The sequence below is a fragment of the Paenibacillus sabuli genome (assembly GCF_014705605.1).
Classification (GTDB): domain Bacteria; phylum Bacillota; class Bacilli; order Paenibacillales; family Paenibacillaceae; genus Paenibacillus_D; species Paenibacillus_D sabuli.
Window position 1 is genome coordinate 1 of record NZ_JACXIZ010000026.1, and the last position, 57,671, is coordinate 57,671.

Below are 57,671 nucleotides of genomic sequence, written 5' to 3' on the forward strand. Positions count from 1 at the left end.
TCTATAAATTGTCTTTATTCTATCGCATGTTGGAAGACTTGCCCAGTTCTAATTAAAATGTGATCCTATAATTGTGCTACTGTGTACTAGTGACCTCGCTGCTGGCGTACCCGTTATCCAAGCAAAGAATTATCGGCCGGCGTTTTTTTCTGATGCTCATCGCCTTCACGTTGATTTTCAACGGCGGGCTCATCCCGACCTTCCTGGTCGTGCAGCAAACGGGATTGATCAACACAACCTGGGCCATGGTCATTCCAACGCTCGTGACCACCTTTTATTTCTTCATTATGAAAACGTTTTTCGAGGGCTTGCCCGAGGAGCTGGAAGACGCCGCGAAAATAGACGGCAGCAATTATTTGGGGATCTTGCTGCGCATCGTTTTGCCGTTGTCCATGCCCGTGATGGCGACGATTGGCTTGTTTATTGCGGTCGGTCAGTGGAACTCGTTTTTTGACGCATTGATTTATTTGAACGACCGTGACATGTTCCCGCTGCAAATCCATTTGCGCAACATCGTCATCGCCAACTCGGCCGCCGCCCAGACAGAAGTGCGGGACGGGGAAGAAATGATTATCATGGAGACGGTCAAATACGCCACGATTATGTTCGCGACGCTGCCGATCCTGTTTACGTATCCCTTTATTCAGAAATATTTTGTGCAAGGCGCGATGATCGGCAGCGTGAAGGGCTGACACCGCATGAAAATACGGCTGACACCGACCGAAAATACGTTAAAATGAAACGAACGGAGGAGAACACAATATGCAAAATGCAACCAAACGATGGGGGAAATCCACGCTGTTGCTTCTGAGCGCCATGCTGATCGCGGCAGGCTGCTCGGGCAACGACAACGCGCCGCAAACGCCTGATGCGCCGCCTGTGTCCGACAACAAAGGCAATGGCGCAGCGGCGAGCGGAAACGGACAGCAGGAGGCGCCTGCCGGAGGAGGCGGGCTGACCTTGCCGCTGACGGATACGCCGATCACGTACTCGTACCTGATCGAAGAACGCGCGGATGCCGCGGTCAAAAACGATTGGTTGAGCGCCACGGAGCTTGCGAAACGTACCGGGGTGAGCGTGAAGTTCGAACCGGTGCCGCAGGCCGGGTTTTTGGAGAAAAAGCAGATTCTGGTCGCGACCCATTCCGTACCCGACATCGTCAGCGGTCTGACCGCTGCGGAGGGCAGGCAATATGGAACGGACGGCGTCTTTCTGGATCTGCGTCCGTATATGGAACAAGGCTTGATGCCGAATATTAGCCGGTGGTATGAGGAATATCCGGACATGGCGGTTGTGTCCACGACGCCGGACGGCGGCATCTACGCCTTGCCTTTTTTGGGCACTGAAAATTGGTTCAGCTTCGCCTTGATTGGCCGGCAAGACTTGCTGGATGAATACGGATTAAGCGTGCCGACCAATACCGACGAATTGTATGACGTAATGAGAGCGCTTAAGGAAAAACATCCGGAAGCCTATCCGTTTACGACACGGACCATTGAAATGGATCACAACGCCGGCATCTTTAATATTTTCACGCGCGCGTTCACGGAGGTAGGCTGCGTGATCGGCTACAATCCGTTTTCCGAGCGTTATGAATTTGCCGCGGAGCATCCGGAATTTACCGATATGCTGCATTATCTCCACAAGCTATACAAGGAAGAACTGCTCGACCAGGAATTTGCCTTGATGAACTCAAATCTGTGGGAAGAACGCATCTTGACCAACAAATCGTTTTTCACGTATGACGCCAAATCCCGATACGTCATCTTTATGGAGATGGCCAACAATCTGGACGAGGCGACGGCCTTTGATATGCAGCCGATTCCGGAGTTGAAAGCGCCGGAGAAACGCGCGTTTACCTTTGCCAGCGATTACGTTCAGGGGAACAAAAACAATGTGGCGTTGTCGAGCAAAATCAAAAATCCGGAAGTTGCCGTGCAATATCTGGATTACTTGTACAGCGACGAAGGAAGCGAGCTGCTGGAGCTTGGCGTGGAAGGCGTCACCTATGAAGTGGTGGACGGACAGCCGGTCTATTTGTCCAGTCTGGAGCAGCCGCTGGGAATTACGCTGCGCAGAGATTACGGCTTGCGCTACGATGCCGGATTTTTGTCTTTGAGCAAATCCCGTCAACTGGTAGCCGAAGGATATTATGAAAAAAATGCAGCCGTTGAAGATATGTATAAGGATATCGTCGTCAAGCCGGCCCCTGCGGTGCTGGTTACCGAAGACGAAAGGGAGATTGCTTCTCTAGTGGCTGGACTGCTGCTTTTCCAACTGCTGCCCCTATTCCCGGCGGTTCATGTTGCCCATGCGGACATGACCTACGACAGCGCTCCTTTATGAAGAGGGAGCGCTGACGACCCCGGCGAATATCATGGTCGAGGTGGAGGGCATCGGGGCAGGCGACGTCTATTATGTGGATGAAGTCAGAGCCGTCGAGCAAAATGAAGCACAGTTGGCCGATCTGCAGGCTGCTATCGCTGCGGCTTACGCCTTGCATAATCAGGCTGTCGAGGGCGACACGCCGGGGGAGTACGCCCCAGGCTCGCAGGCGCCGTTTTTGGCGGGCATTGCGGAGGCGGAGGCGTTGAGTCAAAGCGCTTCCGATGCGGTAGAGGTGTATGAAGCGCTGTCCGGGTTGATCGCCCACCAGCTCTGGTTTGCGAACCAACAGAAGCCGAGCGTGGACAGAGACATGTTGGGCGCGTTGATTGCGGCGGTGGAACAACGGCATGACGAGACGGAGGAAGGCTTGCTGCTCGGTATGGTGCCGTCGGGCGAAAAAGCCGTTTTGCTTGCTGCGGTTGCCGCTGCGGAAACCGCGTATGCCGATAGTGGAAGTAGTCAGCAGGACGTCGCGCTGGCTTATCAGGCTCTTGATGAGGCGGTCGGATTGTTTGAGGAACTACGGTACGAACTGGGCGATGACTATCTCGACATGTTGATCGATCACACCGGGACGCTGCTCGCTGCCGCAGAGGAAGGCGGGTTGCCGGGCCGGTATGCGCCGGGCTCGAAGGCCGTGTTGGAGACGGCTGACGGCGCCATCGCCGATGAATTGGGCGGTGCGCGACAGGACATTTCCACCGTGATGGAGATGCTGCAAGATTCGGACGGTTGGCTGAACGGGTCTGTGAACGCAGGGGCGGATTACGCAGAGATGCAAGGCCGCGGCATAAAGTATACGGAGGAGACCTGGCTCGACGAGACATTCGCTTTTGATTGGACGTATACATACACGAATGCGGGCAACGACTGGCCGGGGTTTGCGATCCGCTCGCAGCTTCCGAACACGACGATCGGGAACGGCGAAACCAGCTATGTGTTTTTATTGAAACGGGATGTATGGGAAGTGCAAAAATGGGTGGACGGCGTTCGCGAGATGCTGATCGGCGGGCTTGCCGGCTTTACGCCGCGCTGGGGCACGCTGGCAAACACGCATATCATAGCGGTGAAAAGCATCGCGTCCGGTTCGGAGCGGAAAATGCAGCGACCGGCGTCCGCCTGTGGATGGAAGTCGACGGCGAGACCGTGTTCGATGAAGTGGATGACATCGATCCGATCTGGGGCGCCGGGTATTTCACCGTTTATGCAGCAAGCAACCCGATCCGCCTCGGATACAGCGCGATGACGGAAGCTCAGCTGACCGGTGCCTACCAAGATTGGCGGGACGCGATATCTGCGTTTGAGGCGGGAAGGGTAGCGGGCCAATAAGCTGTAAGGCGTGATAAGCCTGAAATATCAAATTGACCTCCCGCGCAGAGGGCGAATTATTCCAGAAATGGACGTCTGTCGGCGCCTAGGGAAGGCCAACTTAAAGAAGAAAAGACATTGCCGGGTCGTCTCGACGATGTCTTTCCTGGTGTCATGTAAAGTACTGTCTGATCAATGAGCCAATGGGAAAAGACTGCTGGAAAGGGCCGCTTACGCGGCTCACTTGTCTTGCATTTTTTTCAGCAACTCGCTCAGGCGAGCAAAACCTTCGTTCATGCCGCCCTCCATACCGGACTGCAGCATGCCGTCGCGGTCGGCAACCGAGCGGAAGACGGATTCCATCTTGACAAGCGTTCGGCCGCCGGGAGGTTCGACGAAATGAGCGGTCTCGAGCGTCACATGGCCGCGTTCCGGCAGACCTAAAAATTGCTTGTCTCAAGCGGCGATGAATGGGTGGAGATCACCGACTTTGCCGGTACGTATATGACCAAGTCGATCGTACTGGACGAACACTTCGCCCATCGCAATGACATGGCCGTCTTATACGACCCAGATGACCGAACATTCACGTATTTACCAGCGGTCATGCTGCACCTATTGATGGTTATGATCGCATTCTTGGATTGAATCGATCTTTGTAGAGGCTGAGGGGAGAAGGAGCCGCGCTTCGATTACACGAAGCACGGCTCCTACTAGGTATTTCCCAGTGCCATCGTCAGACGCGGTACAGGGATGCCGGCCTTTTTGGCTTCTCTTACAACCTCAAGCACCGCAAAGCCTGCCTTACTATTGTTATATTCCATGAAAAGTCGCGCCAAGCTGCCCTTTGCAAAAATAACCTTGGTAAAAAGCGGGCCAAGCAGTGCCGGCGGGATCTTCGTCAGCAGTAGCGTTATCGCGTCCATCTTTGCGCCCCTTGCTTTCAGAACAGGCATCATTTCTCTCATACTGCGCCCCACATTGGCAAATGAGTCCGTGTGATTCATAAGCGCCGCAAAACTTCCCCGTTGTAACACCTCGGCCTCCATCGCCGCATTCATGGCAAAGTGATTCCATAGCCAGCTTTGCATATCCTTGCTCCAATTGATTTTAAAATGGGCGCTTTCGAACAGGGCTTTGACTTTGTGGTTCATCTGTTCCGTACCGGCTCGCGGATTTTCCAGAAAGACCATTTTCAAAAATCCGCCTCTAAGCGTGTTGTTCGCGATGCCGCCTCCTGCTCCGGGGAAGCCAAAAACCACCTGGTTCATCGACAAGGGGGCAATCGCCGATTTGAGATCCTGCCAAATGTTATTGAATACGAGGATCGGGGTATTTCCTGCAGCAGTTGACAGGAATTGTGCGGCTGCCGGAAGCTGTTCCGTGTTGACGCTCACAATAATGAGATCATACTGTGGGAGAATCTCCTCATGCAGGGTGACGTTCCAGCTCTCGGTAATGCGCTTTTTTCCGCTTCGTGCATCCCACATATCCAGCTCTATATGGCTTCCGAAGGTTTCTTTTCTTCCCTTCCTAACGTAAAACTCCACGGTATGCCCGGCCTGCTCGAAAGCCCACGCATATTGGGTCGATATTACACCTCTACCGAAGAATAAAATTTTCATGTTGGCCTCCCCACAATCGTTCATAATTCTTGTTGATAATCAAACAACGTGTTGTATAATTATATTGTATGAATTCACGATACGGTCATCAACCATCAGATTTTTGAGATCTGTCGGATCATCGATCGAACCGGAAAGGGAGGCCCCCCATGAACAAGCAGCCTGAAATAACGGACAAAACCAGACAAACCTTCATAAATGTATTCTGTGATTTATATAGCCAAAAACCAATTGAAAAAATATCGATTCAAGAGATTGCGGGCAAGTCCGGATATAATCGCAGTACATTTTATCAATACTTTACAGATATCTATGCGTTGTTGGACTACGTGGAAGAGCAAGTTTTGAAATCCATTCACGAGGAAATGGCAAGCCGGGAGCTTTCTACGCATACGTTTCAGAATGCGCTTCAATGCTTGGAAAATGCAGAAGAAATTTCAGTTTTGAAGGCCCTCTTGGGCGACTATGGGGCTGTTCGTTTTGTGGAACGCCTGAAAAGAGAAATTCCCTTTGAACGCTTGATTGTGAATCTTCCGATCAATGACAGCTTGGCGCCGTACCTGATTGAGTTTTACATCTCGACCTTACTCTCGTTGTTTCGCCTTTGGATCAAGAACGGCAAAGATTTATCGTCGGAAGAATTGGTTAAGCTGATCGATAGCCTATTTGCAGACGGGATAAAACCGTATCATATTTTGATTAAAGGTAAGGATTAAACGTAGAGGACGAACAAGACGTTTCACTACTCTTGTAAAAGGAATGCATAGCGCATGGGGAGGTAATAGGTTGGTTCCGATTTCTCAAAAAGATATTCCACATGAGATAATTAAGGAGTTAGGTGCGATAAGCAATATCAATTTCCCGCGACAGGGGCATACCTCTGATGTTGGTATAATAGATTCTGCGAAAGGACTTGCCGTTTTAAAGAGAACTAAGGGGAATCAATATTCAGGATGTCTGAGAAGAGAATCATTCATTTTGGAGTGTTTGTCTCAAACACCCATCCGAGTTCCTGACGTACTTCAATTCATTCAGCACGAAGATGAAAATGAAGGTATTCAGTCTTGGTTGCTTATGGAATACTTACAAGGGGAAACGATACGTCAAATCCTGACTAATGAGAACGATTCAGCCACAAGGTATAATATTCTTTTCGATTTTGGAAAAAGTCTACGAGAACTCCATTCAATCCCTTGTCCTGATGAACTAAAAAATGGTGGAAAATGGATCGATATTATGCTCAGTCAGGCTGAGTATAATTTAGGGCACTACAAGGTTGATGGTACAGCGGCATTACTTGAAAAATTAATCAGTAAAAAGCCTGCTGTTTTTGAGCAGACGCTGATTCATGGTGATTGTACTATAGATAATTTCTTGGTCCATGAAGGTAGAATATCAGGAATCATTGATTGGAGCGGCGGAGCTCATGGAGACCCTCGTTATGATGTATCTTTAGCTATAAGACCAAAGCCAAATGTTTTCCAATCAAGTAAAGACCACCGTGCCTTCTTCGATGGTTATGGAAAAAAGATCATTACCGATGAAGAGTACGAGTATTTTGAAGATGGACTCTATGCATTCTTCTGATGTAACCCGTTCCCTTGGCGCTAACCTAGGCGGATTATTTTCTTTTTTGCAAATCTTGATCTTGATTTTAATGGAGTTGAAACATGAATGGCTGGAAAATTGAATGTGCTGGAAATTAAGAAAAAGCTGAATGACTTCTCAAAGGAGGAGCTTGTTGAACTGGTGGCGGAGTCCGTTCGGATAAGCAAGGATACCCGAGCCTATGTTTTGTTTCGGCTTGAAGGCGAGGCCGGCTTGCTGGAATGGGTGGCCGAGGCCAAGGCTCAGATTGATAAGGAATTCAACCCCACCAGAGGGTACCCCAAGCTGCGACCTGCAATCGTGAAGAAGACTTTTACGGAGATTAACCGACTTGGTAAGGGCACGACCTGGCCATTGGAGATCATGATTTTCTTTTGTGAGACAGCCTCCGCATACATTCATGACGAAGGAGATATTTTTGAAAATATGGGGGATTTCTTTACCGATACCTTTGAAAAAATAATTCGATTGCTGAACAAGGAAAAATCACCCGATCGATTCAATAGCTTTCAAACGCGTCTTGAGACGATTGTCAAAAAACCGAATTGTCATTGCTGGGGAATTCAAGATTCCTTGATTGGCTCCTATACCGAGCTTAAATGGGTAGATGAGGACGAGTTTGTTAAAAGTTTAAATGTTTCATCATAAAATAAACGATTGGGGAGGAGCCCAAATGACGCGGAAGCTTGATCTACCCAACATACTGAACGGCTTGTCCAGGGAAGAGCTGGTTCAATTGCTTTTGCAAGCGACGGAGTTGGATGAATCGTTCAAAAACACGCTTCTGATGAAATATACCCAGGTTGATCCCGCCGGGCATGTCCAGGCGTGCAAGCGGCGAATGAAGGCGATTGTGCGCAAGTATACGGGACGCGAGGGATTCATTCCTTACAGGGAGACCTACAGCTTCAGTATGGAATTGCTCGAAATGCTGGACGAAATGAAGGACGCTAAGGATCACGGGCTGGCGCTGGAAGTGACGATCCTGGTACTGCAAGAAGGGGTCGAGGCCTTTCAGTATGCGGATGATTCCGACGGAAATGTCGGCATGGTGGTGGAGGGCGCGTTGGCGCGTATCCGCGATCTCGCCAGCGGCAGTGTGAATGACCCAGTCGCCTCTTCGCGGATTTTTGAACGCTTGCTCGCGTTTAGCGAGCGCGACATTTTTGACGGCTGGGAGGATTACCGGATCGAATTGCTCGAGATTTGCACCGGGCTGGTGCGAGCGGAGGAGCTGCGGGACCGACTGAAGACAGCGATTAAGCGACATATCGCGGCTCATGCGAATGACCCGTATGGGAAGTATACGGCCGAGGCGCTGCTCAAGCTGTTATTTCAGCTGATCCGTGAGTACGGATCGTCTGCGGATGCGGAGCGTTTCGTGAAGGAGCATCTACACTACAGCTTCTTCAGACAACATGCGATCGAAGCCTGCATCGACAGCGGGGACGCCCGCGGCGCGATCGAATTGGCGCTTGACGGAGAGCGGCAGGATCAGCAACTGCCCGGTCTGGTCACTCAATGGAAAAAGGCCAGGTACGAGGCTTACCGCAAGCTTGCTCTGAAAAAGGAACAGCGGCAGCTCGCCTGGGAGCTGTTGCTGGGAGGCGATTATGCGTATTATCAGGAGCTGGTGTCGATAACCGAGGGCGGGAAAGAGGAATTGTACCGCGAGGTTGTCGCTGGGCTCAAGCAGCGGGATAATTGGCAGGCGCGAGCGGTTTATTTGCAGCTGATCGCCGATAAAAACGATCTGGAAGAGATGATGGCCTATGTGCGAGCGACGCCCTCTGCCGTAGAAACGTATGCGGCCCGGTTATCCGAGCGCTATCCCGAGGAGATGGCGCGTATGTATGGCGATGCCATCCATCGCACTGCCGAGTCTGCTTCCGATCGCAAGGGCTATCGCGGTGTGTGCAAGATGATCAGTCGCTATCAAAAGATTTTCGGTCAAGCGAGTCAAGCCGAGATCGTCCTTCAACTGCAAGCGGCGTATAGCCGAAAGCCTGCATTTTTGGATGAGCTGTCCAAGGTAGAATAGGAAAATAGAAAGGAGGTCGGGCATGGGCGCATTCAACGTCATCGGAGGAGGGATCCTCGGCGCTGCGACCGCGTACGAGCTGGCCAGGCAAGGGGCGAAGGTCACGCTGATCGACCGCGCGGACCGCGGACAGGCCACCGCCGCGGCTGCGGGCATCATCTGCCCCTGGGTGTCGCAGCGGCGCAACCAGGTGTGGTATCGCCTGGCCAAGGCCGGAGCGCGCTACTACCCGGAGCTGATCGCGCAGCTTCGGCAGGAGGGGGAGGCCGACACCGGCTATGCCCAGGTGGGTGCGCTGAGCCTTCGTGCCGAATCACCGGCGCTGGACCGCCTGCAGGAGCGGGCCGAGCTGAGAAGCGCGGACGCGCCGGAGATGGGCGAGCTGACGCGGCTGGACGCGCGCGCGGTACGCGAGCAGTTCCCGCTGCTGGCCGAGGGCTACCAGGCCGTGCGCATCGGAGGCGCTGCCCGCGTGGACGGACGTGCTCTGCGCGATGCGCTCATCCGCTCCGCCGTGCGGCACGGCGCGGAGCTCGTGTACGGCTCGGCGGCGCTGCGCGTCCGGGGCAAGCGCGTCGTCGGCGCTGACGCAGATGGCCGGCCGATCGCGGCCGACGCGACGCTCGTCTGCGCTGGCGCATGGGCGCGGGAGCTGCTGATGCCGCTCGGCATCGGCTTGCAGGTCGGCTATCAGAAGGCGCAGATCATGCATCTGCAGCTGGAGGATGCGCCGGATACCGGACGCTGGCCGGTCATCATGCCGCCGACCGACCAGTATCTGCTGGCTTTCGCACACGGGCGGATCGTGATCGGCGCGACGCATGAGAATGAGGTCGAGGGCTACGATACGAGGCCGACCGCGGGAGGCATGCAGGAGCTGCTGCACAAGGGGCTGCAGGTGGCCCCCGGTCTGACGGGCGCGGCCTTTGCGGAGATGCGGGTCGGGCTTCGTCCGTTCACCCCCGGCTTCCTCCCGGTGGCCGGCGCTGTCCCGGGCTGGAGCGGGCTGTATGCGGCCAACGGACTCGGCTCTTCCGGCTTGACGGTCGGCCCGTTCCTCGGCAGTCAGCTGGCCCGGCTGGCGCTGGGACGAGCGACCGTCTCTCTTTCCGACTACAGCCTGGGGCAGGTGATTGATTTGGTGTGAAAATAATTAGGCCGACCGGTTCTGGTATGGGGTGCGATGGCATCTATTTTGATATTGATTATTGTTCTCATCTGTATTACGATACGAGGACGTAGATCGTATCAGGGGGGTAGGGGCTGTGTCAGATGGAGGGTATCGCGCAGGCTGTTATACCAGTGAAATGATTCAGCAGGCGATTCGGCTGTGGACCAGTTCGGTTATCTCGATCCAGGATGTCCGGCATATGGTGCTGCACCGGGAAGAGCCGCTGCTTCGGTATCGCATGCCCGCGAGCATGTTCATCTATACGAGTGGTGGAGCCGTCGATGTCCGGCTGAACGGCACCAGCTATCAGCCGGAGCGATTCGGCCTGTTCCACGGCGGGAAGAGTACGGAACTCGACCTGCGGCCGATCGAGGCTTGTGTGGATTGCTATATGCTGTTGTATAAGGCTGATCTGCCTCTGGATAAGCGGCAGCGCGGTCGATACGAGGATGGCTGGAGCCCGTTCGTACAAGTATACGGATTGGCGCCTCGCAGTCCCTTGTTCTTCTTGTCGACGATGCAGCGTATGCATCGGCACTGGACGCGGGGGAGCGAGCTGAGCCGGCTGCACGCCAAGTCTGCGCTGTACCGAATGATAACCGATCTGCACGAGGAATTGGAGCAGGGCGGCGTACGCTGGATGACGCCGGATTATGTGGAATGGATCAAGCGTTATTTGCAAGAGCACTACGCCGAGCCGATCTCTCTGCAGCAGCTGGCAGAGCAATTGCCGATCAGCCGTAGCTTGCTTGGCAAGCAGTTCAAGATGCGAGAACGCAAGAGTCCGCAGGAATATTTGAATGCGTTGCGACTGACGGCGGCGATGCGGCTGCTGCGAGAGACCGGCGCTACCGTCCAGGAGATTGCGCTTGGCAGCGGATATGCGGACGAGTTGAATCTGATTCGGATGTTCAAAAAGCAGATGCGGATGACCCCGAGCGATTATCGCAAAAAAATGATAGCTGGCTTTACCAAAAATGATATTGATAATTATTCTCATCGATTATACGATGGTAAAGAATTGGCCGGACCAGTTCCATCTTTTAATGATAAAGGGGAATTTGCTATGCAAGGAAGATCAAAAAGCAGCAGGACGACAATCGCGGCGTTGGCGCTGAGCATCATGATGCTCCTGTCGGCATGCGGGGCAACGACGACGGATAGCGGGACGAACTCGTCCGCAAATGCCGCGCCGGTACAGTCGCAGAATGCGGCGGAAGCCAACGGGAAGGAGACCGGGCAGATGGCGGCAAGCAGGACGGTCCAGACGGTCATGGGCGATGTGGAGGTGCCTGCGGACCCGCAGCGCGTCATTGTCAACTGGTACACGGGCGATGTGCTCTCGCTCGATCTGAACGTCGTAGGATATAACGGATGGGCGCAGGAGACGATGCCCTTCTACGATCAAATGATGGCGTCCCAGCGTATTGAGAACTGGGAGCCGGAGGATGTGATGGCCCTGGACCCGGATCTGATCATTACGTATGCGCCAGACGATTTCGATGCGTTCAAGAGCATTGCGCCGGTTATCGTCGTCACAAACGAGTTGTCCTCGCTTGAGCGGATGAAGTTCCTGGGCGAAGCGACCGGGCGCGGCGCGCAATACGAGCAGGCGTTAGCCGCCTTTGAGAGCAAGCTTGCCGAAGCGAAGACGAAATTCAACGAAGAGGCATTCAAAGGCAAGACCTTCAGTATCGTCGAGGATTGGGGGCCTTCCGGCGATTGGAGCGGCATCGGCTACGAGACGGGATCGCGCGGCGGCACGCTGCTGTATCAGCATCTGGGCTTGACCATTCCCCCGAAGCTGACAGCGTTGATTGAGGAGACCGGTAAAGGGCGCGGTACGATCAGCTACGAGGTGGCGCATGAATACTTCGGCGATTATATCATCTGGTTCAGCAAAGTCGGCGAAGCGTCGGAGTATCAGAAGACCGAAGTCTGGCAGAGCATTCCCGCAGTTCAGAACAACCGGGTAGTGGAAATTCCGGGCGAGTATCTGGGGCTGTTTTACTACGATGACGTGGTGAGCCTGACCGCTCAGCTCGATTATATGGTCGAGGCCATCAACGCGTTGGATCAGTAAAATGGAGGCTGAGATGAACGCCTCCCGGCTTAAGGCTCGAGCGGAGTCGAATTCGGTTTTTGCTCTATATATGATCGCGGGCTGCGGACTGCTGGCGCTTGCCTCGGCCCTCTCCATTGCGCTGGGGGCAGCCAGCATGAGTTTGTCTACAGTCTGGCACGCGCTGTTTCGCTTTGACACTGCAGTTACCGAGCATCAGTTGATCTGGACGTTTCGCTTGCCGCGCACGGTGGCGGATCTCGTGGTAGGCAGCAGTCTGGCCGTATGCGGCGCGATTATGCAGGGCACGACGCGCAATGCGCTGGCTGACTCCGGATTGATGGGCATCAGTTCCGGAGCGGCCTTCTCTATTGCGTTCTGCTTGGCGTTCCTTCCGGAGCGCACTTATCTGACGACGATGCTGGCGGCCTGCGCAGGAGCGGGAGTGGCGACGGGATTAACCTATTTTATCGCGTCGCTCGGCAGACGCGGCATGACGCCGCAACGCCTGGTGCTGGCGGGTATATCCATCTCCATGCTGTTTGGCGCCTTCTCCCAATATCTGTCGATCCGCTTCCGGCTGGGCCAATCGATGGCCTACTGGACTGCAGGGGGGACGGCTGGAGCCAGGTGGGAGGAACTGGCCATTATCGCCCCTTTCTTTGCGATTGGCTTGTCGGCGGCGCTGGCCCTGTCGCCATCTGTCGCGGTGATGAGTCTCGGCGAACAGGTCGCCTCCGGACTGGGGACCAATCCGCGTCTCATCCGCGGGCTATCCACCGTTGTGGTGCTGGTGCTGACCGGTCTGTCCGTGATCGTGGTAGGGCCGGTCGGATTCGTAGGTCTGATCACGCCGCATATCGTCCGCTACCTGATCGGCGTCGATTATCGACGCGTTATCCCCGCATCCGCATTGTACGGCGCGTTGCTCGCGGTATCGGCTGATCTGGTCGCTCGACTGATCAACAGGCCGTTCGAGACCCCGATTGGCGTTATCTTTGCCGTGATCGGGGTTCCCTATTTCCTCTATCTCGTGCGCCAGCAGAGGAGGGAATTCGAATGAAGCAGCGCATGAGCGCCATCAGCCGGGGAACCGTGATCCTCGCGGGCATGGGGCTGCTGATTCTCGTCATCGCCGTCATCAGTATTCATTCAGGCAAGATGAACGTATCCCCGCAGGAGGTGTGGCACGTCCTGCTGGGGCAAGGGACGGACAAGCAGAACCTGATTATCTTTACCTTCAGACTGCCGCGCATCGTGCTGTCGCTATTGGTTGGCGTCGGGATGGGCGCCGCTGGCTGTATCATGCAGACCCTGCTGCGCAATGACATGGCCAGCCCGGGTACGCTGGGCATCAGCTCGGGCTCGGGGTTGTTTGTGTTGTTATTTGTCACATTTTTCTCGACTTACGGCTTGTCGTCTGCCGTTCTGCTGCCGGTGCTTTCCTTTGTGGGCGGTCTGACTGCCGCAGCGATCATCTATTTGCTGTCGATTCGCTCCGGTCGGGACCTCTCGCCCACCGGGCTGATCCTGAACGGCGTCGCACTCGCGACCGGATACAGCGCGGTTACGCTGCTGCTCACGCTGCGGCTGGATGAGCGGCAGATGGACTTCATGCTGCGTTGGAGCGCAGGCGACCTGTGGGGCGACGATTGGCGGTATTTGGCCATTCTGGCGCCATGGACGATCATTTTATGCACGTATATTTTCTACAAGTCGCGTGTGCTCAACGCCATTCTTCTGGGTGCCCAGACCGCCAAGGGACTCGGTCTTGCCATGAAGCCCGAGTTTTTGGGACTGTCGTTGGCCGCTGTTGCTTTGTCTTCGGGCAGCGTAGCGCTTGGCGGCAATTTTTTCTTTGTGGGCCTGATTGCGCCGCATCTGGCACGCCGGCTGACCGGGCACAATCACAAGCTGCTGCTCCCGTGCACATGTCTGGCGGGCGCCATTCTAGTGCTGGCGGCCGACACGATTACGCGCACGATCAGTTTTGGCACAGATATGCCGACAGGAATCGTGATTACGCTGCTTAGTACGCCTTATTTCTTGTATTTGCTGGCCAGGTCTAACTGATGCGTCGATCGACAAACACATCCAAGGAGAGGTACTCGTGAAGACATTGCTGCGTTTTGCATCCTATTACAAGCCGTACCGAGGTTTATTTCTGCTGGACTTCGGCAGCGCAATTATGGTGGCGTTGCTGGAGCTTGTTTTTCCGCTTGCGCTGAATATCATCATCGACGACTTGCTGCCGGCCGGACGCTGGCAGCCGATCGTGATGGCGGGATTTATTCTACTGGCTGTGTACATGCTTAGCTCGGTCTTTCATTTTGTGGTGACGTATCACGGGCACAAGCTGGGGATTAACATCGAGACCGAGATGCGACGACGTCTGTTCGAGCGAGTCCAGCGCCTGTCGTTCCGTTTTTTTGACAACAACAAGACCGGGCATCTGGTCTCGCGTATGACCAATGATGTGATGGATATGGGAGAGGTGGCGCACCATGCGCCGGAGGACTTGTTTATCGCCGTGATGACGCTGTTGGGCGCGCTCGGGATTATGCTTGGGATTAACTGGCAGCTCGCAGTGCTTACCTTCGTCATTGTGCCGTTTATGATTGGTGTCTCTCTCTACTTTTCAAGAAAGATGAATCGTGCGTTTCGCAAGATGTTTGAGGATATTGGCAATTATAACGCCCGGGTTGAAAATAATGTGAGCGGGATGCGCGTCGTGCAGGCGTTCGCCAACGAGCCATTTGAAATTGAGAAGTTCAAGGAAAGTAATGAGCAGTTCCGTCTGACCAAATTAATCACGTACAAAGTGATGGCGTGGCACTCCTCGATCAGTTTCATCATGCTCAAGTTCGTCTCTTTGTTTGTCATCGTGTGCGGGGCCTGGTTCGTCCTCGAGGACAGCATGAGCTACGGCGATTTCGTGGCGTTCGTGTTGTTGTCCAATGTGTTCCTGGGACCGATCCGCACCATCAATGCCATGATCGAGACGATTCCCAAAGGCCTGGCCGGGTTCAAGCGCTACGAAGAATTACTGCAAACGGAGTCGGATGTGAAGGAGCGCGGGGATGCGTCCGATTCGCCGGCACTGCAGGGAGAGATTGAATTCCGCAATGTCGGCTTCGGCTATGAGCCGGACCAGCGTATCGTGGAGCATCTAAATCTGACCATTCGCGCAGGAGAATCAGTGGCGCTGGTCGGCCCGTCCGGTGGCGGCAAGACGACGATCTGCAGCTTGTTGCCTCGGTTCTACGATGTGGACGAGGGCCAGATCCTCATCGACGGGACAGATATTCGCGAGCTGACGCTGCGCAGCCTGCGCGGCCAGATCGGAATTGTCCAGCAGGATGTGTTCCTGTTCGACGGGACGGTGAGGGACAATATTGAATATGCCAGATTGGGGGCGAGCGAGACCGAAGTGTGGCACGCGGCCGAGCGGGCCCAACTGGCTGATGTGATTCGCGCCATGCCCCGCGGTCTGGATACGATGATTGGAGAACGGGGCGTGAAGCTCTCGGGCGGGCAGAAGCAACGGCTGTCCATCGCGCGCATCTTCCTGAAGAATCCGCCGATCCTAATTTTGGACGAAGCGACGTCGGCGCTGGATACCGAGACGGAGGCCTCGATTCAGCAGGCGCTGGCGGAGCTGGCTCACGGACGCACGACGCTGGTGATCGCCCATCGCCTGGCTACGGTTCGGGATGCCGATCGCATACTGGTGATTGCGAATCAAGGCATTGCCGAGCAGGGAACGCATGAGCAACTGCTGGAGCGAGGTGGCCTCTACCGCCGCTTGCACGGCAAGGTGCTGGTGTCCTGAGCTCGGGATGAGGCGCTGGCGTAAAGTAAATTTGTATAGTGAATAGGATGCGAACAACGGCGACATTAGGAATGAGTGCACATTCCTGTGCCGCCGTTGTTCGAGCCAGGAGAAATACCAAGCGTCCTCTAGTCAGCTTCCCCGATCCACGCGGCAATATCCTGAAGCACGCCCTCGTCGACATGACCCGGAATCTGGTATTCGGCAGTCGTCCCGATCGCGTCTCCCTCGGAGGCGATGAAGAAATGGTTCAGCCCCGGATAGCGGGCAAAGGTGACGTCTTCCACCCCTGCCAGCCGCTCCTGCCACAGGACATAATCGACATCGGCTTTGACCTGGAAGTCCGTCTCGCCCTGCAGGATGAGGATCGGCTTGTGCAGCTCGGCTGCAATGGCCGCGGCGTCATAGCGGTCCATCTCCTTGATATAGTAGGCCGGAAGTCCAAAAATCGTCGACTGCTGCGCTTCTTCATCCGTCAGCTCCTGCAAATGGCTGGCCCGTTCGTATTCGCCGCGCGCCGCCTCGAGGTAAGCCGCCCGCGTGTCCTCATCGATGTCCATGGCCGCAATCGCATCCACATTCTGATCGTACATGACCTCCCACAGCGTGCGCGGCGTGCCCGCGAACAGGATCAGGCCGGCAAAGTCGCCGCCGGCCGCGTCGATGCGCGCGTCCTGCTTGAGCCAGTCCGAGGCCTGCACCGCATCCTCCACGGTCTCCTCGGCGACGGTGAAGGTCCGCATATCCGACTGGGCGAGCTGCTGACCATACGCATACGTACGCTTGTCGTAGCGCAGGACGGCGATGCCTTGCTCGGCCAGCGACCAAGCGATGTCGCGATACGGCGTGTAGGCAAAGACGGTCCCGTCACGGTCGCTCGGGCCGGAGCCATGAACCAGTATTACGGCCGGCACCGCGCCGCTCGCGTCTGCCGGCAGGGTCAGCGTGCCTTCCAGCGGATAATCCGTATCCTCCCCGAGCGCGACGGGTTCTTCCTGCACGCCCGTCGGCGCTTCTGCTGCCGGTTGGTCGTACAGCGGGCTGAACGAAATGCTGGCGAGGCGTCCATCCGCATGGAAGGCCATTTGGAACTTGAGCTGCTGCTCCGAGAAGGCTGCGCGCCCGGCGGCTACATGCAAGCCGTCGACCTCGGCCTGCTGCAGGACCGTGGTCGCTTCGAATTCGCCAAGAGTAGGCGAGACCGCTTCCCAGCCCGTTTGGAGCGCTTCCCGGCTGACCGCGTCCGCCAGGGCGGCGTCGAATCGATCGTATACCGCGTCGAATTGACCTGCGAGGAAGGCTTGAATCACTTCGTCGGCCCACAGCTGGACTTGCTGTGGACTGGGGGCTGCGGTAGTGACGAAGGCGACTGTGCCCGCTGCGGGATCGTAATCGGCTTCATAGCCGAATAAGTCTGAAATGGCGCTGTGCGGCACATAGACGCGCCCTTTTTTCATTGCAGCGGCATACGTATTCGGGCTGCCGACCCAAGCGACGGTATCGTCTTGAAGCCGCAAAACGTGGACTTGGTCATGATGAGCCAGCTCCACTTCCCGGGCGGCCCCGTTCCAGCGGATCGCCACGGACAGATGCTCGGCGACAAACCGGATCGGCAGCATGACTGTCTCGCCGTCCGCATACGGCTGCGCATCAGGAAAACGGACGCGCTCGCCGTCAATGGTAATCGCAACGGGCTTGAATTCGGCCAGCGCCAGCATCGGCACCATCGTCAGTACTAGCAGGAAGGATAGCGTCAAGGCAGCTGTTTTTTTCATTCTTCACACTCCTTCGGAGCGCTGCTGGAGGAGGTCCATCCGGCAAGCCTGCGTAATCGGATCCTGACGCACATGGAGCGTGTAAAAAACAGATTGACTTCTATGGACAGGCCGTGAAGCAGGCAGCTAATGCCACACTTGGTCAATCGCTTGGATTAGTCCGCTCTGAGCGATATCGGGAAGACAGGAGGCATATGCGAGAGACAACCACTAATTTTGCCGACCGGTTTTGGTAGGTGATGTGGAGGTGCCTGCGGGTCCGGCAGCGCGTCATTGTCAACTGGTACACGGGGATGATGGCGACCCACCGTCGGTGGATGAGGGGGAGATGATTTTGTAATGCGGTATTTCCCATGATCGCGGTAGGGTCCGATGACACGCCGCGGGGAGCAAGTCAGCGACGTCCAGAGGACCTTCACGGTCATGTCCGAGAATAGAAGCGCTTGTCCGGCCCGGTCGCTCGTACGCACGACCTTACTATTCTCGGAACGAAACTTGCGCCGGGGGAAACGAGCGTTACATTCAAAGCGATGGCGCCTCAGACGGACAGGGTGAGCGGTCTCCATGTCAGAGACGGCTCGAACAACAGCGCGGTCACGGTTGCCTTTGGCTCGGATGGGGCGTTCTATACGTACGACGGGACGACCAACACGACCTTTCATACTTATTCGCCAGGCGTCTGGTATGCGATCAAAATTGTGGTTCGGCCTGTCGACGATACGTTCGACCTGTACATTATCATTTAAAGTTTGTCGCGGGAGTGAAGCCCGGTCCAGGAAGCACCGGGCTTGTTTCAAGCTAAAGGATGGCGCTAGCCGTTGCGCCGTGGTCTCAAGGCGCCGACGAGTCGACGGAACCAGGCTGTCTTGGCGCTCAGCATGAGGAGGATTGCCAGCAACAGCACGAGCGAGATCGGACTGTTGAGGATATTGCCGATGAAGCCGCCGACGCTGCCCTGCGAGATCTCCATGCCGCGGCGCAGATTATTCTCGATGAGGGGCGTCAGGATAATGCCCAGCACGAGCGGAGCGAGCGGATAGCGGTACAGCTTCAGGAAATAGCCGACGATGCCGAACAAGATCATCCAGTAGATATCGCCGATGCTGTTGTTGATCGCGTAGCTGCCGATGATCGACAGCGTGATGATGATGGGGATCAGAAACGGCTTGGGAATTTCAATGATCTTGCTGAAAATTCGAATGCCGGTCAAGCCGAAAATCAGCAGAAATACGTTGGAGAGCAGCAGGCAAGCGACAATGATCCAGAAAAACTCGGGCTGCCCGGTCATCAGCATCGGCCCCGGCCGGAGGCCGTGAATGTACAAGGCTCCGAGGAACAGCGCGGTCCCCGAGTCGCCGGGGATGCCGAGCGTCAGCGTCGGGATGAAGGCGCCGCCGATCGAAGCGTTGTTGGCCGATTCGGCGGCCACGACGCCTTCGTAGGCGCCTTTGCCGAAGGGACGGCTTGGCTTCTTCACGGTCCGCTTGGCCTGGTCGTACGCCATCAGGGAAGCGACCTCGGCGCCGGTGCCCGGCAATGCGCCCAGCAGCGTGCCTGTCGCGGAGCTGCGCAAGGTGAGCGGCAGGTATTTTTTGACCAGCTTCCAGCTCGGAATGATTTTATCTACCTTTTGCTTGACCGGCTGGGCCCGATTTTTGAGCTGCATCAGGGCCTCCGACAGACCGAATAGCCCGATCATGACGACGATGAAGCTGATGCCGCCCAGCATCGTAGGGCTGCCGAAGGTCAGTCGGGGCTGAGAGGTGAAGGGGTCCATGCCGATCATGCCGATCACGATGCCCAGCGACGCCGTGATCAGCGCCTTGCCCAGCGCCCCCTCCGTCAGGCTGCCGACGAGGAGCAGCGCCATCATGGCGAGCAGGAAATAATCGTACGGCGAGAAATGAATGGCCAGCGCGGAGACGATCGGCGAAGCCGCGACCATGACCCCGATGCCGAAAAATTCCCCAATGACCGAAACGACGGTGCTCAGGCCCATCACGATGCCGGCCAGGCCAAGCTTGGCCAGCGGGTAGCCGTCGATGGCTGTAGCCATCGCGGCGGGACTACCCGGTATGTTCAAGAGAATCGCGGTGCGGCTGCTCCCGTAGACCCCTCCGGTAAAGATGCCGACCATGGCCGCCAGGGCGGCATAGACGTCCCATGTATAAGTGAACGAGAGCAGCAGGGAGAAGGCCATCGTCACCGACAGACCCGGGATGGCGCCGATGTAGATGCCGACGAATACGCCGGCACCGACCAGCGCCAGCAGCTCGATATTTAAGAGTGGAATGAGAAAACCTTCAAAGCCTGACATCGCAATCTCCACCTCGTGAAATTATGGCAATACAACATGGAAGAGGGTGTAGAACACCAGAATCAGCCCGATGACGCTGCCAAGCGAGACTAACAGCTTCAGCCAGGGTCTGCGCCAATCCAGGAACATCATGCAGCCCCACAAAAACAAAAACGTCGTGATCTCGAAGTGCAGCAGCTCGACCAGAACGGCATAGGACGTGACGCCGAGGATCAGGACGAGGATATCTTTGGAGAACAGGTAGCCGGCCGCCTCCTTAAGGCTGCCCAGCGCGGCGCGTCTGCGGATCAGCCCGATCGCCTGCATGCCGAGCAGCAGCAGGAGGAGCGAGGTGACGGCCTGAGGCAGCGTGCCGGCATCGTTGGCATAGCCCTGATAAATGCCGGGCAGCTTGAGCGCTTCCAGGAACAGAGCGCCGACGATGAGCAGCAGCAGTCCGACCAACAGATATTCACCCGGCGCCTGGGCAGGCGAGCGCTGCGGCTCCTGCTCAAGCTCGCCTGCGGGTAATTGTTCGATCGGCCGCGACGGAATATCCGTCATGGAACCATCCTCCCCGATACCAAACATAGAGCGGGCCCGCGAGAGGCCCTTTTCCATGTCGAGTCTTTTTGTAAGTGGTCCGTTTCGCCTTGCGCGCGCTTATTGTGCAGGTCTTGGAATGTCGAATTCTTCCGGCGACGCTTGCGACTTGCCGGCATCGTGGATCAGCCATGCCTGCTGCGACTGCCAGGCATTGATGTGGTTCCAGGCCGCCTCCCCGGTCAGGCCGAGGGGGGTATAGCCGTTGGTCTGCAGGAAGGTCTGGAATTCTTCATTCTCGTATCCGGTTTTAAAGGCTTCCGTCAGCTTGGCTACAACATCCTCGGGCGTTTCTTTTTTGACGAATACGCCGAACCACGGGCCGGTTGTCTCGAGCATGGACTGGGCCTCAGGCTTGACCGCGCCCAGCGCCGGTACGTCGCTAATGGCATCAATCGGCTCGTTGGAGATGACGGCCAGACCTTTGAAGTCGCCCTGCTGCAGATACTGCATCGCCGATCCGGCGGACAATACGGTGACGTCAATCTGATCGCCGAGCAGCGCGGTAATCAGCGGCCCGTCGCCGTCGAAGGTGATCTGGCTGAAGCGGGTATCGAACAGATTGTTCAACATGATCGAGGCCACCCACGGCAGCCCGCCGACGCCGCTGACGCCCATTTTGATCGTATCGGGGTTCGCCTTGGCGTCCTCAAGCAGGTCGTCGATGGAGTCGTACGGGGAATCCTTGCTCACCACGACGACGCCTGCGATCCGGGCGAAGATATAGATCGGCGTGAATTCCTTGTACGTCAGCTCGGACAGGCCGAGCACCGGGTACAGCGAGCCGTCGCCGGTATTGAATAGCAGCGTATAGCCGTCGGCCTTCTGGTCGTATACGTACTGCTGACCGATCGTGCCGGAGGCGCCGGTTTTATTCATCATGACGATATTTTTCCCCAGGGCTTCCTGCGCGCCGCTGACGACCGTCCGCGAGACGAGATCGGTGCCGCCGCCCGCCCCCCATGGGACGACGCCGGTAATCGTGCTCGACGGGTAGTCGCCGCCCTTGCCGGACAAGGTGCAGCCGCTCAGCGACAGGGCGATTAACGCGATGGCGATCAGTCGTATAAGGTTGGCATTTCGTTTACGCATTGTTGTTCATCCTCACTCATGTAGATTGGTTACAGGTTGTCGAATTGGGGTGCGAAGCGCGAATCGGGTCGGATCCAATCGATCCGGCATGCGCAGATGTCGGACGGGCGCCGGGGCCTCCGACAGCATGATCCGGACCGCGAGACGGGCCTGGTCGAGCGCCGATTGGAGCTTGCCGGCCAGACTGACGATGCCCGGCAGCTCGACCTCGTAGTGACAAAAATCGAGCAGCGCCAGTCCAGCCTCGGAGGCGTACAACCGATCGTCGTGGCGGACATCGCCGGTAATGAGCAGATCGGCGCCGCGACTGCGGGCCTGGTCGATGTCGGCTCGTCCGCCTGCACCGACCTGCACGGCGACGCTGCGAATTCGGCGGTCATCCGTACCGACTACATTGACCGGGCCAGTCACGACGCCGTGCAGCCGCCGGAGCAGCTCGGCCAGGGTGCACGGCTCGGCCAACTCGCCGACCGTCCCGAACATCGCGAGCGTCCCCGGCGGCAGTCCGGGCTTGTCCGGTACAGGGATCGACAGGGCGTGGGACTCCTCCGGCGTCGTCGCCAGGAAGCCGTAGCCGTCATACAGCGGGCGGGATACGGGCGCGCCGACCGCCTTCATGAGCGTATCCGCAGTCCCGCCGGGAAGGAAGTCCAGATTGTTGTGACATACGACGAAGGCGATGCCGTGCCGGATCAGGGTCATGACGGCGCGCCCTTCATAGCTGCCCGGGGTGACCTGACGGATGCCCTTGCCCATGATCGGATGATGGGTGACGATCATCTGGCACTGTCGGCGAATGGCTTCTTCGATGACGGCCTCGGTCAGATCGACGGCGAAGAGGACATTGTCGACCGAGGCGCTCGGCTCTCCGACGAGCAGTCCGGAATTGTCCTTCCTGGCGACGCAGTCGAAGGGCATAAAAGAATCGAGCGCTTCGATGACGGCTTGGCATGTGGTCATGCTCCTATCCCTCCATTCCATTGCTTTATTATTCTATGTCTACCATGTTACTCGGAATTAGAGCGGTGGCGCAATCAAAATTTTGATGACGGGCTCCATTCGGTTCACCATCAGCTCGAAGGCGCGCTGGCTCTCGCTCAGCGGCAAGATGTGGGTGATGAGCGGGCCGAAATCATAGCCGCTGTTGATCAAGCCGACGGCGTCGGCAAAATCCTGCTCAACGATGCCGCGGCAGCCGATCAGCGACTGCTCGCCGGATACCAGTCGGAAGAAGTTGGCCTCCATCGGCTGCGCAGTCATCGGCAACATGACGAGGGTAGCCTGCAGGCTGCTCAGGGCAAACGCATCGGTCAGGATACTTCCGCCCATGGCGGTGATGATCGTGCCGCCTGTGCCCAGGCCGCCAGTGGCCTGCAGCACGGCCTCGGTCGCTTGCTCGCGAAGCGGATTGAAGGTGGCGGTAGCGCCGAGCTGCCTCGCAATGTCCAAATTATAATCCATGGTGTCCAGCCCGTATACCGTGGTATACCCGAGGCTCTTGGCGGCGATCAGGGCGACCAGTCCGATGGTGCCGGTCCCGACAATGGCGATCGGCTCGTCGCGATCCAGATGCGCCAGCCGCCTCATGATATGAAAGCCGATGGAGAGCGGCTCGGCAATCGCTGCGTGCTGCATGGAGATGCCGAGGGCAACCGTGTAGAGCGTGCGCTCCGGTACGTTGACATACTCGGCGAAAAAGCCCATCATGTTGGCGCTTCCCGCTACGATCTTGGTCGGGCAAATGTTGACCTGACCGGCCTTGCAGTACCGGCATTCCCCGCAAGGAATGGCATGGTTGACCACAACCCGATCGCCGACGCGGTGGTGCCGGACGGCGGGGCCGACGGCCGCGATCTCGCCGGCCAGCTCATGGCCGGGGATCATCGGCGGCTTGCGAAAAGGATGCGCATCGTGAAAAAGATGAACATCCGAACCGCAAAGGCCGGCGTACAGAACCTTGATCAGCACCTCGTCGTCCTTCAGCTCGGGGATGGCGGTCTCCTGGATGGCGACCTGATGTTTTTCGACAATGACGGCTGTATTCATGGGGAAAGTGCCTCCTTCGTTTAGCTGATCGTCAGATTGACGGATGGCCGAAGATACGTTTGAAGCCGCCGACGCAGGCGCGATACCCCTCTTCAAGCGTGCCGCCGGGCGGAATATAGAAGTTTTCCAGGGAAACGACACCGTCGTAGCCGTCCTGGCGCAGGGCGGCAGCGATATCGTCCATGTAATGGGCCATCGTGCCTTCGCCGACGGGGGTCGAGGTGATGACGCTCCTGCGGGTGTCCACCGTGCCGTCCTTGATATGAATATGACCAATGATATCCTTCAGTTCCCCGTACGCATCCGGGAACGGCGTTTCGTGATTGAACAACGTATTGGCCGGGTCCCATAAAACTTTCAGATGCGGGCTGCCCATGTCCTCGATGAATTGACGCGTCAAATACGCCGAGGTCAGCAAGGTGTTGACGCCGGTCTCGATCAGCAGCTCGATGCCGTTCTCCTCGGCCAGTCTGACCGGTTCCTCGAAGATCCGGAGCATGTTCGGCCAGGTCCGGTTATGATAAGCATTCCGTTTCTCCGCGCCGTCGTAACCCCAGATCGCCATTTGCTTGGAGAAGGTCAGGCAGCGGACCTTCTTGCAGTCGAGGTAGTTGGCCAGCTCGATCTGCGCCTTGATCTCGTCCACATGCTGACGGTAAGCGGCGTCTCCGAACGCGATCTTCTGGGCGGACTGATCCCGGAAGGCAAACCCGCCGATCACAGCGGCCCGAATCTCGTATTGCGCCAGGAGGGACTTGATGCGCTCGTTTTCCGCGACGGTATGGAAGCCGGGCTTCTTGCCCCATACGAACTCGATATCGGCCTCTTGCAGTCCGTCTGCCCGCATCATCGCCAGCGCATGCTCGAAGTCCCCGTCCGGACCGCAGATGTCCGAAGGGATCGCGCCCAAACGATAGGGGAGGTCCGATTTCCCTCCATTAATAGACATAGTTATACTTCTTCATCTTTGACGGCTTGGCGGGATCGGCATAGCGTTCGAGCTTTTCCGGGTATCCGACAGCGCGGATGATCTTCAGATGCTCCTCCAGCGCAGCTTCGCTCTCCCAGGTCTCCATCATGACGGCGGCGTATTCGTCCCGGTCGAAGTAGAGCGCATATTCAATACAGCCCGGTTCTTGTCTCGAGGCATTGACCAATGGTCGAACCACGACGAGGTATTCGTCGAGCGTGTCTGGCTTCAGATAGCGTTTGGCCACGATTTTTAACATGTGAACCTCCACGATAGGTATTTAACCGCATTTGAATACAGGGATTTAAATGCAGCAACTCTAGGTAGTATTATAGGGGATTCGGAATGGTTTGACTCATTCTATTTACGCGAGTGATTGATAGGCTCAGGCTATCGATTGAGGGAAAGGTGTAGTATACTTAAAAAAGTAAACCACCGGGAGGCCATAACTTGAATTATAACTTGTTATATTATTTCAAGGTGCTGGGCGAGACGGAGCATTACGGGCGGGCGTCGCAAATGCTGCATATCGAGCAGCCGAGTCTGAGCCAGAGCATCAAACGGCTGGAGAATGAGCTCGGCGTCGCGTTGTTCGAAAAGCGGGGGCGCAATGTGACCTTGACCGAGCCTGGGCGGGCCTTTCATCAACAGATCGATCGGGCGTTCGAGGCCATCGACGCGGCCGCACTGGAGCTGTATCGCAAGGCCGAGCTGGAGACCATTACGATCTCTTCGGTGCATTCGCATCCCAAATCCGGGTTTTCCAGCTACGTGACGCAGTTTCTCGGTCTGCCGGGCAATGCGCACATCAAAATTTCCATCTTCGAGCGTCATACGCAGCAGTCTTTCGACGCGCTGCGCAATCAGTCCTGCGATCTCATCGTCTGCTCCGGCAAGCACGATACGGATGATCTCGTCTACCACCCTCTGTCCCGCCGCCGCGTTATTTTGCTCGTCCCTCCCGAGCACCCCCTGGCGGCTCGCGAAGAGCTTGATTTGCGGGAGGCATTGCCTTACAAGTTTATTTACCCGTCCCCGATTACGGGGATGCGGACCATTTTTGAAAAGCTGTTTGCGGAGTGCAACGCTTTGCCGCCGATGGCCATGGAGGCCGAGAGCGTGAACTTTACCGCGTCCCTGGTCGCGGACCATGTCGGCATCGCGCTCTCGCCGGACGCCGAGCAGCTCGACATGTACCGCATCAAAAAAATTAACCTGACCAATCAGGCGAGCATCTTCTACCACTACTTGGCCTATCCCGGAGCCAGGCCGCTCTCGCTCGCGGCCCGGCAATTCGTCTCGTTCATCGTGGGGCAGACGACGGGGCTTCGAGGTGACCGCGAAGACGTCTGAGGTCGTCGATGTGAAGCTGTGAGGCGTGGGACTTCCCGGCCCCGGCGGATACAAAGGTCAGGTCGGAGCCAAGCCGGTCGCCCATCATGCGCATCATCGGGCTGAGGCTGCCGACAACGCCGGCGATGACCGGTACGCGGAGGAAGGTCTCTCTTGCCTCCTGGATCGCCTCGGCCAGTTCGGCGAGCTCCCGAACATGTTTGACCCGCGTGACGAGCTTGACGATATCGGCTCCCGCCTGCTGTTCCTTGCGCAGAATGTCTTGGATTCGCTCCGGCCTCCAGCCCCTTTTGAAGTTATGGGCCGAGACGATGAGGCGGAGGCCCGTTCCGCTCCACCGTTCCTTCCACTGTGTAATTCGCGCATCGCCGTACCGCAGTTCGATATCCACCAGATCGGCCATCCCCGTCCGGCTCACCTCGTCCAGCAGACGGAACTTCTCCTCTTCGCTAATCGCCTGCGCTCCATCCTCCGCTGCGTGCCGGGACGTGAAGAGGATTGGCGTATCTCCCGCTATCTGTCTGAGCGTCGCCAGTGTCTCGGCGATCGGCGCGGGCTGCGGGTAGCACGTCTGATAATCGGCGCGCCACTCCAGCAGATCGGGGCGATAGGCGAGTGCGGCGCGGGCATCGGCGATCAGTTGCTCCCGGGTGGCGCTGACGAGCGGGACACATAGCAGGTAGGCGCCCCCACCCAATTGTGCGCTCCTTACTTGAAGCTGCGGCTTGTACGTGTTCTTCATTGCGCGCTCTCTCCTTACAGGCTGTGCCATGCTTTTATTTGAACCAGAATACCCCAGATTGCGCGGCTCGTAAAGCAGCGGCGGCCATCTCGTAGCTCCAGATCCTCGACGGGAGGATAATGGCTGCCCTTGTAGAAGAAGACTTAAGGATGCGGTAGCATGCGAGTTGACATCTATGCGGGAAGGGGCATTTTTAATGCGTACTGGGAGGCTGTATTTTAAAATCTTTTTGCTTTATATCATGGTCGCAACGGGGACGATCGCTTTCTACGGTAATCCTGACCGTTCGGCGATTCAGGCTGCCGCAGCAGCGCGTGACACGCAGCAGACGGAAGCGGCGGAGCCGGACTCGGAAGGGGGTCCGGTCGTTGATACGCATGCTGGAAAAGTGCGAGGAACCCGCTCGGAATCGGGAATATATTCTTTTTTGGGCGTCCCGTATGCCGCACCGCCTGTTGCGGATCTGCGGTTTATGCCGCCTCGGCGGCATGCCGGGTGGGACGACGTACGAGACGCGACCGAATATGGAGCGACTGCGCCGCAGCTCCCCAGCGGGGAGCCCTTGGCCGGACTCTATCCGAATGTCATGATTCCGGGAGACGATTATCTGAATTTGAATATTTGGACTCGTGATCTGAACGGCAAGCAGCCGGTAATGGTTTTTATTCACGGCGGTTCGTTCATATCCGGTTCCGGCGCCATTGCGGGTTACGACGGCAGTTCTTTTGCGCGGGACGGCGTCGTGCTGGTCACGATCAACTATCGGCTCGGCGCCGACGGCTTCCTGTGGTTCGGCGAAGGCGAGGCCAATCTCGGGCTGTTGGATCAGATCGCTGCCCTGGAGTGGGTGCGTGACAATATTGAAGCTTTTGGCGGAGATCCGTCATCGGTTACCCTGTTCGGAGAATCTGCAGGCGCTTCGAGTATTGGCACGTTGTTGGCCATGCCGTCCGCCGACGGCTTGTTCCGGCGCGCCATCATGGAATCCGGGACGGCCGAGGATGCGGTAAGCGTCGATTCTGCCAAGGCGGTCGCGAATCAGCTTGCCGATATCCTGGGCGTTGCCCGCTCTCGGGAGGCTATTGCAGAGGTCTCGACGGCGCGGCTGCTGGAGGCGCAGAAAAAAGTCGACGGTGATCAGGGCCTGCCCTTCGTGCCGGTTATAGACGGCAAAACGCTGAAAGAGAGTCCCATAGCAGCCATAGAGGGGGGGGCATCGGCCGAAATTGACCTGATGGTAGGCAATAACAGCGAGGAGGCGTTCTTGCTTTTCGCGCCGCAAGGTAAGATGCACAAGGTGTCCAAGCTCCATTTCTATTTGGCGGCCTATACGCTGCGCGTTCCTGCGCTCAAAGCGGCCGACGTCTATTACAACGCGCGTTCGGACGCACGTGACGTGGATGTCGTCAATGATCTCATCACCGACGCCAAATACCGGATTCCTTCAATCCTGTTGGCGCAATCTATTCCAAACAGCTATGTCTATGAGTTTTCTTGGCATTCGCCGGCCTTTGATGATGAACTTGGCGCGGCGCATGGCGTCGAACTGCCCTTTGTCTTTGACCATATCACAAGTCAGGATTGGCATGCCATCACCGGCGGCGTGGCTCCGCAGGAGCTTGCATCGGAGGTTCACCGGGCGTGGGTGAATTTTGCGAAGACCGGGAACCCGGGGTGGGAGGCATACACCGCCGACAAGCGCGTGGTAAAAATGTTCGGCACAGATTCTAAGGTGGTGGAGAATCCCCATGCCGCGGCGACTCAATTCTGGCAGGAACTGAGCTGGGAGGGTTCGCATACGAATCCCAATGCCGGCTTGCTTGCGGCTGGCATTGGGATTGTTATCGGTATCCCGCTTCTCCTGATCGGCCTGCTCATTTTCATGTGGAGGCGTCGAAAAAAGCGAAGACAACCCCGCAAGCGGGATGCTTTACGATAGACGCATTGACTTTGGCGCGCAAGCGCAATTGAATTTCCGCGCGCAAGCGCGCCTCTCCTATTTCAACCGGGAGAGGAAGGCGCCCCGGCGTAGCGCTCCGCGAGTTGCTTCCGGTTTTGGACGTCAAGCTTCCGGTAGAGGTTTCTGCAATGGCGCTTGACGGTTTCCACGGCGATGGCCAGGGCAGTTGCAATTTGTCGGTTGTCGGCTCCCTCGAGCAAGCAGCGCAGCACCCGCCGCTCCTGTCGGGTCAGGGTCTCCTCGGCGGGGAAGCGATCCGTCCCGGCCGCCGGCGGCGCCTCGGGCACCGGCGCGGACCGCAGTATCCTCCGCACGGAGCAGAGTCCGAAGCCGGGACGCGAATAAGGGATGGAAGACATACGTCTCCAACCGGTCCATGACGGGGAGTAAAAAAGGCGTATCGCGAGCCCACGCGGCGAAGCGGGGCTCCGGCGCGCCGACGATCCGGGTCAGCCGATTGACGAGGCCGCGGTCCAGTCGCCCGGCCACCGAGAGCGAGACAAGCGCGCGGGAAGGCCCGGCGTCGTGCGTCCACTCCGCGAGCTGCTCGAAGTATCGGTGCGTCTCCCGCTCGGCGCGCATATGAAAGGCCGGGGCGCCATAGTGATAGCCGTGCTCGCGAATCGTCTTCACGTAGGCGATGACGCCGGGAAATGTAATCGGTCAGCTCGGGTGCTGCGAGCGCCAGCGACTCCGCGCCCAGCGAACCAATGCCTCCGGCACGGCTATTCAGCGCCTGCAGCCGGGGGAGCCGTCTTCCGCTCAGGATGACGTGCATTTGTGCCGGAGCCAGGCTCAGGAGCAGGTCAAGGAAGCGGGCGTTGTCCGGATGGCGGATCGCCTCGCAGTTGTCCAGGATGAGCATGGCGGGCTGCCCGCTGTCCTGAAGGCGAGCGGCCCATTGCGCGGCCAGCGGCTCCAGGACAGGGAGGATCGCTTGTTCGTTCATTGGCTCCAGGCGCCTGGCCCAGTCCTGCAGCAGCGTCGTTTTGCCATAACCGGCCGGTGCGGTGATTGTGAACCGCGGTTCTTTCCATGCGGCGTTCAGAGCTGCTTCCAGCCTTGCCCTGCGGACAAGGGTCTCCGCCGCCATAGAGCGCTTTGAATTGGCGCGCAATGGCGCGCATTGGTCGAATTGAAGACCTTCTTCGCCGTTCATATGCGCCATGCCCCTCCTCTCGAGCCCGTGCAGATTGCCAGGCTGTTTCCTCGATTATAGCATGATTCAAGCGGGGGGTATGAATTGGCGCATAAAATACCTCCTGAGGGGAATATACGCTGAAAATTCGCTGTGGTAGTGTCAAGATATACGGCGTTCGGGCGGCATTGCGCCCGCCGTCTCGGGAGGAAGAAGGTGGCAGGGGAAATGGGGAAAACGTGGTTAGGAAATTCACTCTCAGGGCTGCTTGCGCCGGTGCTGTCGCTCGCGCTGGCGATCGGCGGGCTTATATGGATTCGGCGCGACCGCGGCAGCGGCGCAGTGGCCGGAACGTGCGCCGGGCGCGAGCGCGGGTCCCGATCTTCAGTACGTGCCTGGTGAAGTGATTGTTCGATTCAAAGACGGGGCAAGCGCCGGATCGCGGAGCGGGGAGCTGGCGGAGTCGCATGCCGGGATCGCGGGCGATGCGGGGGCAAGGCTCCTGTCGTCGTCTCAGGCGCTCGATGAACGAACGGTGCTGCTGCAGACGGAGGGGACTGTCGAGGCGGCGATTGCCGCGCTGGAGGGCGACCCCAGGGTCGAGTACGCGCAGCCCAACTACCTGCATCGCTTGTTCGCTGCCGACGAGCCGGACGACGAGTACTGGTATCTTCAATGGGGCATGTTCGATGGCTGTCAGACTCAAGCTTTCGTCAGAGGCGAACCAGTTGGAGGAGGCAGGGATAGGCAGCGGGGACGGAAGCCTCGACGGCTACCGGGATCGCGCGCTTATCGACGAATACGCTCTGGCGGATGTAGGCCTGATCGTGCGCATGGGCATCATGATCGGCACCAGCGAAGCGACGTTTGCGCCGCAGGACGGCGCGACGCGCGCGCAAGCGGCGGCGGTGCTGATCCGCACGCTTCGGGAGCTGGGAATGATCGACTGAGCGGTGGCCGGAGGAGGTCCATCCGGCCGGCCTGCGTAATCGGATACTGACGCTCCTGCCACAGGACGTAATCGACATCGGCTTTGACCTGAAAGTCCGTTTCGCCTTGCAGGATGAGGCCTTCCAGCGGGTAATCCGTATCTTCCCCGAGTACGACGGGTTCTTCCTGTACGCTTGTCGGCATCTCAGCCGCCGGTTGGTCGTACAGCGGACTGGACGAGATGCTGGCGAGGCGTCCACCCGCATGGAAGGCTATCTGGAACTTGAGCTGCTGCTCCGAGAAGGCAGCGCGCACGGCGGCTGCATGCATACCGTCGACCTCGGCCTGTTGCATGACTGTAGTCGCTTCGAATTCGCCGAGCGTAGGCCCGACCGCTTCCCAGCCCGATTGGAGCGTTTCCCGGCTGACCGCGTCTGCAAGGGCGGCGTCGAATTGATCGTACACCTCGTCGAAATGACCTGCAATAAAGGCTTGAACCATATCTTCGGCCCACTGCTGCACTTGCTCGGGACTGACGGCTGTCGGGGTGAGGAAGGCGACGAGCGATCTAGCGAAATTGTCAGTGCTATGAAGAATGGCTATAATTAAAATCGTTTTGCACGATCAGGCGATTCCAAGTCCGCCCCGCCGATACGGGTACAAGTTCAGCGATCAAGGAGGGCTCATGTCTTGGAGTAAAGTGAAGCAGCAACTGGAGGGCTTTCGCAGTCCGGCGTTACAAGGCAGAGTCGGGTACGGGGCGACCAGCTACCGGTATGTCCCGGACAAAGCGGGGCAATGTTATCTCACGGTCGATCAGAAGAACATCCTGCAAATGAACGATCCCGCCAATCGCATCCGGTGGTATCAATCCGAGCAAGAGATCAAGCAGGATGCCACGCTCCACATTCCGATCACCGAGCGGGAAATAGACGCCATCCGCGCAGAGACCAAGGGGAAGGTGCCGGAGGAGCGCCTCGAAGGAATGGCAAGGGGGCGAAAAAAAGCGGACGCGGCCAAAGCGCTTATGGCGGCTCAGACTGCGCTCAGCAGGTCCAGCTTCATGGACGTCGCCACGATATTTTTGTCCACGTCCATTGAGGAAAGTCTGGAGAGCGAAGCGATTCTAGTGAACGTGCTGGCGCTGGTGGACCGGCGCGTCGGGAAAAAGCGAATTTTGAATATGCGCGAGCAGGTGAAGGGCAGGCATCCGATCGTGCGCTATTTTTACGATTTGCGGGTCAGTACGTAGAACGAATCGAACGTATATGATTTTGCTATCCTTGTCTAACGTTCACGGAATGAAACGCGCATCGCCGCCAAAGGACGGCGATGCGCGTTTCGCCTGGGCGTCGGCGCGATAGGCGGGACGTCGGACGCTCAGCGTCCCAGCCCGCTATACACCAGATTTTTCAAGCGCGGGTGGACATGCGGCTCCTGGCTGTTCAGCATATGCTGGGCGTACATGACGGTGAGCCGCGACTCGGGATCGATGAGCGCCATGCAGCCGGCCGCGCCGCTCCACCCGAATTCGCCGTGCGGGCTCAGCAGACCGCTGGCGGAGCGGGCGATATGGGTGCGGACGCCGAGGCCGTAGCCGTAGCCGGCGAGCTGCTCCCAGTTGTAGTCCGCGCGCATGGGCTCGCTTAACTGATCGGTCCGCATCAGCTCGACCGCCGCCGGGGAGAGGATGCGGGCCCCGTTCGCGCCGGTGCCGCGATTCGTGAGCGCATGGAGGAAGCGTATGTAATCGTCCACCGTGGACAGCAGCCCCGCGCCGCCGCTTTCGAATTCGGCGCCGAGCCGGAAGCCGTTGCCGTCCTTGCGCACGGGCTTGTTCCGTTCTTCGTTAAAGGTATACTGCGGAACGAGGCGGCCTTTTTTCGCCTCCGGCAGATCAAAGCCGGTATCGTCCATGCCGAGCGGGCCGGTGATCTCCTCTCGGACGTATTGCCCGAAGCGACGGCCGTCCACGACCTCGACGAGCGCGGCGAGCACATCATGGCACAGACTGTAATTCCAGCGCGTGCCGGGCTCGAACAGCAGCGGCTCCTTGGCCAGCGCAGCCGCGAAGTCGCGTGTCGGCATCCGGCCGCCGGTGCGCTGCGCGGCCTCTTGAAGCGCTGGCGATCGCAGGTCGTAGGTGAAGCCGGCGGTCATGGCGAACAGGTCGCGGATGCGAATCGGTCGGGTTGCTCTCGCCAGAGCGGGCGCACTGCCGGAGACGTCGTGACGGATCGTCATCTCGGCATATTCCGGGAGGTAGGCCGAGAGCGGATCGTTGAGCAGGAACGCCCCTCTCTCCATGAGCTGCAGGCCGGCTGCGCAGGTCATGATCTTGGTCATGGAATACAGATTAATAATTCGATCGACGCCGATCGGCGTCCGCGCCTCGAGGTCCTCGAACCCGCTGCGGCAGCGGAACACCGTCTCGTCGCCGTGCATGACGCACACCTCCGCCCATGGTATGCGCCAGGCGGTGATGCGGTCGAGATAGGCGGCCAGTGGTTCAAAGTTCATGAATCCTTCATCCCCTTCATTTTTCTTTCGCTGTGCGTGCTGCACGCTGTTCTATCATGGAACAAAATCGGCCCGGCGACAAGCGGACGACGCAGGGGCGAACGGTTCGACTGACGGATATGAACGAGGCTAGCAAGGCTAAACATTCATGCGCGCGATGCCGATATATAAAGTATGGCCGCGTATTCGGAGGCCGGAGGGGCCGGAGGGGCCGGAGCCGGGCACAATCCCGGATTTTTTCGCGGAAGCCATCCTTTTTACCTATATTCACGCTTGTAAATAGGCGCTTAAGCACTGATAAGAAGATGGATATTTCCTCTATAATAGGAATCATAACTTGACGGGGATTGTCAATATTCCTCCTAGAAGAGGTGAGGTTAGCCATGTTTTCATCCTTTCAAAAAAAGAAGAGCGGCCTGGGCAAGCTGATGCACGAGGACAATGCCGCGCGCAGAGAGGTAGAAGCGGCAGCGGACGAGGGGTTAGGAAATCTGACGGATGGTCAGGCGAGCGGGGAGGCCTCGGGCACGATGATGGCCGGTCATAAGGCGCATTTGGACAAAAGGTCCCTGGACCTCGTGTTTGCCGTGGAGCAGATGATCAAGGCCAAGCAGCATACCGAAACGTGCAACAACGACCTGCAGGACCGGCTGAGCCATGCCAACGGACAGATCGAGCGTCAGAACAAGGACCTGAAGAACCTGGGGCGGGTCATCGAGGAGCGAGAGAGCAGCATTCTGGAGCTGGAACAGCGCGTCAGCGAGAAAAACCAGAAGATCGACCACATGATGGAGGAGTATCGCGAGCTGCAGTCCGTCCTGTCGGGGGAGATCGAGGAACTGAAGACGGTGCTGGAGCTGGAGCGGCAGAACTATAAGGGCATGTTCAAAAAGTACAACGAGACGACGGCCGACAAAAACAAAAAGATTACCACCCTCGAGGAAAAAAATTCGCGGCTTGAAATTGAGCTGACGCAGATGAAGCAGAAATTCGAGTCGCTTCGTCAGGAAAAAACGCATTTGCTCAATATGGTAAACGAGTTTACGAACCGCATGACGGCGCCGTTCGGCGCAGGCGGGCACCCGTTTCAAGGGAGCACGGGGGATTAAGTTGTAAAACGTAAAAAAGAAAAAAGCGCTGTTCGAAGCCGGACTCGGCGTGCGGACAGCGCTTTTTTTTAAAATTATAGAACGTATAGGATCTGGCGCGGCGTGCGGCGTGCAGTTGCTTCCTAGACGCGCATGCTGATCTTCTGGCTGCAGCCGCGCAGCTTCAGGGCATACGCCTCGGTCGTGCTGTCGTCCATACGCAGGGACGGGCCGGAGATGCTCATGCCGCCCAGCAGCGAGCCGTCGCGCTTGAAGACGGGCACGCCGACACACTTGATCCCGAATTCATGCTCCATGTTGTCGATACTGTAGCCGCGCGTGCGAATCACGTCCAGCTCGCGCAGCAGCGCGCTGCGGTCAGTGATCGTGTTCGGCGTGTGCGCCGTCATGCTCTGCAGGCCGATCGCCTTCATCGCTTCGTCAGGCGGCAGGTACGCCAGGATCGCCTTGCCCAGCGAGGTGCAATACATCTCGGCCGTCTCGCCGGTCATCGAGCGCACGCTGTAGGAGTTGGCGGGGTAGACGCCTTCGAGGTACAGCACATGCGGCGCGCGAGGCACCGCGAAGTAGACGACCTCGTTCACCTCGGAGGACAGCTCGCTCAGCGGCGGGTAGATCATATTGTGCAGCCCGAGACTGGAGTTGATCACGAACGCCAGCTCCAGAATCTTCATACCGAGCCGATACTTTCCCGTTTCGGGATTGCGCTCGATGTAGCCGCATTGCTCGAAGGTCGACACGATGTTATGCACATTGCTTTTATATAGCCCCAGCTTTTCCCCGATTTCGGAGATGCCGAGCTCCGGCGCAGACACCGAGAACACCTCCAGCACGTCCAGCGCTTTTTTCAACGTTTTTACTTTGGGTTCTTCCGTCATCCGTAAGCCCCTTCCCACCATGATTCTAAATATTAGAACATCATTCTATTATGAACGAATGTTTTGCTTGATGTAAAGCATAGATTGAAGCTGGGGACGAAAAATTTGGTCTTTTAAACCCCTCCTTTAAATCATAAGTATGAGCCGCCAAATCATAAGTATGAGCCGCGAAAAAAGTAGCGTATCCTCCTGGTTGAAAGGGTTTACAACTTGATCGGCGCGTGCTACTATAAGTGAGCCATCATAAATATATAGAACGACGTTCTAAATTAGAGAACAAAGAGGTGAGGATGTTTGCAGCAAATTCAAAATGGCGTATGGCCGACGATGATTACGCCGTTCGCCGACACGGGCGAAATTGACTACCCCGCAGTGCAGCGGCTCTTGCAGTTCTATCATCGGCGCGGGGCAGCCGGCGTGTTCGCGGTCTGCCAGTCCAGCGAGATGTTCCGCCTCGAGCTGGAGGAGCGGGCGGCGCTCGTACGCTTCATCGTCGAGCATGCCCCTGACGGCATACAGGTGGTCGTGTCGGGACACGTTGCCGATACACTGGAGGAGCAGGTGCGAGAGGCCGAGGCAATCATGTGCGAGGGCGTGAGCGCGTACGTCGTACTGCCCAACCGTTTTGCGGCGGAGGACGAGGACGACGAGACGCTGATTGCGAATATGGAAGCGTTTCTAGCGGCCTTTCCATCCGTACCGCTCGGGCTCTACGAGTGTCCGTACCCCTACAAGCGGGTGCTGACGCCGCAGGTGCTGCAGGCGTGCGTAGCGTCGGGACGGTTCCTGTTCATCAAGGACACCTGCTCCGAGCTCAGCCAGATCAAAGAGAAATTGCGGCTGCTCGAAGGCACCGGGATCAAGCTGTATAACGCCAACGGCGCCACGCTATTGGAGAGTCTGAGGCTCGGGGCGGCAGGCTATAGCGGCGTCATGGCCAACTTTCATCCGGAGTTGTATGCGTGGCTGTGCCGTCATTATCGCGACGAACCGGAGGAGGCGGATCGGCTGCAGCAGTTCCTCGGGGTATGCTCGCTGGCCGAGTACCAGTACTATCCGGTCAACGCCAAGTACGGCCTGTCGCTGCAAGGCGTGCCGATGCGGATGGACAGCCGCGTCCTGGATCCGGATCGGTTCGCGGAATCCAAGCGGCTGGAGATCCGGCAGCTGGTCGAGCTGGCGGCGTATATGCGCGAGACACTGCACATCGCCGCGCTCTAAACATGCGGTGAACATGCATAACTCATTCCTCAAATAAGCCAGGCAAAAGACAAAGGGAGGTTAAGCAAATGATTGGAAAACGCAAACGCTTCATCGGTGGAGTCGCACTGTCGCTGGTACTGGTGACCGGCATCGGCGCGGGCTGCTCGAACAATGCGGGCGAGGCGCCGTCGGCAGTAGAGAACGGGGAGAACACGTCGGGTCTGCCGGACGGCGGCATGACCAATCTCGAGGGCTATCCGATTACGAAGGAGCCGATCACGATCACCGCCGCGGTGACCTATGGCTCGCTCCGTCCGGAGATGGATACGACTGCGATCTGGGATTATGTCGAGGAGAAGACGAACATCCGGGTCGAGGTCGAGATCGTCAAGGACAAGGACAAGGCGGACCTGATGTTCGCGAGCGGGGACTTCCCGGACCTGATCATGAATGTGGGCATCAATCCGAATCAGATGGCCAATGCCGTCGAGGGCGGCAGCTTCGTGGAGATGAAGCCGCTGCTGGAGCAGTATGCGCCGACGTGGAACAAGTTCATGGAAGACAATCCGCTCGTCTATAACGGCTCGCTCGCCACGGACGGCAAGCTGTACAGCCTGCCGTACATCGATTTTGCGCCGTTCGACCGCAATCTGCGCGACCAATGGATTATCATGGGCAATTGGCTGGATGAGCTGAACCTGCCCGTGCCGCAGACGACGGAGGAATTCAAGGAAGCGCTCATCGCCATCAAGGCCAATGCGGGCAAAGGCTCGATTCCCGCGGACGTCATTCCGTATTACATCTACTTCGACAATTACGTCGGCGGCCAGTTCGATATCTACGGCAGCTTCGGCGTGTATGTCACCGATCCGGACTATGTCGTCGTCGAAGACGGCGTCGTCAAGGACCAATCGACCAATCCGGCCATCAAGGAGCCGCTCAAGTATCTGCGCGAGCTGTACGCGGAAGGGCTGATGCCGCCGGAGATCTTCACCGACGACTTCACGACGTACGCCTCCAAGATCAGCTCCGATCCGCCGATCGTCGCCGCCTATCACTCCTATGCCAACCGGCAGCCGGAGATCGGCGTAGCGATGGGGCCGTTGGACAGCGGCAACGGCGAGGAGCCGCTGCTGCGCAGCCAGGCGTACATGCCGGGACCGGCCAATACCGCGATCATTACCTCCAACAACAAGTATCCGGTCGCCACAGTCCGGCTGCTCGAGGCGATCGCATCGGACACCGAGCTCGGCCTGACCGTCAGCCGCGGCACCAAGGGCATCGTGTGGGACACGGATGAGGAAGGCAAAGCGTACCAGATCTTCTGGGAGGAGTCGCCCGAGCAGATGGCCGCCAACGCCGGCGAGCTCGGTCTGCACAATTCGTTCGTGGCGCTCAAGGACCAGCGCTTCTACGAAGAGACCTGGAAGGAACTCTCCTACGACGTCGAGAATTCGCGGGGCTGGGCGTACGAGAATGTGTACAAGGACGTCGTCCTGCCCAATGAAATGGTGTACGTGCAGGGCGCGATCGGGCAGGATGACAACAATCTGCTCAATCAGTACAAGACCGATCTGACGAACTACCGCAAGGCGATGTTCGCCGATTTCATCACGGGCAAGCAGGATATCGACGCGACCTGGGATACGTACGTGGCTCAGATGAAGCAGCTCGGGCTGGACGCCTTCATCGAGCTGAAGCAAAAAGCGTACAATGCCATTGCCAAGTAAGGCGAGAGGAGGGAGGAGAGGCGTGGACACTGCCAGCCGAACCGGCCCGAAAGACAAAAAACAAACCAAATCACTCGGTTTTCGCATTTGGCAAAGCCGTGAGCTGTATCTCTTTCTGCTGCCCGCCGTCGCTTTGGTCATTGTGTTCAACTATTTTCCGATGTACGGCATCACGGTTGCCTTCAAGGATTTCAAGCCGCATCTGGGCATTATGGGCAGTCCATGGGCAGGACTGAAGTATTTCGACCGCTTTTTCGACATGCCGATGTTCAGCGTCATTCTCAAAAATACGTTGTTGCTCAGCTTTTATACGCTGATTGCGTCGTTTCCGCTGCCGATCATTCTGGCGCTGGCGCTCAACAGCACGCCGAGTCAGCGGCTCAAAAAAATCGTGCAGACGATTACCTATGCGCCGCATTTCATTTCCATTGTCATCATTGTCGGCATGCTGAACATCTTCTTCTCGCCGTCGATGGGCATCGTGCGCAATATTCTGAGCGGGCTGGGACTGATGGACGGCAATCTCGACGTGCTGATGAATGCGTCCAGCTTCCCGCATCTGTATGTGTGGAGCGGCGTGTGGCAGACGCTGGGGTGGAGCAGCATCATCTACCTCGGCGCGCTCAGCGCGGTGGACCCGGCCTTGCACGAATCGGCGGTCATCGACGGGGCGAGCAAGTTCCAGCGGGTGTTCCGCATCGATCTGCCGCTCATCCTGCCGACGATCGTCATCCTGCTCATCCTGGAGTCGGGCACGATCATGAACATCGGCTTCGAGAAGGTGTTCCTGATGCAGAATGCGTTCAACCTGAGCACGAGCGAGGTCATCAATACGTATGTGTACAAGGTCGGCATACGGGAAGCGCAGTACAGTCTGTCCTCGGCGATCGGGCTGTTCAATTCGGGCATCAATTTCATTCTGATCCTGCTGGTGAATCAGGTCAGCCGGCGGCTCGGTCAGGAATCGCTATGGTAAAGGAGGAAGCGCTGCATGTCGACTGCTATCAAATCCACGTCGCGGGATCGGCTCTATGACATCGTCAATACGGTAGTATTGCTCGTGCTGCTGCTCGTCGTCGCCTACCCGCTGTATTTCGTCGTCATCGCCTCCATCAGCGATCCGAAGCTGGTAGCCACCGGCCGCGTCCTGTTCTGGCCGCAGAATTTCAGCTTCAAGGGGTACATGGAGGTCGTGAATTATTCGCCGATCTGGACGGGCTACCGCAATACGCTGATCTATACGACATTGTTCACGCTGATCTCGGTGCTGGTCAGCCTGCTGGCCGGCTACGCGCTGGCGCGCAAGCCGTTCCCCGGCAAGACGGCGATCACCGCGTTCCTGCTGTTCACGATGTTCTTCAACGGCGGGCTCATCCCGACCTACCTGCTGATGCGGGAGATCGGGCTGTACGGCAATCCGGCGATCATCGTGCTGCTGGGCGCGGTCAATGTGACCAATATCATCATCAGCCGCACGTTCATCAAGTCCTCGATACCCGAGGAGCTATACGAAGCGGCCTCGATCGACGGCTGCTCGCACTTCTCGTTCTTCTTCCGGATCGTCATGCCGGTATCCCAGGCGCTGATCGCCGTCCTGGTGCTGTTCGCGGCGGTCAGCCAGTGGAACTCCTGGTTCAATGCGATGATCTATCTCAACGATGAGGCGCATATGCCGCTGCAGATGGTGCTGCGCGATCTGATCGTCAGCCAGTCTGCGCTCAGTACCGCCAGCAATACGGACAGCATGGGCGGCGACGCGGCGGCGCAGATCTATCTCGTGGAATCGATGCGGTACGCGGTCATTATCGTCTCGACGCTGCCGATCCTGTGCTTCTATCCGTTCGTGCAGAAGTACTTCGTCAAGGGCGTCATGATCGGCTCGGTCAAAGGGTAACGGGAGTCGGCGGCAATGCGGCAATCGACTGCAAGCAAAGCAATTGCAAGGAATAGGGAGGCTACATTCGCATGAGAGGTCAATCGGAATGGCACTATCGTCCGTACAGCCCGCTCGATCAGATCGGCAGCCGCACGCTGCCCTATATCTGCCGGCTGGCGCCGGGCGAGCGCGAGCTCGCGCTGGAATGGTTCGACAAGGGCAGCGACGGCCCAGATGCGCATGCGCTGTACTATCGCCTGCGCGGCGCCGACGCGCCGTATGCGCGGCTCGAGCTGACGGGGCCGGAGGCGGTCCTGCAGGGACTCGAGCCGCAGCGCGACTACGAGCTGTACGTCGAGCGGCTGGACGGCAGCGGGCGCAGCGCGGTCCGGCTCGCCCGCACCGGGGCCGCGGTCGGCACGGTCATCCATTATTTGCACCCGGAGGATGAGATCTACGCCTTCTCCGGCCGCAGCCTGTGCAGCCCTTCGCTCGTGCGGCTGCCGGGCGGGGCGCTGCTGGCGTCGATGGACGTCTTCGCCGGCGGCGCGCCGCAGAATCTGACCCTGCTCTACCGCTCCGACGACGACGGCGCGAGCTGGCGCTACGTCACCGAGCTGTTCCCGTGCTTCTGGGGCAAGCTGTTCGTCTGGAAGGAGACGCTGTACATGCTGGCGCATGCGACGGAATACGGCGATCTGATGATCGGCGCCTCGCAGGACGAAGGCCTGACGTGGAGCACGCCGGTCACGATCCTGCCGGGCGCGGGCTCCAAGGTCGCCCGCGGACCGCACAAGGCGCCGATGCCGGTCATCGAGGCGGGCGGCCGGCTGCATACGGCGATCGACTACGGCTCCTGGTCGACCGGCGGGCATGCCAACGGGCTGCTGTCCATCGACGGCGAGGCCGATCTGCTGGTCGCGGACAATTGGCGCTGCACGCCATTCCTGGCCTACGATCCGGGCTGGGAAGGGGCGACCGTCGGCAAGAGCGGCGGCGGTCTGGAGGGCAACGCGGTCGTCGGACCGGACGGTGCGCTGTACAATGTGCTGCGCTATCAGATGAACGGCTGCGACCCCGCCCACGGCAAGGCGCTGGTGCTGCGCGGCGATCTGGACGCGCCGGAGGCGCCCTTGCGCTTTCACGGCTTCGTCGACTTCAACGGCGGCAGCAATTCCAAGTTCGATCTGCTCTTCGACGCGCCGTCGGGCGCGTATTGGGCGATCGTCAGCGAGATTGTCGACGAGGCGACGCCGAATCAGCGCAATGTGCTGTCGCTGGCCGTCTCGCGCGATCTGCAGCGCTTCGAGATCGTGAAGCGGCTGCTCGATTACCGTGAGGAGGACCCGCGGCAGGTCGGATTCCAGTACGTCAGCTTCCTGATCGACGGCGCGGATATCCTGTATCAGTGCCGCACGGCGATGAACGGCGCCCGCAATTTCCACGATGCGAATTATGCGACGTTTCATCGAATTGCGGACTTCCGGCATTACGGCCCGCCCCGGTAGTCGCCGGGCGCTTGGCCGGTGAGGCTGTGGAACGCCTTGTAGAAGTTGGAGATATTGGCGAAGCCGCACTCCAGCGCGATGTCGAGGACCGTGCGGTCGGTCTCCTCCAGCAAGCGGATCGCCTGGCCGATCCGCTTGCGCTTGATGTATTGGGCCGGTCCGACGCCGTTCGTGCGGGTGAAGGCCTTGGAGAAGGCCGTCGGGCTCATGTGCGCGATCCGCGCCAGCTCCTCCAGGCGGATCGGCCGTCCGAAATGGGCGTCGATGTGCGCGATGGCCGCTGCCATGCGCGGCGGGATGACAGCGCGCCGTCCGGCGGGCAGCTCGATCCTGCGGGCGATGCCGGTCAGGATCTGGGCCGCGCAGGCGGCGAGCATGACCCGGCTGTAGCCGTCGGGCGAGCGCTCCTCGCGATCGACCAGCTCCAGCAGCCGGGTGAGCGCAGGGCCGGCGGCTACGATCCGATGTTTCTGGCCCCCGGCGCCCGCCTCGGTGAAGAGCGGCAGCAGTCCGGTATCGTACAGATAGCGCGGCTCCAATTCCATCGTCATCAGCTCCAGCGGCTGCTCGGCGCTTACGCGCTCGAAGCGCCGCTTTTCCTCGTTGCCCAGCAGTACGATGTCGCCGCTGTGTATGGACTCTGCCAATCCCCCGATGCGCCACACCGCCTCGCCCTGCCGCACCCACACAATCTTGAAGCAATGCGAGACGTACAGCTTGCCTGAAGTGCTGGCGCTGTGGAACAGGTGCCGCCGGATCCGGATCGCCTGCTCGGGGTGCTGCGTGGACAGGCCTGTATCGGACATGGGATGCCTCGCCTCCTGTATTGAAATTGCAAAAAAGTAGACACTTCGGCCAAAAGAGAAGAAGAGATAACCCGTGAATCTGCTAAGCTTAAGCTATAGTTCAATTATAGCAGGTTGCAAAAAAGAAGACCAAGCAAGCTGCGCGGGGAGGAAGACGAAGTGACCTATGATCTGATCATTGTCGGCGCGACCACGACGGCGCTCGGCGTGGCGCAGGCGGTGCAGGGCCGGCTGAAGACGCTCATCGTCAACGCGACGGAGATGGTGGCCTACGAGTTCGTCAATACGTACAAGCAGCCGGAGCTCTATACGCAGGGCGCGGCGTATAACGCGCAATTCCGCGAGCTGGAGGCCGATGTGCTGCTCGGCACGGAGGTCGTCTCCGTCGCGAAAAGCGCGGACGGCGGCTATACGCTAGAGCTGCTCGGCCCGGGCGGATATCGCACGGTGACGGGGGCGCGGCTCGTCGATACGACGCTGGAGCGCGAGGCGGCGGCCGAGGGCAAGTCGCTCAACGCGCTGCTCATCCAGCAGCAGGGCGAGCCGTTGCCGGCGCTGCAATGGCCGGGCATGGAGCTGGTGCCGGAGACGCACGACCATGCGTACACGACGGCGATCCTCAAGTTCGACTGCGCGCCGCAGTGGGACGTGGCCGAGGCGCGGCATCGCCTGGTGGAGGCGTGGCTGGAGCGGCCGGAGGCGCTGCAGAGCTGGCGGATGGCGGCGATCGCCTTCTGCTTTGACGAGCGGACGCAGGCTGGGCAGTGGGCCGAGGGCACCCGGTATGCGGTGCTGCCGGCGGCGGCCTACGCCCGCCCGGAGGAGAGCATCGCGGCAGGCGGCGAACTGGGAAGGAGCTGGGTATCATGATGAAGCATCGGAAAATGGTGGACGGCGCGCTCGTCGAGACGGCGGCGGAGGCGGTGCAATTCGAGGAGCGGGTCGACGTGCTGGTGGCGGGCGTGGGCTCCGCCGGCGCGATCGCGGTCATCGCCGCGTCCGCCCAGGGGGCGAGCGTGCTCGGCGTCGACCGTCTGCCCGGCATCGGCGGCATGGGGACGATGGGCTACGTGCATGGCTATTATTACGGCTTGCCCGGCGGCCTGCATGTCGACATCGACGAAGAGGCGCAGCAGATGGGGCGGGAGCACTTCCTCAGCCGGGTCGAGGCCAAGAAGTACATCATGGAGAATCGCATCACCGCGCACGGCGCGCGGCTGGCGCTGGAGACGAGCGTGAGCGGGGTGTACCTGGACGGCCAGACGGTCAAGGGGGTCTCGCTGTTCTGCAAGGGGAGGCAGTGGAATGTCGCCTGCCATACGCTGATCGATGCGACCGCCGATGCGATCGTATCCATGCTGGCGGGCAGCCGGACGCACATCGGCCGCGAATCCGACGGCAAGACGCGGCCGTTCACGAGCGTCAAGGTGTGGCTGACCAAGAGCGGCACGCTCACGAGGACCAACCACGACAGCGGCTATGTCGACCAGTACGATCCGCTGGCGCTCTCGCGGGGCATCCTGCAGGCCCATGCGAGCCAGCTGCTGGAGGAATTCCGCGACGAAGCGAAGCGGGTGCTGTTCTTCGCGCCGTTCATCGGCGTCCGCGAGGGCCGCATCATCGAGACCGAGCATCGGATCACGATGCAGGAGGTCGTGGCCGGCGTGCGCGAGGAGGAGGTGCTGTTCTACGGATACAGCGACTTCGACAAGCACGGCAAGGACAACGTGCTGGAGAGCGACGAGCTGCAGGACCTGTACGTCGCGGCCAATCTCAGCACCGCTTGCTTCTCCGTGCCGGTGACGCTGCGCGCGATGACGCCCAAGGGATTCAAGGGACTGCTGGCCGCCGGGCGCCACATCGGGATGGATCACGATGTCGCCAGCCTGCTGCGGATGCAGCGCGACATGCAGAAGTGCGGCGAGAGCGCGGGCGTCGTGGCGGCGCTGGCGGCGCGGCGGGGCGTGGACGTGTCCGAGGTGCCGTACCCCGAGGTGCGGGATATCCTCACGGCGAGCGGCAGCCTGACGGCGGAGCACGACAAGGGCATCCTGTTCGACGATTCCTTCCGCCGCGAGCCGATCCGCTGGATGACGGACGCGGACGAGATGCGCGCCGCGCTCGCCACCGATATGCCCGGCGTGGCGATCTATTCGGCCAAGCTGCTCGGCAGCCGGATCGCGCCGCAGCTGCGCGAGTGGATCGGGGCGACCGACGCGATGCTGCGCTACGGCGCGGCGATTGCGCTCGGCATGACGGGGGATCGCGCGGCTGCGCCGGTGCTGCGCGAGATCGTGGAGCGCCGCGACGCCTTGTACTTCAAGGACTGCCGCCGCACCAATCAATTCCGCAGCGCGATCGCGATCTACCTGCTCGGCCGGCTGGGCGATGCGGACAGCGTGCCGCTGCTGACGGATATCCTCTGCGACGAGGACGAATATGCGAAGCCGTTGTACCATGAGATCACCGAGCCGAGCTACAAGATCAACGCGAGCAAAAATTTCAACGAGCTGTACTTCCAGATCATCTCGCACGCGGCGATGGCACTCATCCGCATCGCCCGGGCCCATCCGGACCAAGCGGCTGCGATCAAGGAACGGCTGCGCGCTGCCTTCGGCGACGACCGCCATCTGCTGCACGTAACGACGCTGCCGAAGCTGACCTACGAGTACGAGACGGTCGACAACGTGCGCGCCTATGTGCTTGCCTTCTGCGAGGCGAAGGAGCAGGCACGGACCGCGGGCGCGGCGATGTAGCCGGGGACCGAGGACCGGGGGCCGGCATTGCTGGGCAAGGCGGGGTTACCGGGCGAGCAGGACTGCCGGGTGAATTGACACGGCCGGGGGAGCAGGATGGCCGGGAAAGTCGTTAAACAATGGAGGAGCTGTCGCCGCAGAGGCGACAGCTTTTTTTGAATTAGGCGTGCCCAGATTCACGCGGCGGGAGGCGACTACACGCCGAAAAGTCGATCTGTGTGGCTTGCTCCTGTGAGAGGCGACGTCACGAGTGGGCTCATGCTCATGCATCTGTAATGGACATGAGAGACGCTTAGCGGGAATGATGGGCCGTTTAGGGAGCGGAAATGACCGCTAAGCGTCGCTGGTGTCCGTTAGAGCTGCCCGCGTCCGATTGATGCGTCTCGCCGCGGGTGTTCGTTAGCGGTAGGCCACGTGTTCGGTAGGCCACACGTTCGGGGGGAACCGTTGCAGGTCATGCTGAGTTTGCTTTGCAGCGACAGCTTGCTTGTTCCGGCTTGCCGAGTGTTTACCTGGTATTGCGGTTGAACGGATTAAAGGGCGGTCGAATCGTGTAAAGTAAGTAAAACGAAATTTTTATATTGCAATCGGTTACATGAGAGGCTATACTTTTGGTAATTGAAACGTTTCGATTTCAATTCTGGCACGACTGCTTGAAAACGATATGAGGTTGCATTCCATCATGTATTCTTGAAAATTCGCTTTAAACGAGGATCGCGCAAGAGTGGATAAGGTTTTGGAAGAGCTCTATGAATGGGGATGTTTAGTGTAGAGGTACAAAATAGATTGCTGAATATTGAAACGTTTCGAATTCCCTTGAACTAGGCGGTCGTACTTGAACTAGGGGGCGTAGAAGCGAAGGACGAGGAATGATGGACGATAATTGATGAAGGAAGCGCGAGGCATGAAGAAGGACCAACGAGCAACGATTAAGGCTGATTAGGACGATTAGGACGATTAGAACGATAAAGAAGGAGGCTGCTTATGCCTGCAAAACACGAATCCATCCTGCCGATCGCGAAGGCGCAAGCCGAGCATCAATTCTGCCTCGAGGCGGGGGAGGTCCGATTCACATTCTGGAACAGCGGCGAGCTGTATGAGGCCGCGCATCGCAGGGCCGGGACGATGATCAATCAGTGGCACGGCAATCCGATCGACGGGGCGCTGAGCAATCTGTATCTGCGCGTGCTCCGCGGCCCTCGCGTGCTGCGGGTGGCGCCGCTGCTCGGGCCGCAGTCCGCAAGCGCGCTCACGCATCGCTCCGCCACGCGGGTCGTCTGGGAAGGACGGCTCGAGGAGATCGCCTACCGCGTCGTGTTCGCGCTTGCCGAGGGCGGGACCTGGTTCTGGCGGGTGATGGTCGACGGACGCGCCGCCGAGATGTCGGACGCGCACGCCGCGGCGCTGGAGGTCGACGTCGTGTACGGGCAGGATGTCGGTCTGGCGGCCAAGGGAGCAGTGCGGAGCAACGAAGCGTACGTCTCCCAATACATCGACCATGCCGTGTTCCGCTCGCCCGAGCGGGGCTATGTCGTCTGCTCCCGCCAGAATCAGCCGCAGCAGGGCGGCCGGTTTCCGTATCTGCAGCAAGGCGCGATCACGGGGGCGGCGGGGTACAGCACCGACGGCTTCCAGTTCTACGGTCTGTCTTACAAGGAGACGAACCGTCCCGAGGCGTTGTGGCAGGCGGAGCTGCCGAGTACGGTGTACCAGTACGAATTCGCGTATACGGGGCTGCAGTCCGGGCGCGCGGCGCAATCGGGCATAGCCGAATTCGTCTTCTACGGGATGTTCGCGGAGGATCATCCGGATGCCGTGACGGCGCTGGAGTACGAGGAAGAGCTGCGGCGGGCGTGGGCGCAGGTACAGGAGCAGGACGCCGAGGCAGAGGGGGGGCGGAGCGGCGAATCGAAGATTGCAGCCCGCCCTGAGCCCGCTGCCGCGCCGCACAGCGCGTCCGAGGCAGCCCTGAGCGGCGCGCCGGCGGCGGGTCGGCGCGCTCCGACGCTCGGCGAGCCGCTGCAGACGGCCGAGCTGACGCCGGCCGAGATCGAGCGGCTCTACCCGAGCCGCTCGCAGGAGGAATGGGCGGAGGGGCGGCTGTTGTCGTTTTTCACGGACACCTACGAGCATGTCGTGCTCAAGGCCAAGGAACGGCTCGTGGAACGGCCGCACGGCCATATCGTGATGAGCGGCGGCAACGACCGCCTGGGCGTGCCGGTCCTGGCTTCGACCTCTTATATGTACGGAATCTTCAATGCGCAGCTCGTCGTCGGCAACACGACCTACAACAAGCTGCTCACCAATGCCCGCAACGCGCTCAACGTGATGAAGACGTCGGGGCAGCGCATCTATGTGGAGATCGGGGGCGTCTATCGGCTGCTGGCGATGCCGTCGCTGTACGAGATCGGCTTCAACTATGCCCGGTGGCACTACCGGACGGCGGACGAGACGTTCATCGTGACGAGCTTCACGGCGACGGATGCGCCGCACTTGCAGCTGGAGCTGAAGACGGAGAGCGGCAAGCCGTACCGCTACCTCGTCACCCAGCAGATCGCGATGGATGCCAATGAATACGAGGCGCCGCCGCAGGTCAAGCTGGAGGGCCGCACGCTCGAGCTGCGGGCGGGCGAGGCGGCGCCGAGCGCCAAGGCCTATCCGGCGCTCTGCTACCGCCTCCACGTGGAGGGCGCAGAGCTGACGCTGACGGACGAGCGGGCGCTGCGGGCGGACGCCGCGCCGGGCTCGGCCGCATTGGTCGCGCTCGCGCTCGGCCCGACAGCGGCGTGGACGATGGTCGTGCAAGGGCTGCTGGACGGCGGTGCCGGACCGGTACCTGATCCGGGGCCAACATCTGGGCCAGCGGCACAGCCCGGGCCGGCGCGGCGCGAGGCCGCGGCCGAAGCCGCGCGCTACCGCGAGTTCCTGCGCGGCGTGATGAACGGCTTCCGCCTGACGCAGGGCGGGGCGTGCGATGCCGAACTAGAGCGGCTCAATGCGCTGGCCTGGTGGTACACCCACAATATGCTCGTGCACTATTCGACGCCGCACGGGCTGGAGCAGTACGGCGGCGCGGCCTGGGGGACGCGCGACGTCTGTCAAGGGCCGACGGAGTACTTCCTGGCGACGCACAAGTTCGAGACGGTCAGGGAGATCCTGCGCACCGTCTACGCGCACCAGTATGAGGACGACGGCAATTGGCCGCAATGGTTCATGTTCGACGCCTATGCCGGGATCCAGGCCGGCGAGAGCCATGGCGATGTCATCGTCTGGCCGCTCAAGGCGCTCGCCGATTACCTGGCCGCGACGGGCGACGAGGCCGTCCTCGAGGACCGGGTGCCGTACATGGATCGCGCGGCGAATGCCTTTACCGCGGAGCCGGTCTCGATCTACGCGCATGTGCGCAAGCAGCTCGCTTATATCCGGGAGCACTTCCTGCCGGGCACGCATCTGTCCGCATATGGCGACGGCGACTGGGACGATACGCTGCAGCCGGCCGACCCGCGCATGAAGCAGTACATGACCAGCAGTTGGACGGTCGCGCTCACCTACCAGACGCTGCGCCGGCTGGCGGCGGCGCTGGCGCGCAGCCGCCCGGACGATGCGGCCGAGCTGGAGCGGCTGGCGGACGGCATCGAGGCGGACTTCCGCCGCTACATGCTCGATACGCCGGTCATCCCGGGCTTCGTCTATATGGAGCGGCCCGGGGAGGCGGAGCGGATGCTGCATCCGAGCGATACGCGCACGGGCATCCGCTACCGGCTGCTGCCGATGACCCGCAGCATGATCGGCGAGCTGCTGACGCCGGAGCAGGCCGAGGCGCACTATAATCTCATCCTGGACGAGCTGGACTATCCCGACGGCGTGCGGCTGATGGACCGGCCGGCGGACTATGCCGGCGGGGTGAGCCGGCACTTCAAGCGCGCCGAGCAAGGGGCGAACGTCGGCCGCGAGATCGGGCTGCAATACGTGCATGCCCATATCCGCTTCGTCGAGGCGATGGCCAAGCTGGGCAAGTCCGAGGAGGCGTGGCACGGGCTGGCGCGGATCAATCCGGTCGGGCTGACGGAGGCGGTCCCGAATGCAGAGCTGCGCCAGCGCAACGCTTACTTCAGCAGCTCGGACGGCAAGTTCGCCACCCGCTACGAGGCGCAGGCGCACTTCGAGCGGCTGCGCGACGGCAGCGTCCCGGTCAAGGGCGGCTGGCGCATCTATTCGAGCGGGCCGGGCATCTACATGAATCAGTTGATCGCCAATTGCCTCGGCATTCGCGTGGAGCGGGGCGGGCTGCGTCTGGACCCGGTGCTGCCGGCGCGTCTGGACGGGCTGGAGCTGGCGTTCGCGTGGCGCGGTCGTCCGGTGACGTTCGTCTATCGGCTCGGCAGCAGGGCGGAGGGACGCGTCATGCTCAATGGGCGCGAGCTGCCCGCCGTGGCCTGCTCGAATCGCTACCGCCGCGCCGGCTGGCGGATCGAGGGCGATGTGCTGGAGCGCGAGCTGGACGCAGACGGCAATACCATCGAGATCTACGTCGAAGAGGGAGGCGAATAAGATGGAATGGAACGTCATGACGTTCAATCTGCGTGTCGATGCCGGCACGGCGCCCGAGGACGCATGGTCCTCGCGCTCGGCCCGCGTCGCAGCCGTGATTGCGCGGCATGCGCCGCATGTCGTCGGCACGCAGGAGGGGACGCGCGCGATGCTGGACCTGCTGCGCGGGCAGCTGGGCGATTACGCGTACGTCGGCGAGGGCAGGAGCCGCGAGCGGGCGGACGAGTATTGCGCGATCTGGTACGATACGCGCGCGCTCGAGGCGGTGGAGTCCGGGCAATTCTGGCTGTCCGAGCAGCCGGACGCGCCCGGCAGCGTCAGCTGGGGCAGCGCTTATCCGCGCATCTGCACCTGGGCGCGGATGCGGGCGACGGACGGCTCGGACGGGCAGCTGCTCGTATGCAATACGCACCTCGATCACATCAGCCAGCCGGCTCGCGAGGCGGGAGCGTGCCTGCTGTGGACGCGGCTGCGGCAGCTCTGTGCGGACACGGGATTGCCCGCTCTGCTGACGGGCGACTTCAATGCCGAGCCGGACAATGCGGCGATCCGCTTTTTGCGCGGCGAGCAGGAGCTCCAGGGCATGCGGGCGAATTTGCGGGACGCCTACAGCCTGACAGCCGATCTGCCCACCGCTGCGCCTGCGCCGCGCCAAGGGTCAACTGCGGCGTGCGGGGCGGCAGGCTATGGCGCGACGTTTCACGATTTTCGAGGCGGCGAGGCGGGCGCGCCGATCGACTATATTTTTGCCACGCCCGGCCTCTCCTTTCGGGGGACGCAGGTGGTGCGGGAGCGAGTTGGCGGACGCTTTCCGTCCGATCATTATCCGGTGATCACGACCGTCGCATCTGGATAAAAAAACGGTTGCATTTTTTACGGAAATGCGGTAAATTGAATTCATAAACGAAACGTTTCGAGTCATAAAAACGAATTTCGATGTAAAGGCTTACTATACTTATAAAAAGCATCTTAATCGAATCAATTCCAAAGCGGTAAAGCTGCGAATTGATTCGATCGTTTCGAACCATAATCGAAACGTTTCAATTTTTTAAACCCGAGGCATGACATACAAGAGAAAGGAGGGACTTGGCATGTATGTAAGCGTGGTCATTGTCGGGTCGAAACCAGTGGACGGGAGATGGGGGAGATGCAGGTGATCGCCAGGCTCAGACGCAGCGGCGGCAATATTGTGCGGGAGGTCGGCAAAAACAAAATCCTGTTTCTGATGCTGGCGCCCGTCATTTTGTACTTTTTGCTCTTTCATTACCTGGTCATGCCGGGGGCGTACGTCGCCTTCGTCGACTTCAATATCAGCAAGGGCATCTTCGGCAGCGACTTCATCGGCCTGCAGAACTTCGAATTCCTGGTGAAGACGGGCGATCTGTGGAACATCACCAAGAACACGCTGCTCTACAACTTCGTCTTCCTGGCGCTGGGCAACGTCATCCAGATCGTCTTCGCCGTCATGCTGGCGGAAATCGCAGGCAAGTGGTTCAAAAAAATCACGCAGTCGATCCTGCTGCTGCCTCACTTTATCTCGATGGTCATCGTCGGGGTGTTCGCCTACAACATGTTCAACTTCAGCTCCGGCTTCGTCAATACGATGCTCGTCAGCCTGGGGCTGGACCGGTACGAGTTCTACTCCGACCCGGGGATCTGGAAGTACATCATCGTCGCCTTCAAGATCTGGAGCATGACCGGCTACGGCATGATCGTCTACCTGGCGGCAATCACCGGGATCAACAACGACCTGTACGAAGCGGCCTATATCGACGGCGCGAGCCGCTGGCAGCGGATTCGCTACATGACGCTGCCGATGCTCAAGCCGACCTTCATCCTGCTGCTGCTGTTCGGCCTGGGCGGCATCCTGAAGGGCTCGTTCGACCTGTTCTACAATCTGATCGGCACCAACTCGGTGCTGTATCCGCAGACGGACATCATCGATACGTACGTGTTCCGCAGCCTGGTGGGGCAGTTCAACTTCTCCATGGGCGCGGCGGTCGGCTTCTACCAGTCGGTGTTCGGCCTGGCGCTCGTGCTGACGGTCAACTATATCGTGCGCAAGATCGAGCCGGACAGCGCGCTGTTCTAATACCTGGAGGTGACGTAACATGGCGAGGACCGCAGCCGCAACGCTTCACGAGGATTCCACTACGCGCATCATCAAGCTGGTCAGCTACGTGTGCCTCGGCGCCTTTGCGCTGGCCTGCCTGTTTCCCTTCGCGCTGATGATCTCCTCCTCCTTCATGAATGAGCAGGAGATCCTCCTCGAGGGCTACAAGCTGATCCCGAACACCTTCTCGCTGAAGGCGTACGAGATGCTGCTGAACAATTCGTCCGCGCTGGGCAAGGCGTACGGCGTGACGATCTTCATCACGGTCGTCGGCACCGCATTCGGACTGTTCATGATGTCGATGGCCGGCTATGTGCTCAATCGCAAGGATTTCAAGTACCGCAACTTCTTCTCGTTCCTGATCTACTTCACGACGCTGTTCTCCGGGGGGCTGATCCCGACCTACATCCTGATGGTGAAGTATCTGCACATGAAGGACAGCCTGTTCGCCCTGATCCTGCCCACCGTGGTCGCGGCCTGGTCGATCTTCCTGATGCGCAACTTCATGAAGGCGATCCCCGACTCGCTGTACGAATCGGCGACGATCGACGGCGCGGGCGACTTCCGCATCTACTGGCAGGTGTTCATGCCGCTGGCGGTGCCGTCGCTGGCGACGATCGGTCTGTTCTCGGCGCTCGGCTTCTGGAATGAGTGGTACCACGGCATGCTCTACATCCAGACGCCGGACAAGTACCCGCTGCAGTACTTCCTGCAGCGCATGATCAACCAGACGAACATCCAGGCGCTGATCAACCAGGGCGTCGTCATCGACGCCGCCGCGCTGCCGACGCAGTCGATCAAGATGGCGACGGCGGTGCTGGCCACCGGCCCGATCATTCTGCTCTACCCGTTCGCACAGCGGTACTTCGTCTCGGGTCTGACGATCGGGGCAGTCAAGGGATAATACAAAAAAAACAAGGGAGGCAACACACATGAAGGGCAAAAAAATGGCAACGCTCGTGCTGTCGGGGGTCCTGGCGACGAGTCTGGCGGCAGGCTGCAGCAACGGAAATGGCAATGGCGGCAACAATGGCACGGACACGGCCGGAAACGCGGCCAAGACGGTCAACGGCGTCGACATCTCCAAGGAAGTGAAGCTGGTGTATTACCTGTGGGGCTCGGAGGGGGTCGCCAATCCGGACATTCTCGCCGAGATCAACAAGCTGATGAAGCGCGATCTCAATGCGACGCTGGAGGTCAAGTATATCGACTGGCCGGACGTGGCGACGAAGTATCCGCTGCTGTTCGCCTCGGGCGAGCAGTTCGACATGGCGCATGCCTCGCCGGGCGCGGCGGTGTCGTACTTCTCGCTGGCGAGCCAGGACGCGCTCGTCGACATCACGGACATGCTGGATACGGTCGCGCCCGATCTGAAGGCGGCGATCCCGGAGCGGACATGGGCCGGCGCGCAGACGGACGGCCGCATCTACGGCGTGCCGTCGCTGTATAGCGAATTCACGCCGACCGGCTTCGCCTACCGCTCCGACCTGCTGGACAAGTACGGCATGGACGAGATCGATTCGATCGCGGACATGGAGCAATTCATGGACAACGTGCTGGAGAACGAATCGTACCCGCCGATCAACGGCAACGCCAACGACGCCTTCAACATGTATCGCATGCTCGTCGATACGACCGATATGTGGCTCAATGCGCCCGGGATCGCGCTGACCGAGCTCAATCTCGTGACGAAGAGCCCCGAGGATTACAAGACGGTGTTCCACCCGGCGTTCACGCCGGAATTCGAGGCATGGGCGGTCAAGATGCGCGAGTGGTCGGACAAGGGCTACTGGCCCAAGGACATCCTCTCCTCGCAGGTGGACGCCGGCACGAATCTGCGCGCGGCCAATTCGGCGGGCTACCTGACGCATGCGCAGGACTGGATCGGCAAGTACGGCACGGATATGCAGGCGCAGCCGGAATCGAATCCGTACTTCTACGCCTTCGCCGAGGCCAATCACAAGATCAAGCGCAAGCAGGGCGTCGAGAATTCGACGGTGATCAGCGCCAATTCGCCCAATCCGGAGCGCGCGCTGCTGGCCATCGAGAAGTTCATGACCGATCCGGAATACTATAACCTGATCCAATACGGCATCGAAGGACGGCAGTACGTGGTCGAGGACGGCGTCAAGAAGCGCCCCGAGGGCTTCGACGAGAAGGTCGACGGCGGCGGCTTCGCAGCCTGGTCGCTGCGCAACGACGCATTCAATCTGCTCAGCGACACGGAGAATCCGATCCGCACGGAGCTGTACGAGGAGTGGGACGAGGCGGCGATCAACGATCCGTACGTCGGCTTCAGCTTCGATCCGAAAAACGTCTCGACGGAAATCGCGGCCATCTCCAACGTCAACCAGCAACTCGGCATGCAGCTGATGCTCGGCAAGACGAGCAAGGAGCCGAAGGCCGCGGTCGAGGAGTACCGCAAGCAGCTCGAGGCGGCCGGCATCGACAAGGTCATCACCGAGGTGGAAGCGCAGCTGGCGGACTTCGAGCCGCAGGGCTGACGCCGGATCAGGGAAAGGGAACGATGGCCACGATCAAAGATGTCGCCAAACTGGCGGGCGTGTCGATCTCGACCGTGTCGTATGCGCTGAACAACCACGATAAAGTCAGTCTGTCTACCAAAAAGCGTATCCTGGAGGCGGCGCGCAGGTTAAACTATCAGAAAAACGGCATCGCTTCCGATCTGAAGCGCAGCAGTACGCGCACGATCGCGCTGATTGTCACCGACTTGGCCGGCCCGCACTATGCGGAGCTAGTCAAGGGCATCCAGGAGGTGGCGCTGTCGCGGGGCTACGATCTGCTCGCCTGCAGCTCGCTGGGCGGCGAGCAGTCGACCGCGGTCAAGTTCCTCACGGAGAAGCGCGTCGACGGCGCGATCGTGCTGGCCTACAACATCCCCGCAGCGACGCTGCGGCGCGCGGCGCGGGAGGCCTATCCGATCATCCTGCTCGATCGGGAGATCGAGAGCCCGCACACGGTGAGCATTGAGGTCGACAATGAGGCTGGCTGCCATATGGCGACGGAGCATCTGATCGAGCAGGGGCATCGCCGACTCGCCTACGTCGGCGGCAATCCGATGGAGCCGCTCAACGAGCAGCGGGTGAGCGGCTTCAAGCGGGCGCTGCGCCAGCATGGGCTGGAGCGCGAGGGTCAGCTGCATCAGTTCGGCATGTTCAACCGCGACAACGGCTACGCCATGACCAAGATGCTGATCGCCGAGGGCAATCTGCCGACGGGGATCCTGTATTACAACGACGAGATGGCGATCGGCGGCATACAGGCCTTCCGTGAGTACGGCATCCGGGTACCGGGCGACGTCTCGGTGATCGGCTTCGATGATATCGAGCTGGCGCAGTACGTCCGGCCAGCGCTGACGACCGTCATGCAGCCCAAGTACGAGCGCGGCGCGCTGGCGGCTCACCTGCTGTTCCAGGCGCTGGACGGCAAGCCGCTCGAGCCGCGCTATCGGCTGCCGACGCGCCTGATCGTGCGCGACTCGGTGCGGGCGCCTGCAGGCCATGAAGGAAAGGTCCCGCTTCGGAGCGAATAAGTAAGGAAGCACGAGAACGCATGCGTTGCCGAAGCGGGGAGAAAAACGACTATGGCTACAATCAAAGATGTCGCCAAGCTGGCGGGGGTCTCGATCTCAACGGCGTCCTACGCCCTGAATAACAGCCCCAAGGTCAGCGGCAAGACAAAAAAGAAAATTCTGGAGGCGGCGCGCCACCTGAACTATCAAAAAAACGGCCTCGCCTCCGATCTCAAAAGAAGCAGCACCCGCACCATTGCCCTGATCGTCACCGACCTGGCCGGTCCGTTCTACGCGGAGCTGGTCAAGGGCGTCCAGGACGTGACGCTGTCCAAGGGCTATGACCTGCTCGCCTGCAGCTCGGCGGGCGGCGAAGCGTCGACGGCGATCAAGTTCCTGACGGAAAAGCGCGTCGACGGCGCGATCGTGCTGGCGCACAATATCGCCGCAGAGACGATCGAGCTGTCCGCGCGCCCGGCCTTCCCGGTCGTCGTGCTCGACCGCAAGGTCGACAGCGACCACGTCGTCAGCATCGAGGTCGACAATGAGCAGGGCTCCTACCAGGCGGCCGGCCGTCTGATCGATCTGGGACATCGCGAGATCGCCTACATCGGCGGCCGCGCGATGGGCGAGGTGCATGGCAAGCGGCTGGACGGCTATGCGCGCGCGCTGCGCGAGCACGGCCTGGACGCGGAGCGGCGGCTGCATCAGTCCGGCCACTTCGACCGGGACAACGGCTACCGTCTGACCAAGATGGTGATCGCCCAGGGGCATCTGCCGACCGCGGTCATGTACGCCAACGACGAGATGGCGATCGGCGGGATCGCCGCCTTCAAGGAGCAGCGCATCGGCGTGCCGGAGCAAGTGTCGGTCGTCGGCTTCGACGACATCGAGCTGGCGCAGTACGTGCGTCCGGCGCTCTCGACCGTGCTGCAGCCCAAGTACGAGCGCGGCGCCCTGGCCGCTCATCTGATCTTCCAGCTGCTCGAGGGCCAGGAGGTGGAGCGGCACTATCAGTTCCCGACCCAATTCGTATCGCGGGACTCGGTGCGGGCGCTGACGTGAGGGAGCGGGTGCAGACTTAGCAGAAAGGAAGGATGGCCTGTGCGCATCCTGTATATCGACATCGACTCGCTGCGGCCCGATCACCTCGGCTGCTACGGGTATCATCGCAATACCTCGCCAAACATCGACCGCATCGCGGCGCGCGGCACGCGGTTCACCAACTACTATGCAACCGACGCGCCATGCGCGCCGTCGCGGACGGCGATGTTCAGCGCGAGATACGGCATACACAATGGCGTGGTCAACCACGGCGGGCTGGCCGCCGACCGGCGGCCGATCGGCGCGGAGCGGCCGTTCAACTACCATCACACGGCGCATCAGGCATGGGTGGACGTGCTTCGGTTCCAGAAGATGCATACGGCGATCATCAGCCCGTTCCCCGGTCGCCATGCGGCCTGGCATGTGCTGGAGGGCTTCCTGGAGATGTACGACACCGGCAAGCATGCGGGCGAGACGGCGGGCGACGTCTCTGCGGAGGCGCTGCGCTGGATCGCGGGCCGCGGCGCGGAGCAGGAGGACTGGCTGCTGTATCTGAACTTCTGGGATCCTCATACGCCGTACCGTACGCCGGAGGCCTACGGCAATCCGTTCGCGGACGACCCGGCGCCGGAGTGGCTGACCGAGGACATCATCGCCGCGCAGCGCGAGCGCTACGGCACGATGAGCGCGCGCGACCTGCCGCTCGGCCGGCAATGGCCGAACCTGCCGGCCGAGATCGCCTCGCGCGCCGACTTCAAGCGCTGGATCGACGGCTATGACACTGCGATCCGCCATGTCGACGACCATGTCGGCCTGCTGCTGGAGGCGCTGGAGGCGCGCGGTCTGCTGGAGGACACCGTGATCGTCGTGTCGGCCGACCACGGTGAGAATCAGGGCGAGCTCAATATCTACGGCGACCATCAGACAGCCGATCACATCACGAGCCGCATCCCGCTGATCGTAGCCGGACCGAGGATCGCCGAGGGCCGGGTCGACGAGGACCTGCACTACAATATCGACCTCGGACCGACGCTGGTCGAGCTGGCGGGGGGCGCGCAGCGCCAGGGATGGGACGGCGAGAGCTTCCTGCCTGCACTGACGGGGA

At 59.5% G+C, this 57,671-nt stretch carries 49 protein-coding genes and 2 pseudogenes (1 of these 51 running past the window's edge); 35 read left to right on the forward strand and 16 right to left on the reverse strand.

The annotated features are described in order from the left end of the window. Positions 1–83: 83 nt before the first annotated feature. From IDH44_RS15290 to IDH44_RS15300, 3 genes and pseudogenes are all read left to right on the forward strand, one after another. Positions 84–692: pseudogene (locus IDH44_RS15290) on the forward strand (carbohydrate ABC transporter permease); the annotation flags it as partial. Positions 693–762: 70 nt separating this feature from the next. Then, positions 763–2,346, forward strand: a complete 1,584-nt coding sequence (locus tag IDH44_RS15295) for an extracellular solute-binding protein (RefSeq protein WP_190919100.1) — start codon at positions 763–765, stop codon at positions 2,344–2,346. A gap of 31 nt (positions 2,347–2,377) precedes the next feature. Beyond that, complete coding sequence (locus IDH44_RS15300) at positions 2,378–3,634, forward strand: hypothetical protein (protein ID WP_190919101.1); 1,257 nt, start codon at positions 2,378–2,380, stop codon at positions 3,632–3,634. Between the two features lie 302 nt (positions 3,635–3,936). Here IDH44_RS15300 and IDH44_RS15305 read toward each other — a convergent pair whose 3' ends face one another. Both IDH44_RS15305 and IDH44_RS15310 read right to left on the reverse strand, forming a co-directional pair. Then, positions 3,937–4,116, reverse strand: a complete 180-nt coding sequence (locus tag IDH44_RS15305) for an SRPBCC family protein (protein WP_190919103.1) — start codon at positions 4,114–4,116, stop codon at positions 3,937–3,939. 293 nt (positions 4,117–4,409) lie between these two features. After that, on the reverse strand, positions 4,410–5,321 hold the full coding sequence (locus IDH44_RS15310) for a ketopantoate reductase family protein (RefSeq protein WP_190919104.1): 912 nt from the start codon (positions 5,319–5,321) through the stop codon (positions 4,410–4,412). Positions 5,322–5,470: 149 nt separating this feature from the next. Between IDH44_RS15310 and IDH44_RS15315 the strand changes: the two genes are divergently transcribed. The 9 genes from IDH44_RS15315 to IDH44_RS15355 all read left to right on the forward strand — a co-directional run bounded on the left by IDH44_RS15315 (position 5,471) and on the right by IDH44_RS15355 (position 16,035). Further along, on the forward strand, positions 5,471–6,037 hold the full coding sequence (locus IDH44_RS15315; RefSeq protein WP_190919106.1) for a TetR/AcrR family transcriptional regulator: 567 nt from the start codon (positions 5,471–5,473) through the stop codon (positions 6,035–6,037). A gap of 70 nt (positions 6,038–6,107) precedes the next feature. After that, on the forward strand, positions 6,108–6,908 hold the full coding sequence (locus IDH44_RS15320; RefSeq protein WP_190919107.1) for a phosphotransferase family protein: 801 nt from the start codon (positions 6,108–6,110) through the stop codon (positions 6,906–6,908). An 87-nt stretch (positions 6,909–6,995) separates the two neighbouring features. Beyond that, positions 6,996–7,577, forward strand: a complete 582-nt coding sequence (locus IDH44_RS15325; protein WP_190919109.1) for a hypothetical protein — start codon at positions 6,996–6,998, stop codon at positions 7,575–7,577. 25 nt (positions 7,578–7,602) lie between these two features. Beyond that, a complete protein-coding gene (locus tag IDH44_RS15330; protein ID WP_190919110.1) occupies positions 7,603–8,970 on the forward strand; it encodes a hypothetical protein in 1,368 nt (455 codons plus the stop codon). 22 nt (positions 8,971–8,992) lie between these two features. After that, positions 8,993–10,117 carry an NAD(P)/FAD-dependent oxidoreductase gene (locus IDH44_RS15335; RefSeq protein ID WP_190919112.1) on the forward strand — a complete coding sequence of 375 codons (1,125 nt, stop codon included), beginning with the start codon at positions 8,993–8,995 and terminating at the stop codon, positions 10,115–10,117. A 118-nt stretch (positions 10,118–10,235) separates the two neighbouring features. After that, positions 10,236–12,224 carry an AraC family transcriptional regulator gene (locus IDH44_RS15340; RefSeq protein ID WP_190919113.1) on the forward strand — a complete coding sequence of 663 codons (1,989 nt, stop codon included), beginning with the start codon at positions 10,236–10,238 and terminating at the stop codon, positions 12,222–12,224. A 70-nt stretch (positions 12,225–12,294) separates the two neighbouring features. Beyond that, positions 12,295–13,266, forward strand: coding sequence for a FecCD family ABC transporter permease (locus IDH44_RS15345; protein WP_223869724.1), 972 nt, complete (start codon positions 12,295–12,297; stop codon positions 13,264–13,266). Next, positions 13,263–14,276, forward strand: coding sequence for a FecCD family ABC transporter permease (locus tag IDH44_RS15350; RefSeq protein WP_190919116.1), 1,014 nt, complete (start codon positions 13,263–13,265; stop codon positions 14,274–14,276). The genes IDH44_RS15345 and IDH44_RS15350 overlap by 4 nt, the downstream gene beginning before the upstream one ends. 37 nt (positions 14,277–14,313) lie before the next feature. Next, positions 14,314–16,035, forward strand: a complete 1,722-nt coding sequence (locus IDH44_RS15355; protein WP_317890194.1) for an ABC transporter ATP-binding protein — start codon at positions 14,314–14,316, stop codon at positions 16,033–16,035. A gap of 128 nt (positions 16,036–16,163) precedes the next feature. Here the strand turns inward: IDH44_RS15355 and IDH44_RS15360 are convergent, their stop codons facing one another. After that, the gene (locus IDH44_RS15360; RefSeq protein ID WP_190919118.1) at positions 16,164–17,810 is read right to left on the reverse strand and encodes a stalk domain-containing protein; all 1,647 of its coding nucleotides are present in this window, start codon (positions 17,808–17,810) and stop codon (positions 16,164–16,166) included. Positions 17,811–18,361: 551 nt separating this feature from the next. On the opposite strand from IDH44_RS15360, the gene IDH44_RS15365 reads away from it, so the two are divergent. Beyond that, entirely contained in the window at positions 18,362–18,556 is a 195-nt protein-coding gene (locus IDH44_RS15365; RefSeq protein ID WP_190919119.1) for a hypothetical protein, read from the forward strand. Positions 18,557–18,621: 65 nt separating this feature from the next. Here IDH44_RS15365 and IDH44_RS15370 read toward each other — a convergent pair whose 3' ends face one another. The 7 genes from IDH44_RS15370 to IDH44_RS15400 form a co-directional block, all read right to left on the reverse strand. Next, a complete protein-coding gene (locus tag IDH44_RS15370; protein WP_190919121.1) occupies positions 18,622–20,127 on the reverse strand; it encodes a tripartite tricarboxylate transporter permease in 1,506 nt (501 codons plus the stop codon). 21 nt (positions 20,128–20,148) lie between these two features. Further along, positions 20,149–20,670 carry a tripartite tricarboxylate transporter TctB family protein gene (locus tag IDH44_RS15375; RefSeq protein ID WP_190919123.1) on the reverse strand — a complete coding sequence of 174 codons (522 nt, stop codon included), beginning with the start codon at positions 20,668–20,670 and terminating at the stop codon, positions 20,149–20,151. Positions 20,671–20,769: 99 nt separating this feature from the next. Beyond that, positions 20,770–21,801 (reverse strand): tripartite tricarboxylate transporter substrate binding protein, encoded by a 1,032-nt coding sequence (locus tag IDH44_RS15380; protein WP_190919124.1) that lies wholly within the window; start codon positions 21,799–21,801, stop codon positions 20,770–20,772. Between the two features lie 12 nt (positions 21,802–21,813). Continuing rightward, positions 21,814–22,761 carry a Nif3-like dinuclear metal center hexameric protein gene (locus IDH44_RS15385; RefSeq protein WP_190919125.1) on the reverse strand — a complete coding sequence of 316 codons (948 nt, stop codon included), beginning with the start codon at positions 22,759–22,761 and terminating at the stop codon, positions 21,814–21,816. A 57-nt stretch (positions 22,762–22,818) separates the two neighbouring features. Continuing rightward, the gene (locus tag IDH44_RS15390) at positions 22,819–23,847 is read right to left on the reverse strand and encodes a zinc-dependent alcohol dehydrogenase (RefSeq protein WP_190919127.1); all 1,029 of its coding nucleotides are present in this window, start codon (positions 23,845–23,847) and stop codon (positions 22,819–22,821) included. Between the two features lie 31 nt (positions 23,848–23,878). Then, a complete protein-coding gene (locus IDH44_RS15395; RefSeq protein WP_190919129.1) occupies positions 23,879–24,796 on the reverse strand; it encodes a sugar phosphate isomerase/epimerase family protein in 918 nt (305 codons plus the stop codon). Next, positions 24,786–25,076: a putative quinol monooxygenase gene (locus IDH44_RS15400; RefSeq protein WP_190919130.1), complete on the reverse strand. Its 291-nt coding sequence runs from the start codon at positions 25,074–25,076 to the stop codon at positions 24,786–24,788. The genes IDH44_RS15395 and IDH44_RS15400 overlap by 11 nt, the downstream gene beginning before the upstream one ends. A 191-nt stretch (positions 25,077–25,267) precedes the next feature. Here IDH44_RS15400 and IDH44_RS15405 point away from each other — a divergent pair, with 191 nt between their 5' ends. Further along, positions 25,268–26,170: a LysR family transcriptional regulator gene (locus IDH44_RS15405; protein ID WP_190919132.1), complete on the forward strand. Its 903-nt coding sequence runs from the start codon at positions 25,268–25,270 to the stop codon at positions 26,168–26,170. Here the strand turns inward: IDH44_RS15405 and IDH44_RS15410 are convergent. Beyond that, complete coding sequence (locus IDH44_RS15410) at positions 26,121–26,912, reverse strand: type I 3-dehydroquinate dehydratase (protein WP_190919133.1); 792 nt, start codon at positions 26,910–26,912, stop codon at positions 26,121–26,123. The two genes, IDH44_RS15405 and IDH44_RS15410, sit on opposite strands and share 50 nt — an antisense overlap. 175 nt (positions 26,913–27,087) lie before the next feature. Here IDH44_RS15410 and IDH44_RS15415 point away from each other — a divergent pair, with 175 nt between their 5' ends. After that, complete coding sequence (locus IDH44_RS15415) at positions 27,088–28,851, forward strand: carboxylesterase/lipase family protein (protein WP_190919135.1); 1,764 nt, start codon at positions 27,088–27,090, stop codon at positions 28,849–28,851. 62 nt (positions 28,852–28,913) lie between these two features. Here the strand turns inward: IDH44_RS15415 and IDH44_RS27420 are convergent, their stop codons facing one another. Beyond that, on the reverse strand, positions 28,914–29,231 hold the full coding sequence (locus tag IDH44_RS27420; protein ID WP_223869713.1) for a response regulator transcription factor: 318 nt from the start codon (positions 29,229–29,231) through the stop codon (positions 28,914–28,916). 1,007 nt (positions 29,232–30,238) lie between these two features. Between IDH44_RS27420 and IDH44_RS15425 the strand changes: the two genes are divergently transcribed. The 3 genes and pseudogenes from IDH44_RS15425 (at position 30,239) to IDH44_RS15430 (ending at position 30,960) form a co-directional block, all read left to right on the forward strand. Next, positions 30,239–30,412: a hypothetical protein gene (locus tag IDH44_RS15425; protein WP_190919139.1), complete on the forward strand. Its 174-nt coding sequence runs from the start codon at positions 30,239–30,241 to the stop codon at positions 30,410–30,412. Position 30,413: 1 nt separating this feature from the next. Then, positions 30,414–30,569: pseudogene (locus IDH44_RS27425) on the forward strand (hypothetical protein); the annotation flags it as partial. A 130-nt stretch (positions 30,570–30,699) separates the two neighbouring features. Next, positions 30,700–30,960 (forward strand): S-layer homology domain-containing protein, encoded by a 261-nt coding sequence (locus IDH44_RS15430; protein WP_190919141.1) that lies wholly within the window; start codon positions 30,700–30,702, stop codon positions 30,958–30,960. On the opposite strand, the gene IDH44_RS27430 is transcribed toward IDH44_RS15430, so the two are convergent. Next, a complete protein-coding gene (locus IDH44_RS27430) occupies positions 30,851–31,441 on the reverse strand; it encodes a DUF3887 domain-containing protein (protein ID WP_190919143.1) in 591 nt (196 codons plus the stop codon). The two genes, IDH44_RS15430 and IDH44_RS27430, sit on opposite strands and share 110 nt — an antisense overlap. Before the next feature lie 184 nt (positions 31,442–31,625). Between IDH44_RS27430 and IDH44_RS15440 the strand changes: the two genes are divergently transcribed. Continuing rightward, on the forward strand, positions 31,626–32,192 hold the full coding sequence (locus IDH44_RS15440) for an SF0329 family protein (RefSeq protein ID WP_190919145.1): 567 nt from the start codon (positions 31,626–31,628) through the stop codon (positions 32,190–32,192). 128 nt (positions 32,193–32,320) lie between these two features. Here the strand turns inward: IDH44_RS15440 and IDH44_RS15445 are convergent, their stop codons facing one another. Continuing rightward, entirely contained in the window at positions 32,321–33,460 is a 1,140-nt protein-coding gene (locus tag IDH44_RS15445) for a serine hydrolase domain-containing protein (RefSeq protein ID WP_190919147.1), read from the reverse strand. A 383-nt stretch (positions 33,461–33,843) separates the two neighbouring features. Between IDH44_RS15445 and IDH44_RS15450 the strand changes: the two genes are divergently transcribed. Continuing rightward, positions 33,844–34,569, forward strand: a complete 726-nt coding sequence (locus IDH44_RS15450) for a hypothetical protein (protein WP_190919148.1) — start codon at positions 33,844–33,846, stop codon at positions 34,567–34,569. 122 nt (positions 34,570–34,691) lie between these two features. On the opposite strand, the gene IDH44_RS15455 is transcribed toward IDH44_RS15450, so the two are convergent. Continuing rightward, positions 34,692–35,447: an IclR family transcriptional regulator gene (locus IDH44_RS15455; protein WP_190919150.1), complete on the reverse strand. Its 756-nt coding sequence runs from the start codon at positions 35,445–35,447 to the stop codon at positions 34,692–34,694. 294 nt (positions 35,448–35,741) lie between these two features. Between IDH44_RS15455 and IDH44_RS15460 the strand changes: the two genes are divergently transcribed. From IDH44_RS15460 to IDH44_RS15480, 5 genes are all read left to right on the forward strand, one after another. Further along, positions 35,742–36,668 (forward strand): dihydrodipicolinate synthase family protein, encoded by a 927-nt coding sequence (locus IDH44_RS15460; RefSeq protein ID WP_190919152.1) that lies wholly within the window; start codon positions 35,742–35,744, stop codon positions 36,666–36,668. Positions 36,669–36,736: 68 nt separating this feature from the next. Further along, positions 36,737–38,380, forward strand: a complete 1,644-nt coding sequence (locus IDH44_RS15465) for a type 2 periplasmic-binding domain-containing protein (RefSeq protein WP_190919154.1) — start codon at positions 36,737–36,739, stop codon at positions 38,378–38,380. Between the two features lie 22 nt (positions 38,381–38,402). Then, the gene (locus IDH44_RS15470; protein ID WP_190919156.1) at positions 38,403–39,356 is read left to right on the forward strand and encodes an ABC transporter permease; all 954 of its coding nucleotides are present in this window, start codon (positions 38,403–38,405) and stop codon (positions 39,354–39,356) included. A gap of 15 nt (positions 39,357–39,371) precedes the next feature. After that, entirely contained in the window at positions 39,372–40,274 is a 903-nt protein-coding gene (locus IDH44_RS15475) for a carbohydrate ABC transporter permease (protein ID WP_190919158.1), read from the forward strand. Between the two features lie 71 nt (positions 40,275–40,345). Then, a complete protein-coding gene (locus IDH44_RS15480; RefSeq protein WP_190919159.1) occupies positions 40,346–41,764 on the forward strand; it encodes a sialidase family protein in 1,419 nt (472 codons plus the stop codon). Here the strand turns inward: IDH44_RS15480 and IDH44_RS15485 are convergent. Continuing rightward, the gene (locus IDH44_RS15485) at positions 41,746–42,570 is read right to left on the reverse strand and encodes a helix-turn-helix transcriptional regulator (protein ID WP_190919161.1); all 825 of its coding nucleotides are present in this window, start codon (positions 42,568–42,570) and stop codon (positions 41,746–41,748) included. The two genes, IDH44_RS15480 and IDH44_RS15485, sit on opposite strands and share 19 nt — an antisense overlap. Before the next feature lie 159 nt (positions 42,571–42,729). Here IDH44_RS15485 and IDH44_RS15490 point away from each other — a divergent pair, with 159 nt between their 5' ends. The 10 genes from IDH44_RS15490 to IDH44_RS15535 form a co-directional block, all read left to right on the forward strand. Beyond that, positions 42,730–43,440: a hypothetical protein gene (locus tag IDH44_RS15490; RefSeq protein ID WP_190919163.1), complete on the forward strand. Its 711-nt coding sequence runs from the start codon at positions 42,730–42,732 to the stop codon at positions 43,438–43,440. After that, positions 43,437–45,326, forward strand: a complete 1,890-nt coding sequence (locus IDH44_RS15495) for an FAD-dependent oxidoreductase (protein WP_190919165.1) — start codon at positions 43,437–43,439, stop codon at positions 45,324–45,326. The genes IDH44_RS15490 and IDH44_RS15495 overlap by 4 nt, the downstream gene beginning before the upstream one ends. A 984-nt stretch (positions 45,327–46,310) precedes the next feature. Beyond that, complete coding sequence (locus IDH44_RS15500; protein WP_190919167.1) at positions 46,311–49,877, forward strand: GH36-type glycosyl hydrolase domain-containing protein; 3,567 nt, start codon at positions 46,311–46,313, stop codon at positions 49,875–49,877. Position 49,878: 1 nt separating this feature from the next. Continuing rightward, positions 49,879–50,733 carry an endonuclease/exonuclease/phosphatase family protein gene (locus tag IDH44_RS15505; protein WP_190919170.1) on the forward strand — a complete coding sequence of 285 codons (855 nt, stop codon included), beginning with the start codon at positions 49,879–49,881 and terminating at the stop codon, positions 50,731–50,733. Positions 50,734–51,024: 291 nt separating this feature from the next. Then, positions 51,025–51,969: an ABC transporter permease gene (locus tag IDH44_RS15510; protein WP_223869714.1), complete on the forward strand. Its 945-nt coding sequence runs from the start codon at positions 51,025–51,027 to the stop codon at positions 51,967–51,969. 19 nt (positions 51,970–51,988) lie between these two features. Further along, the gene (locus IDH44_RS15515; RefSeq protein ID WP_190919171.1) at positions 51,989–52,894 is read left to right on the forward strand and encodes a carbohydrate ABC transporter permease; all 906 of its coding nucleotides are present in this window, start codon (positions 51,989–51,991) and stop codon (positions 52,892–52,894) included. 28 nt (positions 52,895–52,922) lie between these two features. Continuing rightward, entirely contained in the window at positions 52,923–54,494 is a 1,572-nt protein-coding gene (locus IDH44_RS15520; protein WP_190919173.1) for a DUF3502 domain-containing protein, read from the forward strand. 23 nt (positions 54,495–54,517) lie between these two features. Further along, positions 54,518–55,543, forward strand: a complete 1,026-nt coding sequence (locus IDH44_RS15525) for a LacI family DNA-binding transcriptional regulator (RefSeq protein WP_190919175.1) — start codon at positions 54,518–54,520, stop codon at positions 55,541–55,543. A gap of 51 nt (positions 55,544–55,594) precedes the next feature. Further along, complete coding sequence (locus tag IDH44_RS15530) at positions 55,595–56,587, forward strand: LacI family DNA-binding transcriptional regulator (protein ID WP_190919177.1); 993 nt, start codon at positions 55,595–55,597, stop codon at positions 56,585–56,587. A gap of 39 nt (positions 56,588–56,626) precedes the next feature. Further along, on the forward strand, positions 56,627–57,671 hold the 5' portion of the coding sequence (locus IDH44_RS15535) for a sulfatase family protein (RefSeq protein WP_190919179.1). It continues 419 nt past the right edge of the window; the window shows 1,045 of its 1,464 coding nt (coding positions 1–1,045); its start codon is at positions 56,627–56,629; its stop codon lies beyond the right edge, outside the window.

Coding starts and splice junctions, on each gene's coding strand:
- IDH44_RS15295 (WP_190919100.1), top strand. CDS start 763: ATGCAAAATGCAACCAAACGATGGGGGAAATCCACGCTGTTGCTTCTG.
- IDH44_RS15300 (WP_190919101.1), top strand. CDS start 2,378: ATGGTCGAGGTGGAGGGCATCGGGGCAGGCGACGTCTATTATGTGGAT.
- IDH44_RS15310 (WP_190919104.1), bottom strand. CDS start 5,321: ATGAAAATTTTATTCTTCGGTAGAGGTGTAATATCGACCCAATATGCG.
- IDH44_RS15315 (WP_190919106.1), top strand. CDS start 5,471: ATGAACAAGCAGCCTGAAATAACGGACAAAACCAGACAAACCTTCATA.
- IDH44_RS15325 (WP_190919109.1), top strand. CDS start 6,996: ATGGCTGGAAAATTGAATGTGCTGGAAATTAAGAAAAAGCTGAATGAC.
- IDH44_RS15330 (WP_190919110.1), top strand. CDS start 7,603: ATGACGCGGAAGCTTGATCTACCCAACATACTGAACGGCTTGTCCAGG.
- IDH44_RS15335 (WP_190919112.1), top strand. CDS start 8,993: ATGGGCGCATTCAACGTCATCGGAGGAGGGATCCTCGGCGCTGCGACC.
- IDH44_RS15345 (WP_223869724.1), top strand. CDS start 12,295: ATGATCGCGGGCTGCGGACTGCTGGCGCTTGCCTCGGCCCTCTCCATT.
- IDH44_RS15350 (WP_190919116.1), top strand. CDS start 13,263: ATGAAGCAGCGCATGAGCGCCATCAGCCGGGGAACCGTGATCCTCGCG.
- IDH44_RS15360 (WP_190919118.1), bottom strand. CDS start 17,810: ATGAAAAAAACAGCTGCCTTGACGCTATCCTTCCTGCTAGTACTGACG.
- IDH44_RS15370 (WP_190919121.1), bottom strand. CDS start 20,127: ATGTCAGGCTTTGAAGGTTTTCTCATTCCACTCTTAAATATCGAGCTG.
- IDH44_RS15375 (WP_190919123.1), bottom strand. CDS start 20,670: ATGACGGATATTCCGTCGCGGCCGATCGAACAATTACCCGCAGGCGAG.
- IDH44_RS15380 (WP_190919124.1), bottom strand. CDS start 21,801: ATGCGTAAACGAAATGCCAACCTTATACGACTGATCGCCATCGCGTTA.
- IDH44_RS15385 (WP_190919125.1), bottom strand. CDS start 22,761: ATGACCACATGCCAAGCCGTCATCGAAGCGCTCGATTCTTTTATGCCC.
- IDH44_RS15390 (WP_190919127.1), bottom strand. CDS start 23,847: ATGAATACAGCCGTCATTGTCGAAAAACATCAGGTCGCCATCCAGGAG.
- IDH44_RS15395 (WP_190919129.1), bottom strand. CDS start 24,796: ATGTCTATTAATGGAGGGAAATCGGACCTCCCCTATCGTTTGGGCGCG.
- IDH44_RS15400 (WP_190919130.1), bottom strand. CDS start 25,076: ATGTTAAAAATCGTGGCCAAACGCTATCTGAAGCCAGACACGCTCGAC.
- IDH44_RS15410 (WP_190919133.1), bottom strand. CDS start 26,912: ATGAAGAACACGTACAAGCCGCAGCTTCAAGTAAGGAGCGCACAATTG.
- IDH44_RS15415 (WP_190919135.1), top strand. CDS start 27,088: ATGCGGGAAGGGGCATTTTTAATGCGTACTGGGAGGCTGTATTTTAAA.
- IDH44_RS27420 (WP_223869713.1), bottom strand. CDS start 29,231: ATGTCTTCCATCCCTTATTCGCGTCCCGGCTTCGGACTCTGCTCCGTG.
- IDH44_RS15425 (WP_190919139.1), top strand. CDS start 30,239: ATGGGGAAAACGTGGTTAGGAAATTCACTCTCAGGGCTGCTTGCGCCG.
- IDH44_RS15430 (WP_190919141.1), top strand. CDS start 30,700: ATGGCTGTCAGACTCAAGCTTTCGTCAGAGGCGAACCAGTTGGAGGAG.
- IDH44_RS27430 (WP_190919143.1), bottom strand. CDS start 31,441: ATGGTTCAAGCCTTTATTGCAGGTCATTTCGACGAGGTGTACGATCAA.
- IDH44_RS15440 (WP_190919145.1), top strand. CDS start 31,626: ATGTCTTGGAGTAAAGTGAAGCAGCAACTGGAGGGCTTTCGCAGTCCG.
- IDH44_RS15445 (WP_190919147.1), bottom strand. CDS start 33,460: ATGAACTTTGAACCACTGGCCGCCTATCTCGACCGCATCACCGCCTGG.
- IDH44_RS15450 (WP_190919148.1), top strand. CDS start 33,844: ATGTTTTCATCCTTTCAAAAAAAGAAGAGCGGCCTGGGCAAGCTGATG.
- IDH44_RS15455 (WP_190919150.1), bottom strand. CDS start 35,447: ATGACGGAAGAACCCAAAGTAAAAACGTTGAAAAAAGCGCTGGACGTG.
- IDH44_RS15465 (WP_190919154.1), top strand. CDS start 36,737: ATGATTGGAAAACGCAAACGCTTCATCGGTGGAGTCGCACTGTCGCTG.
- IDH44_RS15475 (WP_190919158.1), top strand. CDS start 39,372: ATGTCGACTGCTATCAAATCCACGTCGCGGGATCGGCTCTATGACATC.
- IDH44_RS15480 (WP_190919159.1), top strand. CDS start 40,346: ATGAGAGGTCAATCGGAATGGCACTATCGTCCGTACAGCCCGCTCGAT.
- IDH44_RS15485 (WP_190919161.1), bottom strand. CDS start 42,570: ATGTCCGATACAGGCCTGTCCACGCAGCACCCCGAGCAGGCGATCCGG.
- IDH44_RS15495 (WP_190919165.1), top strand. CDS start 43,437: ATGATGAAGCATCGGAAAATGGTGGACGGCGCGCTCGTCGAGACGGCG.
- IDH44_RS15500 (WP_190919167.1), top strand. CDS start 46,311: ATGCCTGCAAAACACGAATCCATCCTGCCGATCGCGAAGGCGCAAGCC.
- IDH44_RS15505 (WP_190919170.1), top strand. CDS start 49,879: ATGGAATGGAACGTCATGACGTTCAATCTGCGTGTCGATGCCGGCACG.
- IDH44_RS15510 (WP_223869714.1), top strand. CDS start 51,025: ATGCAGGTGATCGCCAGGCTCAGACGCAGCGGCGGCAATATTGTGCGG.
- IDH44_RS15515 (WP_190919171.1), top strand. CDS start 51,989: ATGGCGAGGACCGCAGCCGCAACGCTTCACGAGGATTCCACTACGCGC.
- IDH44_RS15520 (WP_190919173.1), top strand. CDS start 52,923: ATGAAGGGCAAAAAAATGGCAACGCTCGTGCTGTCGGGGGTCCTGGCG.
- IDH44_RS15525 (WP_190919175.1), top strand. CDS start 54,518: ATGGCCACGATCAAAGATGTCGCCAAACTGGCGGGCGTGTCGATCTCG.
- IDH44_RS15530 (WP_190919177.1), top strand. CDS start 55,595: ATGGCTACAATCAAAGATGTCGCCAAGCTGGCGGGGGTCTCGATCTCA.